This is a genomic window from Pseudomonas sp. efr-133-TYG-5, assembly GCF_030209175.1.
Taxonomy (GTDB): domain Bacteria; phylum Pseudomonadota; class Gammaproteobacteria; order Pseudomonadales; family Pseudomonadaceae; genus Aquipseudomonas.
This window is the reverse complement of record NZ_JARVSM010000001.1, coordinates 1,712,546-1,770,216: the sequence shown is the minus strand read 5'-3', so window position 1 is coordinate 1,770,216 and position 57,671 is coordinate 1,712,546. Positions and strand designations below refer to the sequence as shown.

Below are 57,671 nucleotides of genomic sequence, written 5' to 3'. Positions count from 1 at the left end.
GCCGCCGAGGCCCTGGGCATGCAACTGGTCAACGGCGTCGAACTGTCCTGCACCTGGGGCGGCGCGACCATTCATGTGCTGGGCTATGGCTTCGACGTCAACGCCGTGCCGTTGGTCGATGCCATCGCCAGACTGCACGATGGCCGCTGGCTGCGGTCGGAAGAAATAAGCCGCAAGCTCGCCCTCAAGGGCATGCCGGGCGCACTCGAAGGCGCGCGGCAGATCCAGCAGGAACTGGGCGACAGCGGCAACGCGCCGGCCCGTCCGCACTTTGCCGACTGGATGGTGCGTGAAGGTTTTGTCAAGGATCGCGCCGAGGCTTTCCGCAAATGGCTCGGCGCCGGCAAGCTCGGTGACGTCAAGCAGCACTGGCCGACCCTGGAAGACACCGTCGGCACGCTGCGCGCCGCCGGGGCGTGGGTCAGCCTGGCGCACCCGTGGCACTATGATTTCACTCGCAGCAAGCGCCGAAAGCTGATTGCCGACTATATTCAAGCGGGCGGGCATGCGATTGAAGTGGTCAACGGCCACCAGCCCGCGGAACAGGTGGGCAGCCTGGCGATCCTTGCCCGTGAGTTCGGTCTGCTGGTGACTGCCGGCAGTGATTTTCATGGCCCAGGTGGCTGGTCGGAGATCGGCCACTACCGGCCGCTCCCTGAGGACCTGCCGCCCCTGTGGTGCCGGTTCAAACATGACACAGTTATTGCCGCCGTCTGAACAGGTAGAGAATGTGAGTCAATTTTTCCAGATCCATCCGGAAAACCCGCAAGCGCGCCTGATCAAACAGGCAGTCGAGATCATCCGCAAGGGCGGGGTGGTGATTTATCCCACAGACTCTTCCTACGCGATCGGTTGCCAAATGGGCGACAAGAATGCCGTGGAGCGCGTTCGGCGCCTGCGTCAGCTCGATGAAAAGCACAACTTCGCGTTGATCTGCAGCGATCTGTCGCAACTGGGCCTGTTCGCCAAGATCGATACCGGCACGTTCCGCATCCTCAAGGCCCACTTGCCCGGCCCGTACACCTTCATTCTCAACGCCACCCGCGAAGTGCCGCGGCTGCTGTTGCATCCGAAGAAACGCACGATCGGCCTGCGTGTGCCCAGTCATCCGATCGCTTTGGCGCTGTTGGCCGAACTCGGCGAGCCGTTGATGAGCGTGACCCTGATCATGCCTGGCGATGAAGACCCGCTGAGCGATCCGTACGAGATGCGCCAGTTGCTCGAGCATCAGGTCGACCTGATCATCGACGGCGGTTTCGGCGGGATCAAGGCATCCACCGTGATCGACCTGACCGGCGACGATCCGGAAGTGGTTCGCGTCGGTTGCGGTGACCCGGCGCCGTTCATGGTCGAGGCCTGAATGTCCGCAGTGGAAACCGTGGTCGATCCCCAGGCCGGCGCCCAGCAGGAACTGCCGTTTGCCATGGTCTATGGCCAGGCGGTCATGGAAATGCCGCTGGACCTGTACATTCCGCCGGATGCGCTGGAAGTCTTTCTCGAAGCCTTCGAAGGCCCGCTCGACCTGCTGCTGTACCTGATACGCAAACAGAACATCAACATCCTCGACATCCCGGTGGCGGAAATCACCCGTCAGTACATGGGCTATGTCGAGTTGATGCAGTCGGTGCGCCTGGAGCTGGCCGCCGAGTACCTGGTGATGGCCGCGATGCTGGCCGAGATCAAGTCGCGCATGCTGTTGCCACGTGCGGAAACCGTCGAGGACGAAGAAGACGACCCGCGCGCCGAGCTGATCCGCCGCTTGCAGGAATACGAGCGCTTCAAGGCCGCCGCCGAAGGCATCGATGGCCTCAGCCGGGTGGGGCGCGACGTGGTGGTGCCCAAGCTCGACGCCCCGGAAGCGCGGGCGCGCAAGCTGCTGCCGGATGTCGCGCTGGAAGAAATCCTGATGTCCATGGCCGAGGTGCTGCGCCGTGGCGACATGTTTGAAAGCCACCAGGTCAGCCGTGAGGCACTGTCCACTCGCGAGCGCATGAGCGATGTGCTGGAACGCCTCAAGGGCGGCGGCTTCGTGCCGTTCGTCGAGCTGTTTACCGTCGAGGAAGGCCGGCTCGGCGTGGTGGTGACCTTTATGGCGATCCTTGAACTGGTCAAGGAATCCTTGGTCGAGCTGGTGCAGAATGAGCCGTTCGCCGCGATCCACGTGCGAGCCCGAGCCGAATAACGAGTCGAAACATGAACCTGACTGAACCCCGCGAGCTGGCCCCCCTGCTTGAAGCCTTCCTGTTGGCCTCGGGAAAGCCGCAATCGCTCGAACGCCTCTATGAACTGTTCGAGGAAGGCGAGCGCCCGGAGCCGCCGGTCTTCAAGAAAGCCCTGACCCTGCTGGGCAAGTCCTGCGAGGGCCGCGCGTTCGAGCTCAAGGAGGTCGCCTCCGGCTATCGCCTGCAGATCCGCGAGAAGTTTTCGCCGTGGGTCGGCCGTCTGTGGGAAGAGCGCCCGCAGCGTTATTCGCGGGCGCTGCTGGAAACCATGGCGCTGATCGCCTATCGCCAGCCGATCACCCGTGGCGAGATCGAGGACGTGCGTGGCGTGGCGGTCAACAGCAACATCGTCAAGACCTTGATCGAGCGCGAGTGGATCCGCATCGTCGGCTACCGCGACGTGCCCGGCAAACCGGCGATGTTCGCCACCACCAAGGCGTTTCTCGATCACTTCAACCTGAAGAACCTCGACGATCTGCCGCCACTCGCCGAGCTGCGCGAGATGGAAGCCGAACCGGTGCTCGACTTCGACGATGCCCCGGTGCCGCCGGGCTTGCAGGAGCTGGCCGACGCCAGCGCCGAGGCGGAGGAGCCCAAGGAAGAAACCAGTTTCCACAGCCTGCTGCTGGAGCTCGACAGCATGGAGGAGGGGATCAAGACCGACTTCGATGATCTGTTGCGCGATGCGGTGGACGGCGCAGCGCCGACAACTGAACCTGAAGCCGAGACGGTCGAGCAGGTCGAGCCGGCGATTGCAGTTGAACTCGAGGCCGAGCCTGAAGCCGAACCGGAAGAAGACATCCTTGGCGTTGCACAAGCGCGGGAAAAACTCCTGGCCGCCGTCGCTGCCCTTGAACAATCGGCGCCAGAGCCTGAGCTGAGCGAAGAAGAAGCCGAGGCTCGCGCCCTGGCCGAGGCGATCGAGGCCGAACGTCGCGAGTTCGACGACTGACACGGTTTTCAAGATCACTGGTCAACCCCCTGTGGGAGCGGGCTTGCTCGCGAATGCGGTGTGTCAGATATTCATGTATTGCCTGACACACTGCATTCGCGAGCAAGCCCGCTCCCACATTGGATCTATGTACAAGCCGGGAGACAACTATGAGCTCCACCAAAGACCCGTGCATCAGCGTCTGCAAGTTCAGCGACGACATCTGCCAGGGCTGCGGGCGCAGCAAGCGCGAGATTCGCGCCTGGAAGAAACTCGACAAGGACGACAAGCGCACGGTGCTCGCCGAAGCCGCCCTGCGCCTGATCAAGCTCGGCGCCACCGGTCGGCGGAAAAAGAAATAACTGCCGATCGATCAGCTAGTCTCTGATGCGCGAACGCGTACATCCGCGTATGATTCGCGACCCTTCGGCGATCCCTTCGCCCGAATACCTGTTTTCAATGCTTCAGGCGCTGCCTGAACAGACCACACCGGGAGGTGCCCAGATGAGTATCAAAGACCAGCAAGACGACCAGCCAATCGGCCCAGCAGGCGAAAAACTGCAGAAAGTCCTCGCCCGTATCGGCGTCGGTTCGCGCCGTGATGTCGAAGCGTGGATCAGCCAGGGCCGGATCAAGGTCAATGGCAAAGACGCCACCCTCGGCCTGCGTGTCGACATGCACGACGCCATCACCATCGATGGCAAGGTCATCAAACGCGAAGAGGCTGCCGAGTCGGTCCGCCGCGTCATCATGTACAACAAGCCCGATGGCGAAATCTGCACCCGCGACGACCCGGAAGGCCGTCCGACCGTGTTCGACAAGCTGCCGCGTCCGAAAGAAGGGCGCTGGATCAACATCGGTCGCCTCGACATCAACACCACCGGCCTGCTGATGTTCACCACTGACGGTGAGCTGGCCAACCGCTTGATGCACCCGTCCTACGAGATGGACCGTGAGTACGCGGTGCGTGTCCGCGGCGAAGTCGACGACGAGATGATTGAACGCCTGAAGGCGGGCGTGGTGCTCGAAGACGGCCCGGCACGTTTCACCGACATCCAGCAGGCGCCGGGCGGCGAAGGTTTCAACCACTGGTATCACTGCGTGGTGATGGAAGGCCGTAACCGTGAAGTGCGGCGCCTGTGGGAATCCCAGGGTCTGGTGGTCAGCCGCCTGAAGCGCGTGCGTTTCGGTCCGGTGTTCCTCAACTCCGATCTGCCGATGGGCCGCTGGCGCGAAATGAGCCAGTACGAAGTCGACGTGCTGAGCGCCGAGGTCGGCCTGACCCCGGTGGCGATGCCGCAGCTGAACGCCAAGAGCAAGGACAAGCTCGACCGCATGCAGCGCAAGTCGTCGCGGCCGATGGCCCGCACCGAGCGCGTGCGCACCTTGCGTCCGGCCAACGCGGCGCCGGCAGCGGCCGGCGCACGTCCGGTGCGCGAGCCGCAGATCGAAGGCGAGCGCCCAGGCCGCAAGCCGGCCGGGCGTGCCGATGGCGAGCGCGCACCGCGTCCGGCCAATGGCCGTACCGAGCGTGGCGAAGGGCGTGGTGCTCCTGCCGGTCGCGGTACGCCGGTGGCGGATCGTCCTGCCGATACCGGCAAGCGTCCGGCCAAACCGGCGCCGAAGCGTCCGGGGATCAAACTGGTCGACGGCGACCAGCCGTCGGGCAAGCGCCGTGGCGCGCCGGCCGGCTCCGGCCAGCGTCCGGGTTTCGGGCGCAAGAAGCCGGAGTAAGAAGGCAGCTGTGAGCTTTGAGCTGCGAGCTTCAAGCTAGAGCAAAAAAACGCCAACCGCAGGGTTGGCGTTTTTTTTCGTCTGGCGAAAGGGAGGTGTTGCCTGATTCGGCCTCTTCGCGGGCAAGCCCGCTCCCACAGGGGGGTTAGGTTCCACACAGCGCCAATGTGGGAGCGGGCTTGCCCGCGAAGGGGCCAGAGGCTGCACCATCCATTTCAGCTTAAAAGACAAACCGCCCATCAAACACCGGCTTGTCATCCAGCGCCAATACGCCGCCAGAGAAGATCAGGTCCAGGTGATGGCTGCCCTTGGCGCCGCCGCCCAGTCCCAGGTGCAGGCCACAATGGCGCTCCTCGAACCCGGCATTGCGCGCATACAGATCCTTCACCCCTTCGTTGGTGCCGATGCCCAGTTCCTCGATCCGCCGGTTCGACGGGTTGGCGTCGAGGTATTTGTTGAAGTCGTGCTCCAGTCCCGGTACGTCGGTGGCGATGCGGCTGATGGTCGAATTCTCGATCCACAGTTCCAGCGGCGACTGCAGCACACCGTACTTGCGCGCGAACGGAATGGTGCTGAGGAACGTGCCCTTGAACTTCACGTGGCCGTTGATCGCCTCGCTGTGGGTGGCGATTTCCCCGGGTGCCAGGTCGAAGTTGCCGACACCGTTGATGTCGGTCCACTTCTTGATGCTGCTCAGCGGAGCCTCGAAGCGCGAGCCGTGCTCATCGGTGAAGCTCAAGGTGGTGGCCTGGGACATGCGCTGGATCAGATGGCTGTTGAGCCCGGCAATTCGCTGCGGGGTGATGCTGAAAGTGTCGTAGAAATAGTCGCCGTAGTCCTTGAACAGCAGCGACTTCTTCCAGTTTTCCGCCATCACGCCTTGCAGGGCGCGGACAAACTCCGGGCCATCCGGGCGCGGGTTGGCGAGGGTGGAGGAATCGTAGAAGAAAATGTACAGATCGCTGTCGGCAATTGCCGTGGCCAGCGCGGCGGTGGATTCCAGGTCCAGGCGCCGGGCACTGAAGCGAAAGCGGGGATGGTCGCCGGCCTGCTCGGCGATTGCGCCGGTCAGTGCCTCGTAGTCGGCAGTGTGGCCGAGCAACACCTTCGCCGAATCGAGACCGGCCAAGGCGGGGTGATGTTCGAGGTAGTAAAGGAAATGCGAGATAGCGCGTGGCTTATCCATGAGTCCTCCCTGACAGACCGAGTGAAAAGCGGCAGGCACGACCGGCCGGATCGTGCCTGCCCGGAGGCGTCTTACAGAGGCCACATCGCCGTGCCGAACGGTACGACCGCATCGGCCTGCATCATTTCCACAGCGGCGTCGTGGGTCGGTGCTTCAAACCATTCGTCCAGTTGCAGCTCGGTGTCCAGGTCTTTTTCCAGTGCTTGCATGGTCGATCTCCTAGATGACGTTCACGGTTATGACTGGCCGGTCGAGTTGGCCGGCAAGACGTGAAGAACCTAGTTCAGGGTTTTTTGTAATGCAAAAAATTATTTATTTAAAATTTAAATAAACTTTTTATTCCGTTTTTCCGCGGGAATTTTCTTATTTGAAAACAAAAAACTAAACCGTTCGAGTCGATAGCTAGCTTTCTACCGTCAATTTGCAGACGTCCTACGGACAGCTCTGAAATGGAAACTTTACGTTACGCCGTGTCAGTAAATGTTTACGAAAAAGCCGGGAGCGAGCCGTGAATCCGCACGGTTTCCAGCGCTGTAAGAAAAACCTGCCGAAGCCCGCCCGGCGTGGGCTTGCGCAGCGCTCTGGCGTGCTTGTTTCAAGGGCGCGGGAAGAGTGAGATGCGGCCCATGCCTGTCGTGCACAGGTGCATAACAAGAAGGAGGCGCAATGAACGCCGTAATCCGATTTCTCTTCCCTTCGACGGACGGATTTCCCCTCGTCCTCGCCGATGGCCTGCAAAGGCCTGAATCAATTTTTGCAGCCGCCCGGGCTTCCCGAGGCGGACACACGCAATCCCGGCAACCGACGCGCTGATCTGGCGAGTCTGGCAGCAGGGGGTTAGCGGTGTACAATGCGCCGCGTTTTAACTGTGACCCTCTGCGTAATCGCGCAAACCTCAAGGCTATCCGCCTTGTTCACTCCGTCGCGTCACGAGCGTGTCGGGTTCGATTTCGTCACAGATAAAAACAAACAGGTGACGCATGACCGTTGTAAAAAAGCTGAACTCCTGGTGCCTGCGCTGGGGTTTGATCGGGGCTGTGAAATCGCAACCTTGCAGCAACGTCTACTGAACATCATCAAACCTTGCGTGAGACCTTTTTCATGAGTGGACAAAACTCGCAATCAGGCGAGCTGAAACGCGGCCTGAAAAATCGCCATATTCAACTGATCGCCCTCGGTGGCGCGATCGGTACCGGATTGTTCCTCGGCTCGGCCGGGGTGCTGAAATCCGCCGGCCCGTCGATGATCCTCGGCTACGCCATCTGCGGCTTCATCGCCTTCATGATCATGCGCCAGCTGGGTGAAATGATCGTCGAAGAGCCGGTGGCCGGTTCCTTCAGCCATTTTGCGCACAAGTACTGGGGTGGTTTCGCCGGTTTCCTGTCGGGCTGGAACTGCTGGATCCTGTACATCCTGGTAGGCATGTCGGAGCTGACCGCGGTCGGCAAGTACATCCATTACTGGGCGCCGGACATCCCGACCTGGGTCACCGCCGCCGCCTTCTTCGTGCTGATCAATGCGATCAACCTGGCCAACGTCAAGGTCTTCGGCGAAGCCGAGTTCTGGTTCGCGATCATCAAGGTCGTGGCCATCGTCGGCATGATCGCCCTGGGCAGCTACCTGCTGGTCAGCGGCCATGGCGGTCCGCAGGCCTCGGTCAGCAACCTGTGGTCGCACGGCGGGTTCTTCCCCAACGGCGTCAGCGGTCTGGTGATGGCCATGGCGATCATCATGTTTTCCTTCGGCGGCCTGGAAATGCTCGGTTTCACCGCTGCCGAAGCCGACAAGCCGAAAACCGTGATCCCCAAAGCGATCAATCAGGTGATCTACCGCATCCTGATTTTCTACATCGGTGCGCTGGTGATTCTGCTGTCGCTGACCCCGTGGGACAGCCTGCTGGAAACCCTCAACGCTTCCGGCGACTCCTACAGCGGCAGCCCGTTCGTGCAGGTGTTCTCGATGCTCGGCAGCAGCACCGCCGCGCATATCCTCAACTTCGTGGTACTGACGGCAGCGCTGTCGGTGTACAACAGCGGCACTTACTGCAACAGCCGCATGCTGCTGGGCATGGCCGAGCAGGGCGACGCGCCGAAGGCGCTGGCGAAGATCGACAAGCGCGGCGTGCCGGTGCGGTCGATTCTCGCGTCGGCAGCGGTGACGCTGGTGGCCGTGCTGCTCAACTACCTGATGCCGCAGCAGGCGCTGGAGTTGCTGATGTCGCTGGTGGTCGCGACCCTGGTGATCAACTGGGCGATGATCAGCTTCTCGCACTTCAAATTCCGCCAGCACATGAACCAGACCCGCCAGACGCCGCTGTTCAAGGCGCTGTGGTACCCGTACGGCAACTACATCTGCCTGGCGTTCGTGGCGTTCATCCTCGGCGTGATGCTGCTGATCCCGGGTATCCAGATCTCGGTGTACGCGATACCGGTGTGGGTGGTGTTCATGTGGGTCTGCTACGTGATCAAGCACAAACGCGGTGCGCAGCAGGCGCTGCACGCGGCGAGCGCGGCGAAATAAGCGCTGAGGCAAATACGACAAACCCGGCCAATGTGCCGGGTTTGTCGTTTCTGGGGTTCATACATTCCCACGGGGGGATCTGCGGGAGGCTCGGGCGGATTCGCGCTATCCTGCACCCTCTGACTACGGACGCTTTCCATGCTGGTGATTTCCAACAACGTGCATCTGCCGGATGCCGAGATCGAACTGACGGCCATTCGCGCGCAAGGCGCCGGCGGGCAGAACGTCAACAAGGTCTCCAGCGCGGTGCACCTGCGCTTCGACATTCCAGCCTCGTCCTTGCCCGAGTTCTACAAGGAGCGGCTGCTGGCGCTGCGTGACAGTCGCATCACCAGCGATGGCGTGCTGATCATCAAGGCCCAGCAATATCGCACCCAGGAAGCCAACCGCGCCGATGCGCTGGCGCGTCTGGTCGAGTTGATCCTCAGCGCCACCAAGGTGGAAAAGAAGCGCCGCCCGACCAAGCCGACCCTCGGCTCGAAGAAACGCCGCCTCGAATCGAAGACCAAGCGTGGCAGCATAAAGGCCGGGCGCGGCAAGGTGGATTTCTAGTCTTCGCGGTACTTCGCCGTGTGCTGGTACAGATACACGCTCAACGCCAGGCCGCTCAGCGAGGCCAGCGCGGCGAACAGAAAGATCGAGGCAAAGCCGAAGCCTGCGGCTATCGCCCCGGCCAATGGCCCGGTGATGCCCAGCGACAAGTCGATGAACAGCGAATACGCGCCGACCGCTGCGCCGCGGCTGGAGGCCGGTACCAGGTTTACCGCTTCGACACCCAAGGCCGGGAACACCAGCGAGAAGCCGAAACCGCTCAACGCCGCGCCGGCCAGCGCCCAATGCGCATCCGGGGCCAGCCACAGCAGCAACAGGCCGAGGGTTTCCACCGACAGGCAGGCAATCGCCACGCGGAAGCCGCCGAGGCGGTTGATCAGGTTGCCGAACAACAGCCGCGCGCCAATGAAGCTGGCGCCGAACAGGCTCAGGCACAGCACCGCGTTGCTCCAGTGTTGCGTGGCGTAGTACAGGGTGATGAAGGTGGCGATGGTGCCGAAGCCGATCGAGCCCAGCGCCAGACCACAGCCGTGGGGAAATACCCGGCCGAGCACGTGCATGAACGGCAGGCGTTCGCCGGCAACGATCGGCGCTGCGGTTTTCGGCCAGGCCAGCAGCAGTCCCAGCACGGCCAGCAGGATGATGCTGACGCCCATGCTCCACAGCCCCAACTGGCCGACCAGCCACACACCGAACGGTGCACCGACCGCCAGCGCGCCGTAACTGGCGATGCCGTTCCAGGAAATCACTTTGGCGGTGTTCGCCGCACCGACGCGGCCGATGCCCCAGCCAATCGAGCCGGAACCGACCAGGCTCTCGGCGCTGCCGAGCACCAGGCGGCCGATCAACAGACTGATCAGGCTGAGCATCGGCAGGTTCGGCGTCCAGGCCGAGATCAGCATGAACACACCGCTCAGGCCACAACCGGCCAGCCCGATCATCACCGCGCGTTTGCTGCCCTGATTATCGATAATCTTGCCGGCGTACGGACGGCTGAGCAGGGTCGCCAGGTATTGCACGCTGATCACCAGCCCGGCGATCACCGCGCCGAAGCCCAGATCGCTGTGCACGTAACCGGGCAGAACGGCGAGGGGGATGCCGATGTTGAGGTAGCCGATGAAGGTGAAGAGGACGATGGAAACGACTTGCAGCGTAACCGCCAGGGGGCGCTGGGGTTCGGACATAGAGGACGACATGGGTAACGATCCACGGCAACGGCAGATTAGATAGGCTGCTCATGATACCGGCGTGGAGGCGTCTGGGGCGGGGAAAAGTAAAACTATTTGCCGGGCGGCGCGATCAGGGTTTGGCCGGTGCAACCAATTGCGTGGTGACCAGTGCGGCGAGGGCGTTTTCTTCACTGCCGAAGCGGGCGAGCAGGGCGGCCTGTTTCTCCGGGGAGAGGCGGCGCCAGATCTCGATCATTTTTTCGGTGGTGCCGATCAGGACATTGGCCTGGGTTTCGGAGAAGTCATCGGTCATGGCGGGCTCGCGGTTCAGGCAGTGTGGAAAGCGCATGTTAGCGCTTTCCACACTGCCTGTACGGCGGGTTTTACTCTTCGCTGTCGGCCTGGCGGCTCTCAACGGCTTCTTTCGCCTCGGGCTGCTCCGCGCCGGCGTGTTGCGTGGTCGTCTGCTCAGGTACGTGCAGGCTTGGGAAGGGGAGATTAGGAATCTCGTGCATGGTTGCGCTCCTCGCTAAGTCTGTTGATAGATCTGGTAGATCCGCGCTTTCAGAAAGCCTGGGCAGGATACAGCAGGAAAAATGACAATCAGACTTTTAATTCAAATTAATGCGACAGATGGCCGCAGGGGGGGCGAAATTGGCAGGTCACCGCAGTTGATCGTTCCCACGCTCCGCGTGGGAACGCCTCAATGGACGCTCTGCGTCCGCTGTTGGGACGCGGAGCGTCCCGGGCTGCATTCCCACGCAGAGCGTGGGAACGAGCGTGGGGGGGGTTATTTGCAGACTTTGGCGATCGCTTCGGCCAGCAGGGCCAGGCGCGTAGCGTCGATCCCGGCGACGTTGGCCCGGCCCGAGCTGACCATGTACACGCTGTGCTGCTCGCGCAGTTGCTTGACTTGTTCCGGCGACAGCCCGGTGTAGGAGAACATCCCGCGTTGCACGCCAATGTGCGCAAAACGCTCGCGCAGGCCGTGTGGCTCCAAGGCTTCCACCAGACCGCTGCGCAGCTGGGCGATACGCAGGCGCATGGCTTCCACTTCGTCGGCCCAGCGGGCTTTCAGCTCCGGGTCGGCGAGGATGGTCGCCACCACCGCCGCGCCGTGATCCGGCGGTGTCGACCACAGGTTGCGGGCGATGTTGGCCAGTTGGCTGCGGATATCGACCAGCTTGTCGGCGCTTTTCGCGCAGACGATCAGCGCGCCGGTGCGGTCGCGGTACAGGCCGAAGTTCTTCGAGCAGGAACTGGTGATCAGCAGCTCCGGCACCTCGGCGGCGAACAGCCGGGTCGACCACGCGTCCTGCTCCAGGCCGTCGCCAAAGCCCTGGTAGGCAAAGTCGATCAGCGGCAGCAGGTCGCGGCTGCGCACCACGTCCAGCACGCGCTGCCAGTCATCGTGGCTGAGGTCGAAACCGGTCGGGTTATGGCAGCAGGCGTGCAACAGCACCACGTCGCCTTTCGGCGCCTGGCTGAGCACGGCAAGCATGGCGTCGACGTCGAGACGGTTGTCGCTGCCCACGTACGGGTAGTGACTGACCTTGACCCTGGCCGCGGCGAAAATGGTTTCGTGGATCGGCCAGGTCGGGTTGCTCAGCCACACGCCCTTGCCCGGCAGGCATTGGGCAATGAAGTCGGCTGCCAGACGCAGGGCTCCGGTGCCGCCCGGGGTCTGGGTGGCGCCGGCGCGCTGTTCGGCGATCAGCTTCGAGTCAGCGCCAAGCACCAGCTCATTGATGACCTTGCCGAACAGCGGATTGCCGTGGCCACCGATGTAGGTCTTGGTGTCCTGGCTTTCGACCAGCCTCGCCTCGGCGATTTTCACCGCCTCGGGAATCGGCGTCAGGCCCTGGGCATCCTTGTAGACGCCAACGCCGAGGTCGAACTTGCGCGGGTTGCTGTCCTGCGCATAGGCCTCCATCAAACCGAGGATCGGGTCGCCGGGCACCCGGCCGATGGCGTCGAAGTGCATTACTTGCGTCCTTCTGCAGTCTTGGCCACTTCGTCGGTGCGCGCGGCCATGATGAAGTCGTTGCGGTGCAGGCCCTTGATCGAGTGGCTCCACCAGGTCACGGTGACTTTGCCCCACTCGGTCAGCAGGCCAGGGTGGTGACCTTCGGCCTCGGAGATCTCGCCGACCGCGTTGGTGAACGCCAGGGCGTGCTTGAAGTTCTTGAACAGGAAGACTTTTTCCAGCTGCATGATGCCGTCGCGCACTTCGATGTTCCAGTCAGGGATCTGCTTGATCAGGATCGGCAGTTCTTCGTCGCTGACTTGCGGGGCATCGGCACGGCAGGCTTCGCAGTGGGCTTGGTTCAAAGTGGACATGGTCTGGTTCCTGAATCGAGTGTGTTTTTTTTATAGAAGCTGGCGGGCCGTCAATGCCGTCACGCTAAACCAAAGTGGCGGCGACTGACAGGCTCAATTGTCAGCAAAAGTCGCGGATCACGCGGCTTTCGGTTTTGGCGGAAACTTCGGTGCGTGCAGACCCAGCTGCATGCCTTGGCGAACCATGGCCATGATGTCTTCATGGGCCACGTCGAACAGACGCTTGAGATTCGGCAGGACAAAGTACAGCGGTTGCAGGATGTCGATGCGATACGGCGTGCGCATGGCTTCCAGCGGGTCGAACGCCTGATGCTCGGGCTCGTCCGACAGCGAGTAAACGGTTTCCTTCGGCGAAGACAGGATGCCGCCGCCATAGATGCGTTTGCCGTGTGGGGTATCGACCAGGCCGAATTCGATGGTCATCCAGTACAGGCGCGCCAGGTACACGCGCTCTTCCTTGCTGGCCTGCAGGCCGAGCTTGCCGTAGGTATGGGTGAATTCGGCGAACCACGGATTGGTCAGCAGCGGGCAGTGGCCGAAGATCTCATGGAAAATGTCGGGTTCCTGCAGGTAGTCCAGCTCTTCGCGGGTGCGGATGAAGGTGGCCACCGGAAACTGTTTGCTGGCGAGCAATTCGAAAAAAGTCTGGAACGGAATCAGCGCCGGAACGCGTGCGACCTGCCAGCCGGTGGTCTCGCCGAGCACTTTATTGATTTCGCCGAGTTGCGGAATGCGGTCATGGGGCAGACCGAGTTTTTCGATACCGTCCAGGTACTCCTGGCACGCGCGACCCTCGATCACTTTCAGCTGGCGGGTGATCAGCGTGTTCCACACCGCGTGTTCTTCGGCGGGGTAGTCGATAAAACCTTGCGCATCGGGCTCGCGGGCCACGTATTGCGTCTGTTTCATACTGCTCTCCTGCTAGGGGAATGTCGTTCTTGTTATGTCCAGCGATGGGCTCAGGATTACCCGAGAGTGCGGTGGGATGCAGTAGGTTGAACGCGGTACCTGCAGGAATGATCGCTGTATTTCGTAAAAAAATCGTTACGCTTTGGCCGGTATCGCGCTTTTGCGGTGATTTTCAGATTTGAAAAGGGTTGTGGCTGTCACATAATCTTGACAACTATCTGCGCGCCTCGACAGAAAAGTGAGACCAGAGCGCGCCACGAAACCCTGTGGGAGCGGGCTTGCTCGCGAAAGCGGTGCGTTAGCCACCATTCATTCAGCTGACACACCGCCTTCGCGAGCAAGCCCGCTCCCACAGGGATTGTGTTTAACCCCTCATCCTCGTCGGGTCTCTTTATATGCGCATCAAAGTCCACTGCCAGAACCGCATCGGTATCCTGCGCGACATCCTCAACCTGTTGGTGGAATACGGGATCAACGTCGCCCGCGGCGAGGTCGGCGGCGAGCACGGCAATGCGATCTACCTGCATTGCCCGAATCTGATCAACATCCAGTTCCAGGCGCTGCGGCCGAAGTTCGAGGCGATTGCCGGGGTCTTCGGCGTCAAGCGGGTCGGGCTGATGCCCAGCGAGCGGCGGCACATGGAGCTCAACGCGTTGCTCGGGGCGCTGGAGTTTCCGGTGCTGTCGATCGACATGGGCGGCTCCATCGTGGCTGCCAACCGGGCGGCGGCGCAGTTGCTTGGGGTGCGGGTCGATGAGGTGCCGGGGATTCCGCTGTCGCGTTATGCCGAGGACTTCGACCTGCCGGAACTGGTGCGCGCCAACAAGTCGCGCATCAACGGCATGCGGGTCAAGGTCAAGGGCGACATCTTCCTGGCCGACATCGCCCCGCTGCAATCGGAGCATGACGACAGCGAGGCCATGGCGGGTGCGGTGTTGACCCTGCACCGCGCCGACCGTGTCGGCGAGCGCATCTATAACGTGCGCAAGCAGGAGCTGCGCGGCTTCGACAGCATCTTCCAGAGTTCCAAGGTGATGGCGGCCGTGGTGCGCGAAGCGCGGCGCATGGCACCGCTGGATGCGCCGCTGTTGATCGAAGGTGAAACCGGCACTGGCAAGGAGCTGCTGGCGCGCGCCTGCCACCTGGCGAGTCCGCGCGGGCAGTCGCCGTTGATGGCGCTCAACTGCGCCGGATTGCCGGAGTCGATGGCCGAGACCGAGCTGTTCGGCTACGGCCCCGGCGCGTTTGAAGGCGCGCGCGCCGAAGGCAAGCTCGGTCTGCTGGAACTGACGGCGGGCGGTACGCTGTTTCTCGATGGCGTCGGTGAAATGAGCCCGCGCCTGCAGGTGAAGTTGCTGCGCTTTCTTCAGGATGGCTGCTTCCGCCGTGTCGGCAGTGATGAAGAGGTTTATCTGGATGTGCGGGTGATCTGTGCAACCCAGGTGGATCTGTCGGAGCTGTGCGCGCGCGGCGAGTTTCGCCAGGATCTGTATCACCGCCTGAACGTGCTTTCACTGCACATTCCGCCGCTGCGCGAATGCCTCGACGGCCTGACGCCGCTGGTCGAGCACTTCCTCGATCAGGCCAGTCGGCAGATCGGTTGTGCGCTGCCGAAACTGGCACCGGCGGCAATGGATCGCCTCAGTCATTACCATTGGCCGGGCAACGTGCGGCAGCTGGAAAACGTGCTGTTCCAGGCGGTGTCGCTGTGCGATGGCGGCACGGTCAAGGCCGAGCATATCCGTCTGCCGGACTATGGCGTGCGTCAGCCGCTTGGCGATTTCTCGCTCGAGGGTGGGCTGGACGAGATTGTCGGGCGTTTCGAGAAAGCGGTGCTGGAGCGGCTGTACTCCGAACACCCGAGCAGTCGGCAGCTGGGCAAACGGCTCGGCGTCTCGCACACCACGATTGCCAACAAGTTGCGTGAGTACGAAGTCGGCAAGGAGCCAGGCAGCGCCTGATCACCCCCGCGCGGATCACCCCACGTGGATCACCCCCACGCGGATCACCCCACGTGGATCACACCCGCGTTGATCGTTCCCACGCTCTGCGTGGGAATGCCTCAATGGACGCTCTGCGTCCGCTTTGGGACGCGGAGCGTCCCGGGCTGCATTCCCACGCAGAGCGTGGGAACGATCGGCGTAGGAGCAATCGGCGGTCAGCGCTCGGTGTTCGGCGGTCAGCAATCGCGGTCAGGCGTTTGCCGCCAAGCGGCATGACACCGCCGGTTTTTCGTCTTCGATACATTTCCCTGCTCCCCGCAAAATCGCGCAAGTCCTTTGTTTACCGGGCCGCAGGCCGCCAGAAAAAAGTTGGTCTGCAAATTGCTTATGGCTGAGCAGTACAGCGGTGGGCGGCAAACGTCCGGCATGCAGAGGAAAGAGCGTGGACAAGTACCTTTATGTGGCAATGACCGGCGCCAGCCAGAACGCACTGGCGCAGAAGGCTCATGCCAACAACCTGGCGAACATCTCCACCAACGGTTTTCAGCGCGACCTGGAGCAGGCGCGTTCGATGCCGGTGTTCGGTGACAGCTTTCCGGCGCGTGCGTTTGCCATGAGCGAACGGCCGGCGACCGACTTCACCCCGGGCTCGCTGGTGGAAACCGGGCGTGACCTCGACGTCGCCGTCAGCGGCAACGGCTGGATTGCCGTGCAGAACCCCAACGGTGGCGAAAGCTACGTGCGCACCGGCAGCCTCAACATCGACGCCCTGGGCGTGTTGCGCGCCGGCAACGGCATGCCGGTGATGGGCAATGGCGGGCCGATCGCCGTGCCACCCGAGCAGCAGGTCGAAGTCGGTGAAGACGGCACCATCAGCATTCGGGCGATGGGCGAAGGCCCGCGCGTCATGGCCGAAGTCGACCGGATCAAACTGGTCAACCCGGACATCAAGAACATGAACAAGGGCCTCGACGGCTCGATTTACACCAAGGACGGCCAGCCGGCGCCGGCCGATGCCAACGTCAAACTGGTGTCGGGATTCCTCGAGTCGAGCAACGTCAATGCCGTGGAAGAGATGACGTCGGTGCTGGCCCTGGCCAAGCAGTTCGAGTTGCACGTCAAGATGATGAACACCGCCAAAGACGACGACCAGGCCATGGCTCGGGTCTTGCAGATCAGCTAATTATCAGAACGTCGCGCCGTAAAACAGGCGCACGAGGAGAATCGAATGCTTCCGGCTCTATGGGTTGCCAAAACCGGTCTGTCCGCCCAGGACACCAACCTGACCACCATTTCCAACAACCTGGCGAACGTCTCGACCACGGGTTTCAAACGTGACCGCGCCGAGTTCCAGGACCTGCTGTATCAGATCAAGCGTCAGCCAGGCGCCCAGTCGACCCAGGACAGCGAACTGCCGTCGGGTCTGCAAGTGGGTACCGGTGTGCGCATCGTCGGCACCCAGAAGAACTTCACCGCCGGCAGCCTGCAAACCACCGAGCAGCCGCTGGACATGGCCATCGACGGTCGCGGTTTCTTCCAGATCCTGCAACCGGACGGCACCACGTCCTACACCCGTGACGGTACTTTCCACCTCGACTCCAATGGCCAGATCGTCAACGCCAGCGGTTTCGCCCTGGAGCCGGCGATTGTCATTCCGAACAACGCCCAGACCTTCACCGTCGGCCGTGACGGCACCGTGTCCATCACCGTCGCCGGCAACGCCGCGTCGCAAGTGATCGGCAACCTGCAGACCGCCGACTTCATCAACCCGGCCGGCCTGCAGGCGGTGGGCAACAACCTGTTCCTGGAAACCGCTGCCTCCGGCGCGCCGCAAGTCGGCACCCCGGGCCTCAACGGTTTCGGCACCACCCTGCAGAACACCCTGGAAACCTCCAACGTCAGCACCGTGGAAGAGATGGTCAACATGATCACCACCCAGCGCGCGTACGAGATGAACTCCAAGGTGATCTCCACCGCCGACCAGATGCTCTCGTTCGTAACGCAGAATCTGTAATCAAGTCTATGGGGCGGCCATGAGGCCGCCAGCAACACCGTGAGGTAGGGTCATGAAACGCTTCGTATCTGTTCTGGCATTGGGTGGGGTCGTCTCGCTCGCGGGCTGCGTCGCACCGACGCCCAAGCCCAATGACCCTTACTACGCCCCGGTGTTGCCGCGTACGCCGTTGCCGGCGGCCGCCAACAACGGCTCGATCTATCAGGCCGGTTTCGAACAGAACCTGTACAGCGACCGCAAGGCCTTCCGGGTCGGTGACATCATCACCATCACCCTCAACGAGAAGACCCAGGCGAGCAAGAACGCCAACTCGCAAGTGGCCAAGAACAGCAAGACCGGCCTCGGCCTGACGTCGTTGTTCGGCGGCAGTGGCACCACCAACAATCCGCTGGGCGGCAACGACCTGAGCCTGGACGTCGGCTACAGCGGCGACCGCGCAACCAAGGGTGACAGCAAGGCCGCGCAGGGCAATACCCTGACCGGTTCGATCACCGTGACCGTCGCCGATGTATTGCCCAACGGCATCATCGCCGTGCGCGGCGAGAAGTGGATGACCCTCAACACCGGCGACGAGCTGGTGCGGATCGCCGGCCTGGTACGTGCCGATGACATCGCCACCGACAACACTGTGTCGTCGACCCGGGTCGCCGATGCGCGCATCACCTACTCGGGCACCGGCTCGTTCGCCGATGCGAGTCAGCCAGGCTGGTTCGACCGTTTCTTCCTCAGCCCGCTGTTCCCTTTCTAGGTGGCTACGTTGAATCTGAAAAGCTTCATGCTGGCGGCGGCCATGATGTCCGTTGCCTTGGGTGCCCACGCCGAGCGGCTGAAAGACATCGCCAGCATTTCCGGCGTGCGTTCCAACCAGTTGATCGGCTACGGCCTGGTGGTCGGGCTTAACGGCACCGGCGACCAGACCACGCAGACCCCGTTCACCCTGCAGACTTTCAACAACATGCTCTCGCAGTTCGGCATCAAGGTGCCGCCGGGATCGGGCAACGTGCAGTTGAAAAACGTCGCGGCCGTTTCGGTCAGCGCCGATCTGCCGGCGTTCGCCAAACCGGGTCAGCAGGTCGACATCACGGTGTCCTCGATCGGTAACTCCAAGAGCCTGCGCGGCGGCACGCTGTTGCTGACCCCGCTCAAGGGGATCGACGGCAACGTCTACGCCATCGCCCAGGGCAACCTGGTGGTCGGCGGTTTCGATGCCGAGGGCCGTGACGGCTCGAAGATCACCGTCAACGTTCCGTCGGCCGGTCGCATTCCGGGCGGTGCCTCGGTCGAGCGTTCGGTGCCGAGCGGTTTCAACCAGGGCAACAGCCTGACGCTCAACCTCAACCGTTCCGACTTCACCACGGCCAAGCGCATCGTCGACAAGATCAACGACATGCTCGGCCCTGGCGTGGCGCAAGCCATCGACGGCGGTTCGATTCGGGTGACGGCGCCGCTCGATCCGAGCCAGCGCGTCGACTACCTGTCGATCCTGGAAAACCTCGAGGTCGACCCGGGTCAGGCGGTGGCGAAAGTCATCATCAACTCGCGCACCGGCACCATCGTCATCGGCCAGAACGTGAAAGTCTCGCCGGCCGCCGTGACCCACGGCAGCCTGACCGTGACCATCACCGAAGACCCGATCGTCAGCCAGCCCGGCCCGCTGTCCAACGGCCAGACCGCGGTCGTGCCGCGTTCACGGGTCAATGCCGAGCAGGAAGCCAAGCCGATGTTCAAGTTCGGCCCGGGCACCACCCTCGACGAGATCGTGCGCGCGGTGAACCAGGTCGGCGCGGCACCGGGTGACCTGATGGCCATCCTCGAAGCCTTGAAGCAGGCCGGCGCGTTGCAAGCCGACCTGATCGTGATCTGAGGACGGCGACCATGGATATGCGCAAGAGCGGTCTGGTCGGCAGCAGCGACTCGGGTTCGTACTCCGACCTCAATCGCCTCAACCAGCTCAAGGTCGGCGACAAGAACAGCGATGCGAACATGCGCAAAGTGGCGCAGGAATTCGAATCGCTGTTCCTCGGCGAAATGCTCAAGTCGATGCGTTCGGCCACTGAAGCGCTGGGGCAGGACAACCCGCTCAACACGCCGGCCGCCAAGCAGTATCAGGAAATGTACGACCAGCAGTTGGCCGTGTCGCTGTCCCGCGAGGGCGGGGGTATCGGTCTGGCCGACGTGCTGATGCGCCAGATGTCGAAGAACAAGCCGATGGCGCCGGGCGAGGCTGCCGCCGCGTCCGCCGCCAAGCAGGAAGAGGCCAGGGCCAAGGCCGCTGCCGTGGCGACGCCGATTGCCGCCGGCACCGTGGCCACCCAGGGTCCGTTGTCGCGCCTCAATGGCGAGCGGCCGCTGTGGGCCTCGCGTTCGGTGCATGCGCCGAACACCGAGCTGAGCCACCGCAACGACATGGAAATGATCAACCAGCGGCGCCTGGCCCTGCCGCCGAAACTGGCCGATCGCCTGCTGGCCGGCCTGGTGCCTTCGGCGACGCCGAGCATCGCCAGTCAGTTGCCGTCACGCGCGACAGCGGCGACGGCAGCCACCGCGGCCACCGCCAGCGGTGCCGGCCCGCTGTACAACGGCGACTGGTTGGCCCGTGCCGAAGACGCCAAGGCGTCCGGCGGGCAGATGCAGGTCTACGGTCGCGCCATGGCGCAGATTCCGCTGGCCCCGGCCAAGCGTGCGTTCAGCTCCGCCGACGAATTCGTCAACACCATGCTGCCGATGGCCCAGGAGGCTGCCGCGCGCATTGGCGTCGATCCGCGCTACCTGGTGGCGCAGGCGGCGCTGGAAACCGGCTGGGGCAAATCAGTCATGCGCGCCCAGGACGGCAGCAGCAGTCACAACCTGTTCGGGATCAAGGCCAGTGCCAACTGGAAGGGCGATTCGGCCCGGGCGATCACCAGCGAGTTCCGCGATGGGCAGATGGTCAAGGAGACGGCCGAGTTCCGTTCCTACGCCTCGTACAAGGACAGCTTCCACGATCTGGTGACTTTGCTGCAGACCAACAATCGCTATCAAGATGTCGTGAAGTCGGCCGATAACCCAGAACAGTTTGTACGCGAGTTGCAAAAGGCCGGTTACGCGACCGACCCGAACTACGCGACGAAGATTTCGCAGATAGCCAAGCAGATGAACAGTTTCCAAAACTACGCTGCGGCGGGCGTTTCCACCACGCCTTTATAAGGCACAAGGTATAAGGTCTGAACCATGAGTTTGCTCAATATCGGGATGTCGGGTCTGGCGGCCAGCCAGTCCTCTCTGGCTACGACAGGCAACAACATCGCCAACGTCGACACCGCCGGTTATTCACGCCAGCAAACCGTGCAGGGCACCAAGTCCTCGCAGCAGTTCGGCAACGTTTTCATCGGTACCGGCACCACGCTGGCCGACGTGCGCCGGGTGTACAACTCTTACCTGGAATCGCAGCTGCACACCGCCACCTCGCTCAATAGCGAAGCGGTCGCGTACCAGGGCCAGGCCACGGCGCTGGACGCTTCGCTGTCCGATACCAACACCGGCCTGACCGGGGTGTTGCAGAAGTTCTTCACCTCGATGCAAGGCGTCTCGACTTCGGCCACCGACGACACCTCCCGCCAGTCGGTACTGACCGGCGCGCAAGCCCTGACCAGCCGCTTCAACGCCCTGGCCAAGCAGCTGAACGACCAGAACACCACGCTCAACGGCAGCCTCGGCGACATGGCGTCGCAGGTCAACAAACTGGCCACCTCGATCGCCAATCTGAACCAGAAGATCGGCGAGATTTCCACCAGCGGCGGCCAGCCGAACGATCTGCTCGACACCCGCAACGAAGCGGTGCGCCAGCTCTCCGAACTGGTCGGCGCGCAGGTCGTCGAGCGCGGCAGCAGCTTCGACATCTACGTCGGCAGCGGCCAGCCGCTGGTGATCGGCAACACCACCAACACCCTGAGCACGGTGCCAAGCAAAGACGATCCGTCGCGCATGGGCATTCAGATGGATCGCGGTTCGAGCACCATCGACATCACCTCGGTGATCAGTGGCGGCGAAATCGGCGGCCTGCTGACCTACCGCAAGGAAGTGCTCGACCCGTCGCTCAACGAACTGGGCCGTGTCGCACTGGTCGTCGCCGATCAGATCAACAGCCAGCAAGCGCAGGGCATCGACAAGAACGGTGACTTCGGCGCAGCGCTGTTCAATAACATCAACAGTGCCGCCCTGGTCAGCCAGCGCAGCATCGCCCAGGCGGGCAACAGCGCCGGTTCGGGCAACCTTGACGTCACCATCAAGGACACCGGCAAGCTGACCACCAGCGATTACCAGGTCACCTTCACCAGCGCCACCAACTACTCGGTCAAGCGCTCCGACGGCACCGACATGGGTTCGTTCAGCACCACGACCACGCCGCCACCGGTGATCGACGGTTTCACCCTGGCCCTCAATGGCGGTGCGCTGAGCGCCGGTGACACCTTCAAGGTGACCCCGACCCGCAACGCGGCGGCCAGCATTCAGACCGTGCTCACCGACCCGAAGAAAATCGCCGCGGCAGCGCCGTTGACCGGCGTGGCCAGTGCCAACAACGCCGGCACCTACACCCAGCCGACGCTGACCGACTCGATCGACATCTACAATCCGGCGTCGCAGGCCGAGCTGCAGAACGCGCTCAAGTATTCGACCCCGGTCAAACTGGTGTTCGGCGCCGTCAGCGGCGGCAGCCAGTCGTACAACATGGTGGATGCCAAGGGCGCCACCATCGGCAGCGGCGTGATCGTGCCGGGCCAGGCCAACACCCTGAACCTGAAGATCGGCATGGTCGACTCCACCGGTGCGCCGGTGATGGATACCAGCGTCACCCCGAACGTGCAGAAAACCTTCACCGTGCAGACCACCGTGGGGGCGACGCCGAAGGTCGGCGAAACCTTCACCATCAACCTGACCGGCGCGGCGTCTTCGGACAACCGCAACGCCCAGGCACTGGTCGGCCTGCAAACCAAGCAGACCGTCGACACCGGTACGGCGAGCAAGGGCATCAGCCTGACCGACGCCTACAACAAACTGGTGACCAACGTCGGTACCAAGGCGGCGCAGGGCAAGTCGGACAGCGAGGCCACCGAGGCGATCCTGACGCAGGCCAAGGGCGCGCGCGATTCGCTGTCCGGGGTCAACCTGGATGAAGAAACCGGCAACCTGGTCAAATACCAGCAGTACTACACCGCGTCTTCGCAGATCATCAAGGCTGCGCAGGAAACTTTCAGCGTGCTGATCAACAGCCTTTAAGGAGTCGTAATCCATGCGCATTTCCACCGCCCAGTATTACGGAACGCAAGCTGCGGACTATCAGCGTAACTTCAACAAGGCGCTGGCCACCGCCAGCGAGGCGAGCAGCCTGCAGCGCATCAACACCGCCGCCGATGATCCGATCGGTGCCGGGCGCCTGCTGCAACTCGGTCAGCAGAGCGCGATGCTCGATCAGTACAAGGGCAACATCGACACCACCAAGAGCGCGCTGACCGTTCAGGAGTCGACGCTGACGGCGATCACCTCGGCGCTGCAGCGCGCCAAGGAAATCGGCCTGGCCGCCAACAACGGCATCGCCACCGACGCCGACCGCAAGGCTTACGCCTCGGAACTGGGGCAGATCCAGCAGCAGGTGCTGGGCCTGATGAATTCCAAGGACGCCAACGGCAACTACCTGTTCGCCGGCTCCAAGACCGATACCGCGCCGTATTCGCAGAATGCCGACGGCACCTACACCTACAACGGTGACCAGACCCAGATCAACCTGGGCATTGGCGATGGCCTGTCGGTGGCGACCAACACCACCGGTTGGGACGCGTTCCAGCAGACCATCAACACCAGCCGCACCCAGACCAGCATGACCGCTCCGGCGGTGGATGACGGTCGTGTGGTGCTGTCCAACGGCATCGTGGGCACGGCCGCGACCTACAACGCCAAGTTCGCCGGCGGCCAGCCGTACACCGTCAGCTTCGTCAGCAGCACCCAGCTGAAGATCACCGATGCCCTGGGCAACGACGTGACCACCGAGGCCAGCCAGAACGGCGCGATCACCAACAGCAACGGGGCCAACCAGACCGTCAGCTTCCGTGGTGTCGACCTCAAGCTGAACATCAACCTCAAGGCCGGTGACACCAACCCGGACGCCGTCATCGCCGGGCACACCTTCCAGCTGGCAGCCTCGCCGGACTCGTTCACCACCACCCGCAGCCCGGGCAACCCGTCGACGGCGGTGATCACCGGCTCGAACGTGACCGATCAGGCGGCGTACACCAACACCTTCCCGTCGGGCGGCTCGGCGATCCTCAAGTTCACCAGCGCCACCGATTTCGACCTGTACGCTGCGCCGATCACGGCCGACAGCAAGCCGGTCTCGTCGGGCACCGTGGTCGCCGGCAATGCCACGGCCGCCGGCGTGACCTTCGCCGTGGGCGGCACGCCGGCGGCGGGTGACCAGTTCGCAGTCCAGTCGAACAACCACCAGACCCAGAACGTGCTCGACACCCTGGGCCAGATGGTCACGGCGCTGAACGCGCCGATCGACGGTGATTCGGTGGCCAAGCAGAAATTCCAGGGGGCGATGGAGTCGGCGCTGGGCAACATCGACAGCGCTGCCAACCAGATCGGCTCGGCCATCACCTCGATCGGTGCCCGTGGCCAGTCGCTGGATGACCAGACCACCACCAACCAGAGCCTGAGCCAGGCGAACGCCACCACCCAGGGTTCGATCCGCGATTCGGATCCGGCCGAGGTGATGACCCGCCTGACCTTGCAGCAGACCATGCTGCAGGCTGCGCAACTGGCGTTCAGCAAGATCAGCCAGCTGGGTCTGTTCAACAAGATCTGACGGTAGCCGGGCGCGCGAGCGCCCGTGGTTTCCTGTTCCTTCAATAGTTAATGTCTTTAGCGGTTTCAAGGGCTCGCTTTTCTGAGCGGGCTCGCACCGCCTGTGAGCCCGCCGTGAATTCACTTCCTCTCGTCAGCCTGGTCATTCCTGCCTTCAACCCGCGTTTTTTCGAACGGGCGTTGCTCAGTGCGGTAAGCCAGGGCTATGGCAATCTCGAAATCATTGTCTGCGATGACAGTCGTGGCAGCGAAATCGAAACCGCGGTCAACGCGGTGATCGAGAGCAGCGGCGTGGCCGTGCGCTATGTGCGCAACCCACGGACCCTGGGCCTGGTCGGCAACCTGCATGCGTGCCTGGAGCAGGCGCAAGGCGAGTTCATCAAGTTCCTCTGTGATGACGATCAACTGTTCGCCACCTGCATCGAGCGTCAGGCGCAGATGCTGATCGATCAGCAGGACGTCAATCTGGTCCTGGCCCAGCGACTGTTCTGGGATGCCGACGATCGGCCGCTGCCGTCGCGCCTGGAAAACACCCCGTTGTCGCCCGTCTGCGGGCTGTTCAAGGGGGACGACCTGCTGGCGATCTTCGAGAATTTCCCGGTCAACATTCTCGGCGGGTTCAGCAATGCGCTGTTTCGCCGGGCCGACGTGCTGGAGCTGCTGCCAGCCCTGACGACCCCTGATCATTGTTTTGTCGCCAGCCTCGATTTCGCGCTGTACGTGTGCCTGCTGCGCCGCGGCAACCTGGTGGTGTCGAACCACGTACTGAGTATCGAGCGTCTGTACCCGGAACGTTTGAGTGGCCAGCAGGCCATGCGCGATGCGGCCGCGGCCGAGCGCCAGTGGTTGCAGCAGATGCTCAAGGCGCGCAGCGGCGAATCGGCGCCGGCGCAGGGCTGGGTGCGTTATGTACCCATCACCAAGGCCGCCGAGGCGCCGCGGGTCTGGGAAGAATTGCCCCTGAGCCGCACCCTCGGCACCAAGCAGACCACCCAGGACTGGCACGTCGGTATCGCCAGTGTCAGCTTCGCCGAACTCTACGCGCAGTGGCTGGCCTGCCGCAGCCTCACCGAAGGCCAGCGCGAACTGCTGCCGGACACCCTGGCCGCGTGGCCGCGCGTACCGAAAATCGTCCCGCTGATTATCGACGACAAGGGCAGTCGTTCGGCGCTGGACCTGACCCTGCAATCGCTCGCTGCGCAGGAATACCTGCCGGAGCTGACCATCGTCCTGTCGGCGTCCTGCACGGCTGCCGAACTCGATGAGCGTGTGCTGCGCATGCCGCTGCAGGACGACTGGCAGCAGCAGATCAATCAACTGTTGCCGCAGCTCGACGGCGCCGACTGGTTCTACCTGCTGCGTGCCGGTGATCGCCTGGTGGTGCCGGCCTTGCTGGTGATGGCCGAGCGCATCGCCCTGTCGCGCAGCGTGACCTGCCTGTACAGCGACGAGGGTGGCCTGAGCGAGGGCGAATCGACCGAGCCGGTGTTCAAGCCGGACTTCAATCTCGACTTGATGCGCAGCTACCCTTACGTCGGCCGCGCGCTGGCGTTCGAGCGTGAGCGCTTCCTGGCGCTGGGCGGTTTCGACTCGGCATTCGGCGAACTGGCGCCCCACGATGTGCTGTGGCGCATGGTCGAGAACGATGGCACGCAGGTGGTCGGCCACGTCGCCGAGGTCCTGCTGGAGTCGGCGTTCGACCTGGCCAAATGGCTGTCCGAGCCGCAGATGGCCGAGGCCAACGCGCAACTGCTCGGCGCGCACCTGGAGCGCCTGGGTGTCGCCCACGACATCCGTCGCGGCAATGCGCCGTTGCTCAATCGCGTCGACTATCTGCATGCGCGCCAGCCGCTGGTGTCGATCGTCATTGTCAGCAAGGACCAGACCGCCGCCGTGCAGCGCTGCGTCGAGAGCCTGCTGGAGAAAACCACCTACACCGAATACGAATTGCTGCTGGTCGACAATGGCAGCGAAAGCGGCGAAGCACGGCTGTGGTTCGACGGCATGGCGCAACTGGGCAGCGAGCGCATTCGTGTGCTGGACTGCCCGCAGCAGGACAACCCGGCAGCGCTGCGCAATGTCGCCGTGGGCCAGGCGCGCGGCGAGTATGTGTTGTTGCTCAACCCGTACGCCGTCATCACGCACGGCGACTGGCTGGCGGAAATGCTCAACCACGGCCAGCGCCCGGAAGTCGGCGTGGTCGGCGCCAAGCTGTTCAACCCGGACGGGCGCATCCTGCACGCCGGCCTGATCCTCGGTCTGCAAGGGCCGGCCGGTGTGCCGTTCTACGGTGAATCGCTGCAGTCCACCGGTTACATGTACCGCTTGCTGGTTGCCCACGATCTGAGTGCGGTCGGCAGCGATTGCCTGCTGGTACGCAAAGCGCTGTTCGACGCGATCGGCGGCCTCGACGAGCAGCACCTGGCGCAATCGCTGAATGAAGTCGACCTGTGTCTGCGGGTGGGACGCGAAGGTTATCTGGTGGTCTGGACGCCTTATGCGCAATTGGCGCTGGGTGCGCAACCGGCGGTGCCGCCGAAGGACGGCGAAGAGGCCGCGCGTGCCCAGGAGCAGGAAACCTTCTACAAGCGCTGGCTGCCGATCGTGGCGCGGGATCCGGCGTACAACGCCAACCTGTCGCTGCACGGCCTGGGTGGCTCGAGCTTCAGTCTCGACCCCGGCCTGCGTACTGGCTGGAGCCCGTTTTCCCAGCCGCAACTGCCGAAGATCCTGGCCTTGCCAGTCAACGCCTCGGCCATCGGTCACTACCGGGTGACCCAGCCGCTGATCGAGCTGGAAGCGGCGGGCCGGGCCTTGGGCCGTATCCATTACAACCTGCCGACGATCATCGAAGTCGAGCGCCAGTCGCCGGACGTGATCGTCCTGCAGGGGCGCTATGCCGAGGCGCCGATCAACGAAATCCCGACGCTGCAAAAGTATTCGAATGCGCGGCGCATCTACGAACTCGACGACTACGTGATCGACGTGCCGCACCGCAACGCGCACATCCGCAACATGCCCAACCGCGACGAGATGGAAAAACTGGTGCGGCGGGCGATCGGCATGTGCGACCGCGTGGTGGTGTCCACCGCGCCGCTGGGCAATGCGCTGTCGAGCATGCACAGCGACATCCGCGTGGTGCCGAACATGCTCGCCAAACACATGTGGAGCGACCTGCACAGCCAGCGCCGCACTTCGAAAAAACCGCGCGTCGGCTGGGGCGGCGGCACCAGTCACCACGGTGACCTGGCGGTGATCGCCGATGTCGTGCGCGAACTGGCCAACGAAGTCGACTGGGTGTTCTTCGGCATGTGCCCGGACGACCTGCGCCCGTACATGCATGAGTTCCACGGGGTGATCGGCCTCGACGTGTACCCGGCGAAACTCGCCAGTCTCAACCTCGACCTGGCCCTGGCACCGCTGGAATTCCACATCTTCAACGACTGCAAGAGCAACCTGCGCCTGCTCGAGTACGGCGCCTGCGGCTACCCGGTGATCTGCACCGACACCGAGGCCTATCGCGGCTATTTGCCCTGCACGCGGATCAAGACCAACAGCACCGACGAATGGCTGCAGGCCATCCGCATGCACCTGGCCGATCCGGACGCCAGCTACCGCATGGGCGACCAGCTGCGCGAAATCGTCCTGCGCGATTACGTGCTGCGTGGCGACAACCTGCGGTACTGGGAGAATGGCTGGCTGGCGGATTGATCCGTTCGCACAGGCCTTGTTGAAACCACAGGCGACCCTGACCGGTCGCCTGTTTTTTTTGCCTTTTTTTCCTGCTGAAAACACCGCTGACAGCAGACTCATCGAGCTGGCGCGTTTCCTGCAAGTCCCCCTCAAATCGCCATAAAACGAGCGCTCGCGGTCATTGCACCTGCGCCCGGACCGGCAGAAAGGTTGAGCCAGATGGCCGTAACGCTGAGAAAACAGTGCGCAGCCCTGTGACGAACGAGAGGGGAGACGATGAAGGCAGTTATTTTGGCGGGTGGCCTGGGCACGCGCATCAGTGAAGAGTCGCACCTCAAGCCGAAACCGATGATCGAGATCGGTGGCAAGCCAATTCTCTGGCACATCATGAAGCAGTATTCCGCGCACGGAATTCACGATTTCGTGATTTGCCTTGGCTACAAGGGCTATGCGATCAAGGACTTCTTCGCCAACTACTTCCTGCACACCTCCGACGTCACCTTCGACATGCGCGAAAACCGCATGGATGTGCATCAGAACTACAGCGAGCCATGGCGCGTCACGCTGATCGACACCGGCGAGGAAACCATGACCGGTGGCCGTCTGCGGCGCGCCTCGCGTTACCTGGAAAACGAAAAAGCCTTCTGCTTTACCTATGGCGACGGGGTCTCTGACCTGAACATCAGCGCGCTGGTCGACTTCCACCTGACCCACGGTAAACTGGCCACCGTCACCGCCGTGCAACCGCCGGGACGCTACGGTGCGCTGGATCGCGACGGCGACCAGGTGCTGGGTTTCACCGAGAAACCGCGCGGCGACGGTGGCTGGATCAACGGCGGCTTCTTCGTCCTGTCGCCCAAAGTCCTGCCGCTGATCGACGGCGACGAAACGTCGTGGGAATCCGGGCCGCTCGACGGTCTGGCCGCGCGCGGTGAGCTGATGGCGTACCAGCACGAAGGGTTCTGGCAGCCGATGGACACCCTGCGCGACAAGAATCACCTCGAAGCCCTGTGGCAGAGCGGGGAGGCCCCATGGAAGCAATGGGCCTGAGTGCGGAATTCTGGCGCGGCAAGCGCGTTCTGGTCACCGGCCACACCGGCTTCAAGGGCAGCTGGCTGACCCTGTGGCTGCAGAGCCTTGGCGCCGATGTCAGCGGCTTTGCCCTCGATCCGTCGACCGAGCCCAGCCTGTTCGGGCTGGCGCGGGTTGGCGAAGGGATCAACGATCAGCGCGGTGACCTGCGCGACCTCGGCGCCTTGCTCGAGGTCATTGCCGACACCGAGCCGGAGATCGTCCTGCACCTGGCGGCCCAACCGCTGGTGCGTGAAGGTTATCGCGATCCGCTCGGCACCTATTCCAGCAACGTCATGGGCACGCTCAACCTGCTCGAAGCGATTCGGCAGGTCGGTTGTGTGCGTGCCTGTGTGCTGGTGACCACCGACAAGGTCTACGCCAACAAGGAATGGCTGTGGCCGTACCGCGAAGACGAAGCCCTCGGTGGTCACGATCCCTACAGCAGCAGCAAGGCCTGCTGTGAACTGCTGGCGCAGTCTTACGCGGCGTCGTTCTTCCCGGCCGACCAATACGCCGAGCACGGCCTGGCCCTGGCCACTGCCCGCGCCGGCAATGTCCTCGGTGGCGGCGACTTTGCCCCGGAGCGTCTGATTCCCGATGTGCTCAGGGCCTGGACGGCCGATGAGCCGGTGACCCTGCGTTACCCGCAAGCCGTGCGCCCGTGGCAGCACGCGCTGGAGCCGCTGGCCGGCTACCTGCAACTGGCGGCCGGGCTCTACCAGCAAGGCCCGCAATACGCCGGGGCGTGGAACTTCGGCCCCGGCGAGGCGGACATGTGCAGCGTCGGCGAAGTGGTCGAGCTGCTCGCCAACCGCTGGCCGCAAGCCCGTGGCCTGCGCATCGAGCCGAGCGACCTGCACGAGGCCGGCCTGCTGCGCCTGGACAGCAGCCGCGCTCGCCAGGTGCTTGGCTGGCAGCCGCGCTGGTCGTTGCAGCAATGCCTGACCCAGACCCTCGACTGGCACCTGGCCTGGCAGAACGGCGACGACATGCGCGCCGTGAGCCTGGGCCAACTGAACCTGTACCGGGGCGCGCTGTGAGCGAATTTTCCTTGCAGGCGTTGCCGCTGGCCGGGCTGTTCAGCGTCCAGCACAAACGCTTCGAAGACCAGCGCGGGCACTTCGCCCGGCTGTTCTGCGAAGGCAGCCTGAGCGCGTTCGGCCGCGCCTTTCATATCCGCCAGATCAACCATTCCTGCACGCGCGAGAAGGGCAGTGTGCGCGGCCTGCATTACCAGAACGCCAACGCGCCGGAAGCCAAGCTGATTACCTGCCTGCGCGGTGAAGTGTGGGACGTGGCGGTGGACCTGCGCCCGGACTCGCCGACCTTTCTGCACTGGCATGCCGAACACCTCAAGGCCGGCGATGGCCGCAGCCTGCTGATCCCGCCCGGCTTCGCCCATGGTTTCCAGACCCTGACTGACGATGCCGAGCTGCTTTACCTGCACAGCGCCGACTACGCGCCGGAGCACGAAGGCGGGCTGTCGGTGAACGACCCACGGCTGGCGATTGCCTGGCCGTTGCCTGTCAATAATTTGTCAGCGCGCGATGCCAGTCATCCTGCGCTCGATCAACACTTTGCCGGAGTGCGTGTATGAACTGCCGTGGGTGCGCCGCACCGCTGAGCCTGCCGCTGATCGATCTCGGCACCTCGCCACCGTCCAACGCCTACGTGCCCGCCGAGCGCCTGGAGCAGGCCGAGCAGTGGGTGCCGCTGAAGGTTGCCGTGTGCCAGCAGTGCTGGCTGGTGCAGACCGAGGATTACACCCGCGCCGACAGCCTGTTCGACGCCGAGTACGCCTACTTCAGTTCGTTCTCCAGCACCTGGCTGGCCCATGCCGAGCACTATGTCGCGCAGATGGTCGAGCGCTTCGACCTGGGCGCCGACAGCCGCGTGGTGGAAATCGCCGCCAACGACGGCTACCTGTTGCAGTACGTGGCCAGGCGCGGCATCCCGTGCCTGGGCGTCGAGCCGACCCGCAGCACGGCGCAGGCGGCCCGCGAGAAGGGCCTGGAGATTCGTGAGCTGTTCTTCGGTCGCGACACGGCCACGCAGCTCGTCAGCGAAGGGTGGAGCGCCGATCTGATGGCGGCCAACAACGTCCTCGCACACGTACCGGACATCAACGATTTTCTTGCCGGTTTCGCCACGCTGCTCAAGCCGAGCGGTGTCGCCACCTTCGAATTTCCGCAGCTGCTGACGCTGATGGCCGGCCAACAGTTCGACACGCTGTATCACGAGCACTATTCGTATCTGTCGTTGACCGCCGTGCAGACCCTGTGCGAGCGCAATGGCCTGCAAGTGTTCGACGTCAGCTCGCTGAGCACGCATGGCGGCTCGCTGCGGGTGTTCGTCCAGCGCCAGGACGGCCAGCGTCGCGCGGTGCAGCCGGCCGTGCAGCAACAGCTGCAGGCCGAGCTCGAAGCCGGGGTGAAGACACCCGCGTACTACGCAACCCTCGCGCCAGCCGCCGAAAGCATCAAGCACCAGTTGCTGCGCTTCCTGTTGCAGGCCAAGGCCGAAGGCAAGCGGGTGGTCGGCTACGGCGCGGCCGCCAAGGGCAACACCTTGCTCAACTACGCCGGGGTGCGCGCGGATCTGCTGGCCTGGGTCGCCGATGCCAACCCGCACAAGCAGGGCAAGTACCTGCCGGGCAGCCGCATTCCGATCGTGGCGCCGGAGCGTATCGGTCTCGAGCAGCCCGATTACATTCTGGTCCTGCCGTGGAACCTGTTGAGCGAAGTCACCCAGCAGTTGGCGGCGGCCAAGGCCTGGGGCGCCCGTTTTGTCGTCGCCGTTCCGGAGTTGAGCATTCAATGAGCAGAATTCATTACACCAAGCCCAGCGTTGGCGAACTCGAAGCGCAGTACGCGCTGGACGCCGTGCAGAACGGCTGGGGCGCGCGTTGCTACGAATACCTGACGCGCTTCGAGCATGGCTTCGCCGAGCACCTGGGCGCGACCTATGCGATCGCCACCTCGAGCTGCACCGGGGCGCTGCACATGGGCATGGCGGCACTGGGTGTCGGCGCCGGTGACGAAGTGATCCTCGGCAACACCAACTGGATCGCGTCGGCGGCACCGATCACTTATCTGGGCGCCACGCCGGTATTTGTCGATGTCCTGGCCGACAGCTGGTGCCTCGACCCGCAGCAGGTCCGCGCCGCGATCAACCCGCGCACCAAAGCCATTTTGGCGGTGCACCTGTACGGCAATCTTTGCGACATGGATGCCTTGCTGGCCATCGGCAAGGAATTCGGCATCCCGGTGATCGAGGATGCGGCGGAAGCCATCGGCTCGCAGTGGCGTGGTCGCGCAGCCGGTTCGCTGGGGGCGTTCGGCGCGTTCTCGTTCCACGGCACCAAGACCATGACCACCGGCGAGGGCGGCATGTTCGTCACCTCGGACAAAGCCTTGTACGAGCGCGTGCTGACCCTGTCCAACCATGGCCGGGTGGCGGGCTGCAGCAAACAGTTCTGGCCGGACTTCGTCGGTTTCAAATACAAGATGAGCAACCTGCAGGCGGCGGTCGGCTGCGCCCAGGTCGAGCGGATCGAAGAGTTGATCGCGCGCAAGCGGGCGATTTTCGATTACTACGCGCGGGCCTTGACGGTATTGCCGGGGGTCGCGATGAACCCACAACCTGCGCATGCGCGCAACGGCTACTGGATGCCGACGGTGGTGTTCGAAGAATCCACCGGGATCACCCGCGAAGCGCTGATCGCGGCCTTCCAGGCAGCCGATATCGACGCCCGGGTGTTCTTCTGGCCGCTGTCCTCGCTGCCGATGTTCGACGTGGCTGTGGATACCCCGGTGGCCTTTGCGTTGCCGGGTCGTGCAATCAACCTGCCTAGCTACCACGACATGACCGACGCGGATCAGGACCGGGTCATCGCTGTCGTGCGCGACGTTCTCAAGCACAAGGGGAAACTGTGAAAGTCTATCTATTGGGTGCGGCCAATCCGGAAACGCTGCGCATGATCCAGGCGGTTCAGCGCGTGCAGCCGAACCTGGAGTTTGCCTTCCTCGACAACGATCCTGCCAAGCAGGGCACGCTGTTCTACGGCCTGCCGGTGGTGGGCGGGCTGGATCGCGTAGCCGAGCTCAAGGGCGACGATGTGCGGTTCGTCAACCTGATTACCGGCAGCACGGCCACGCGTTATGAAACCACCTGCCGCATCGTCGAGGCCGGAGGTCGGCTGGGCAACTTTCTGCACCCTGGCATCGACCTGACCATGACGCGCATGGGCGTGGGCAACTACTTGCAGGAAGGCGTGATTCTCCAGGCCGAAGTGTCCATCGGCGATAACAGCAGTATTCATATGGGGGCCTTGATTGCCCATGAAAGCCATGTCGGCAACTCGGTGTTCATTGCCCATGGCGTGAGTGTGTCCGGCTGCTGCGACATCGGCGACGGCACCTTCATCGGCACCAACGCCAGCATCCTGCCGCGCATTCGCATCGGTCGCTGGGCGACCATCGGCGCCGGCGCCGTGGTGACCAAAGACGTACCGGACTACGCGGTCGTTGTCGGTAACCCGGGCAAAGTCATCAAGACCAATCCTGATTCCTTTCAAGACGGCCGGGTTTTCAAATAACCGCCGCAAGCTCATTTCTGGAGTGTGCAATGAATCCGCATGAACAGTTTCGTGAAGAAGTAAAAGACAACATCCAAGGGCTGCAACAGGACAAGGCCCTGCAAGCGGCCTCGCAGGACTGGATCGATTCGACCGCCAAGCACAAGTACACCTACAACTTCAGCTGGATGGGCCGCCCGATCATTCAGTTTCCCCAGGACATGATCGCCATGCAGGAGATCATCTGGACGGTGCAGCCGGACATCATTGTCGAAACCGGCATCGCCCATGGCGGCTCGCTGGTGTATTACGCCTCGATGCTGGAACTGATCGGCAAAGGCCACGTGCTGGGTATCGATATCGACATCCGTCAGCACAATCGCGAAGCCATTGAAGCTCACCCGATGAGCAAGCGGATCGAGATGATCCAGGGCTCGAGCATCGACCCGGCGATCGTCGAGCAGGTGCGTCAGCGTGTCGCCGGCAAGAAAGTGCTGGTGGTGCTGGACTCCAACCACACCCACGAGCACGTGCTGGCGGAGTTGCAGGCCTACGCGCCGCTGACTTCGGTGGGCAGTTACTGCGTGGTCATGGATACCGTCGTCGAAGACATGCCACAGGACGCGTTCCCTGATCGCCCGTGGGGCAAGGGCGACAACCCGAAAACCGCGGTCTGGGCCTACCTGGACGAAAACCGCGATTTCGAGATCGACCAGGCCGTGCACGGCAAGTTGCTGATCACAGTCGCGCCGGATGGCTATCTGCGTCGCGTTCGTTAATCGACAAGACATCGTTGAGTTCTTTCGGCTAGTCGCCGGTTGGGGAAATTTTTATGCAAGGCAAGAACCGCTCTGAAAACGAATTGGCGCTCAACGAACAGTTGACCGTGGTGCTGATATCACACGAACGACCGGCGTTCCTGCGGCGCGCGGTGACGTTCTACAGCAGCTTGCCGTGCAGGGTCCTTGTCCTCGACTCGTCTGCCGAGGCGCAACCGGGCATAGCCGGTGTCTACCCGAACGTCGACTACCAGCACCTGCCGCAGTACGGCTACTGGGGCATTCGCGCCAAGCTGGCCTATGGCGTGGATCAGGTCGCCACGCCGCTGATGGTGTTTGCCGCCGACGACGACTTCCACGTGCCCGAAGCCTTGCATGAGTCCGTTGCGTTCATGCAGGCCAACCCCGATTACACCCTCTGCCACGGCTACAGCATGATGTACCTGTCGCTGGCCAACAGCGTCAGCTACTACCGCCGCGACAAGAAAGTCTGCGAAGACTATGCCTCGGACGTGGCCGAGGATCGGGTCAACGAATACCTGTACCAGTATCTGCCGCCGTTCTACGCGGTCCAGCGCACGGCCGTGCTGCAAGAGTGGTACCGGATCCTGCCGCACGAGACGTCCTTCCAGTGGCAGGAAGTCGGGCACACCTATTACCTGCTGGCGCGGGGCAAGGCGCGGATTCTGCCGATCCCCTACGTGGTGCGGGAACTCAACTACGAACACTCCGACCACAACACCGAGATTTTCCACTCGCTGGCCCACACCGATGCCAAATCGGTCGCCGAGCGTGAAGCCTTCGCCGAATTCCTCGCCGGGTTGCCGACTCAGCTCCAGCATGCTGATCCACAGCAGGGCAAGCAGTCCGTGCTGAACAGTTTCGCAACGCTCACCGACGGCCTGCGTACCGGCCGAGCGCTGACCGCCGAGCTGATTTTCGAGTCGGCCTGGACGGATGTCGAAGCCGGTCCGCAGCGCCGCTTCGGTCCGAAGCAGTACGTCGAAATGCCGTTCTACAACAAGCCGTTCTTCGATCAGCTGAGCCATTTCGAATTCCTCCTGCACGCGATGCCGGCAGGGCGTATGCAGTTGCAGAACCTGGAAGGGATCTGGGCCCGCCAGCAGAGCCTGATGCTGGCGCGCAACAACGACACCGCGCAAAGCGTGATCGATCGCCTGTGGCAGGCGCATGACGCCAACGTGTTCAACCGTCAGGTCATCAGCCGGTTGATCGAGCAACTGCCAGCGCTGGGTGAGGAAGAAGACGCGCAGAAACTGCGCGACTGGCTGGTGCGCCTTGAAGCGGTATCGCCGCAAGGCAATCAGCAGGCGTTCAGCAAGATGCTTACCGGTCGCCTGCTCCAATGGCTGGCGGCGCGCCAGCCGAGTGAGCAGCAGGCCCAGGCCATTGCCCGCCACCTGGCGGCCAACGGTGGCGGTCCGCAGTTCGGGATTTTCCTGCTCGACCTGGATAACGACATCGACAAGTTGCAGGTCACCCTGGACAGCTTGCTCGAAGGTCACAGCAAGGCATTCAAAGTGGTGGTGTTCACCACCGGCGAGCCGCTGGCGGCGACCACCGCGCAGAACACCCTGCATTTCGTGCGGGTCACCCAGAGCAACTTCGTCGACAAACTCAACCTGAGCGTGCGGCAGTCGCCTTGCGACTGGCTGCTGCTGGCCGAGGCCGGCGACGAGTTCACCGCGGGCGGTCTGCTGCGTGCGGGCCTGGAGCTGCAGGCGGCCGGCGAGTGCCGCGCAGTCGCCACCGACGAAATCCAGCGCTCCGCCGACGGTGCGCTGGTCGACGTGTTCCGCCCGGGCTTCAATCTCGACTTGCTGCAAAGCCTGCCGGCGCTGATGGCGCGGCACTGGCTGATCCGTCGCGATGTACTGATCGAAGCGGGCGGCTACCAGGCCGACTTCAGCAAAGCGCTGGAATTCGACCTGCTGCTGCGCATCATCGAGCAGGGTGGCCTTGGCGGTCTGGCGCACCTCGACGAGCCGTTGCTCATCAGTCAGGCGCGCGAGCTGCAGGAAAACCCCGACGAGCGTCTGGCACTCCTGCGCCACCTCGGCAATCGCGGCTACAAAGCCAAGCTCACCTCGACGCAGCCGGGCACTTATCAAGTCGATTATCGCCACACCGAGCAACCGCTGGTGTCGATCATCCTGCCGGCCAGCGCTGACCTGCCGACCCTGCAGCGCTGCCTCGAAGGCGTGTTGCTGCGTACCCGCTACACCCGCTATGAAGTGCTGGTCGCGGCGCAGCCGAACCTGTCGGCCGAGGTCAACGACTGGCTGGGTTCGCTGAGCAACCGCAAGGTACGCGTGCTGCGTGCCGAGCAGGCGCTGAGCGACGTGGCGCTGTGCAACGCCGCCGCGCAAGAAGCCGATGGGGAATACCTGGTGCTGCTGGCCGCGGACAGCGAAGTGGTCAACCCGAACTGGATCGAGGCGCTGCTCAATCACGCCCAGCGTCCGGAAGTCGGCATCGTCGGGCCGAAACTGGTCGACCGCGACGGGAACGTCTCCCAGGCCGGGCTGATCCTCGGCATGCACGACGCTGTCGGCTCGGCCTTCATCGGCGAGAAACACAGTGCCGACGGCTACCTGTATCGCTTGCAGGTGGAGCAGAATTACTCGGCCGTATCGGGCGTGTGCCTGATGGTCGGCAAAGCGCTGTTCGACGCCCTCGGTGGCCTCGACGAGCAGGCGTTTGCCGCAGGCTTCGCCGATGTCGACCTGTGCCTCAAGGCCGGGCAGGCCGGACTCCTCACCGTGTGGACGCCGCAAGTGCAGGTCATTCACGACGGTCGGCTGCCACAGGCCCCCGAGGCCTTGCAGACCTTGCAGGAAAAATGGCCGGCGGCATTTGCCCAGGACCCGGCCTACAACGCGAACCTGAGCCTGAGCGGCAAAGGCTTTGTTCTCAATGAACGTGCATCTTTGGACTGGGCGCAGTGGCTCGCCTGAGCCTTGCGCACAGAGAACAGGACTCAAGACATGTTCAACGGTAAATCGATTTTCCTGCGCCGCGCCGATGCGTTCGGTCTGGCCCCGGTCGGCGATCTCGCCGACCGGCACGCGAAGCGTCCGGCATGATTCCCTACGGACGGCAGAGCGTCGATGCGGCGGATATCGAGGCGGTGGTCGCGGTGCTGCAATCGGATGGGGTTCCCCAGGGAGCGGCCATCGAAAGCTTCGAGCGCGCAGACATCGACGCGGTGGTTGCGGTATTGCAATCGGACTGGCTGACCCAGGGGCCGACCATCGAGCGCTTCGAGCGGGCGATGGCTGAACGCTGCCAGGCCGATTTCGCTGTGGCGGTGTGCAATGCCACGGCGGCGCTGCACATTGCCTGCGTGGCGGCCGGGCTCGGCCCTGGCGATCGCTTGTGGACGACGCCGAACACCTTTCTGGCCTCGGCCAATTGCGGTCGTTATTGCGGCGCCGACGTCGACTTCGTCGACATCGATCCGCTGACCTGGAACCTCGATGCCGAGGTGCTGGCGAGCAAGCTCGAGGCGGCCGAGCAGCAGGGGACGCTGCCCAAGGTGCTGGTCGCCGTCGCGTTCGCCGGCCAGAGCTGTGACATGCGGCGCATTGCCGAGCTGGCCGAGCGTTACAACTTTACGGTGATCGAAGACGCTTCCCATGCGGTCGGCGCGTCCTACGCCGGGCGTCCGGTCGGGTGCGGCGAGTTTGCCGCGATGACCGTGTTCAGCTTTCATCCGGTGAAAATCATCACCAGTGCCGAGGGCGGCATGGTCCTGACCAACCGTGCGGATCTGGCCGAGCGCCTGCAACGCCTGCGTTGCCATGGCATGACCCGCGACCCGGCGCAGATGATCGGGCCCACCCATGGGCCGTGGTATTACCAGCAGGTCGAGCTCGGTTTCAATTACCGGATTACCGACCTGCAAGCCGCATTGGGGCTGTCGCAGATGAGCCGGCTCGACGCATTTGTCGCCCGTCGCCGCGAACTGGCCGCGCGTTACGAACGCTTGCTGGCGTACTTGCCGGTGACGCTGCCGAGTGCGCAGGCGGAAGCCGAATCGGCCTGGCACCTGTACGTGATCCGCTTGCAGACCGAGCGCATCGGCCGCAGCCACCGCGAGGTGTTCGAGGGCTTGCGCGCGGCCGGTATCGGGGTGAATCTGCATTACATTCCGCTGCACCTGCAGCCGTACTACCGCGACCTGGGCTTTGCCGAGGGGGATTTCCCCGAGGCCGAGCGCTATTACGCCGAAGCGATCAGCCTGCCGATGTTTCCGCTGCTCAGTGCTGAACAACAAGACCATGTGGTCGAGCAACTGCGCCGGTTGACCGAATAAGCGGCCCCGGGGTGACGGATGAGAGTCAGCAATGCGTGATCTGAGTGAGCAGGAAAAATTCTGGCAGGGCGAGTTCGGCAATCAGTACGTCGAGCGCAATGTCGGCCAGCCGCTGGTAGCGGCCAATCTGGCGCTGTTCGCCAAGGCATTGACGCGCGCCGCACGGATCGACAGCCTGGTGGAGCTGGGCACCAATGCCGGCAACAACTTGCAGGCGCTGCATCAATTGTTGCCGCGTTGCGAACTGTTCGGCGTCGAAATCAACGCCAGTGCCTGCGCCCAGGCCCGAGCGCTCGGCATCGCGCAGATCTGGCACGGTTCGTTGTTCGATTTTGCGCCCGCGCGGCGCTACGACCTGACGTTGAGCAAGGGCGTGCTGATTCATCTGGCACCGGAACTGCTGGCGAGCGCCTACGCACAACTGTATGAGCTGAGCCAGCGCTACATCCTGATCGCCGAGTACTACAATCCTGTGCCGGTGGAAGTTTCCTATCGCGGCAACAGCGGCAAATTGTTCAAGCGCGACTTTGCCGGTGAAATGCTTGACCGTTATCCTGACCTGCAACTGCTGGATTACGGATTCGGCTATCACCGTGATCCGCAATTCCCGGTGGATGACATCACCTGGTTTCTGTTGGAAAAACGCCTTTGAGTCACGTTGCAATCATTCCGGCTCGTGGAGCCAGCAAACGTATCCCGCGCAAGAACCTGAAGCCGTTCGACGGCGTGCCGATGATTGCCCACTCGATCCGCACGGCGCTGGCGTCGGGGCTGTTCGAGCAGGTCGTGGTCAGCACCGACGATGAGGAAGTCGCCGCGGTGGCCCGCGAATATGGGGCGCAAGTGCCGTTCCTGCGTCCGGCGGCGCTGGCCGATGACTTCACCGGCACCGCCGCGGTCATCGTGCATGCCTTGCAGCAACTGCCGGCCTTCGAGTACGCCTGCTGTATCTACGCCACGGCTCCGCTGTTGCAGGCGCGGTATCTGCGCCAGGGCCTGGAATTGCTCGAGCAGCATCGGCACCGGTCCTTCGCGTTCTCGGTGTGCAATTTCGGCTTCCCCGTGCAGCGCGCGCTGACCGTCGACGGGCAGGGCGCCTTGAGCGCGTTGTACCCCGAATTTCGCAACACGCGTTCCCAGGATTTGCCCGAGGCGTTTCAGGATGCCGGGCAGTTCTATTGGGGGCGCAGTGAGGCCTGGTTGCGCGGCGACGTGCTGTATTCGCCGGCCAGCCTGCCGGTGATCCTGCCACGCCATCTGGTGCAGGACATCGACACCGCCGAAGACTGGCAGCGGGCCGAATACCTCTACGCTGCGCTCAAGGCCGGTGGAGAACTGCAATGAGAGTACTGATTCGCGCCGACGCCTCGCCAACCATCGGCAGCGGCCACATCGCCCGTTGCCTGCCGCTGGCGCGGGTGCTGCGGGCCCAGGGCAGTCACGTCGCGTTCGCCTGCCGGCGTCTGCCGGGGCACCGCATCGAGGCCTTGCGCAGCGAAGGCTTCGCAACCTTTGCGCTGCCCGAGCGTTATGTCGATGAGGACCCGCACCAGGCCATCGAATCGATGCTGCCCTGGCAGGCCGACATCGACGCCCTGGCGAAAGAGCTGCAGGATCAGGCCGCATTCGACTGGATCATCGCCGACCATTACGGCCTCGATCACCACTGGCAGACCGCCGCGCGGCGCTGGGCGCCACGCATTGCCGCGGTGGATGACCTGGCGACGCGCCGCTACAGCGTCGACCTGCTGCTCAATCAGAACCTCTCGGGCCTGAGCGAGAACTATCAGCCTCTGCTGCCCGCCGGATGCCGCACGTTACTCGGTCCACGCTACGCCATGCTGCGCGAAGAATTCAGTGCACCGGCCATCGCCATCAAACCCCAGGCGCGGCGGGTGCTGGTGAATTTCGGCGGCTTCGATGCCGCCATGCAGACCCATCATGCAATGCAGGCGCTGGCGGATTTTGCCGACCTGGAAGTGGATTTCGTCGCCGGCGCCGACAACCCGGCGTGGGCGCAGATGCAGGCGCTGGCCCGGACACGACCGCACTGGCGCCTGCACAGTTTCGTCAGCGATTTCCATCAGCGCATGATCGCGGCCGACCTGTTCATCGGCGCCGGTGGTGGCACCAGTTGGGAGCGTGCGGCGCTGGGGTTGCCGACGATCTGCATCGCCGTGTCGAACAACCAGCAGGCCAACGGCGAGGTGATGGCGGCGGCGGGTGCGCATGTGTTCATGGGCGCCCGCGAGCAGGTCAGCGTCGAACAGTTGCGCGATGCCGTCGGTTTTGTCCTCAATAATTTCTATTTGCGCCAGAGCCTGGCCGAGCGCTCGCGGCAACTGGTCGATGGGCGTGGCGCGCTGCGGGTGGCCGCCGCCCTGGCCGGCGCGGTGCTCAAGGTGCGGCCAGCGACGCTGGATGACGCGCAGTTGCTGTTCGACGGGCGCAATGCCGAGGCTGTGCGCCGCCGGTCGCTGGACAGCGGCGTGATCGCGTGGCCGCAACACCTGAACTGGCTGACCGCCAGTCTGCGCAATCCACAACGTCTGCTGTTGATCGCCGAAGCCGATGACGGCCCGGTCGGTGTGCTGCGCTACGACGTGCGTGGTTTCGCCGCCGAAGTGTCGATCTATCTGCTCGAAGGTCGTCTGGGCCTGGGCTGGGGCAGGGCGCTGCTCGAACGCGGCGAAGAGGTGGTCGCGGCACACTGGCCGCAACTGACCGCCATCACCGCCCGGGTGCTGCCGACCAACCGGCCGTCAATGAAGGTATTTGCTGAGGCCGGGTTTGCCCAGGATGCCAGTGTCTTTACCCGTGTTTTGAAGGATGGCAGGCAATGAGCAGTTTCTCCATCGGCGAACGCCGGATCGGTGCCGACGCGCCGCCGTTCATCATTGCCGAGATGAGCGGCAACCATAATCAGTCGCTGGATGTGGCGTTGCAGATTGTCGAAGCGGCGGCCCGCGCCGGCGCCCATGCCTTGAAACTGCAGACCTACACGGCCGAAACCATGACCCTGGATCTGGCGCACGGCGAGTTCTTCATCGAGGACCCGGGCAGCCTGTGGGCGGGCACCTCGCTCTACGATCTGTACGAAAAGGCCCATACGCCCTGGGAGTGGCACGCGCCAATCTTCGCCCGCGCCAAGGAACTGGGCATGCTCGCGTTTTCGACGCCGTTCGACGACACAGCCGTGGATTTTCTCGAAAGCCTCGACGTGCCGGCCTACAAGATCGCCAGTTTCGAAAACACCGATCTGCCGCTGATCCGCCGTGTGGCGGCCACCGGCAAGCCACTGATCATCTCCACCGGCATGGCGAGCATTGCCGAGCTCGATGAGACCGTGCGCGCCGCCCGCGAAGCCGGGTGTCGCGATCTGGTCTTGCTCAAGTGCACCAGCACCTACCCGGCGACACCGCTCAACAGCAACGTGCGCACGATTGCGCATCTGCGGGAACTGTTCGGTTGCGAGGTCGGCCTGTCCGATCACTCGATGGGCGTCGGCGTGTCGGTGGCGGCGGTGGCGCTGGGCGCGACGGTGGTGGAAAAGCACTTCACCCTCGATCGTTCCGCCGGCGGCGTCGACGCCAGCTTCTCCCTGGAACCGGCGGAGCTGGCCAGCCTGGTGGTGGAAACCGAACGCGCCTGGCAGGCCATGGGTCAGGTGCACTACGGCGTCACCGAGGCCGAGCGCAAGTCGCTGGTCTACCGCCGTTCGTTGTACGTCAGCGCCGACATGGCCGCCGGCGAACCCTTCACGCGCGCCAATCTGCGCGCCATTCGCCCGGGCCTCGGCCTGCCGCCCAAGCACACCGATGCGGTGCTCGGCCGCCATGCCCGCACGGCGATCAAGCGCGGTACGCCGCTGGACTGGTCGTTGGTCGAATGAGCCGATCTGCCACCGATTCGGCAAAATAGCGTGACCTGCGAGTCATAACGCGCATCTTCACTGTATTGTATTGACCGGGGAGATGGCGCCTGGCCCGTTATCGGTTCCAGTGATAGCCCTTTGCGCTCCCCGTGGCTGCCCGTTGTGGCGGCCGTTTTCTGTTTGTCGGCGCCCCTCGAATCCTTGCGAGCGGTGGTATTGGGCTGTTTATTATTGGGAAGCCGTAATGATTGGCATAAAAAGCATTGCGAGCTACGTTCCTGTAGCCGGCGTGGACAATTACGCACAAGGTGCAAAATTCGAGAAGGATGAAGAATTCATCCTCGGCAAGATCGGTTCGGCCTTCCTGCCACGTAAAGATGCAGAGCAGGAAACCTCCGATCTGTGCGTTGAAGCGGCCAATGCGCTGTTTGCCAACAACCCTGAACTGAAGCGTGAATCGATCGACGCGCTGATTGTCGTCACCCAGAACGGTGACGAAGAAGGCCTGCCGCACACGGCTGCCATCGTCCAGGACAAACTCGGCCTGCCGACCCATGTCGCGGCGTTCGATATTTCCCTGGGCTGCTCCGGTTATGTCTACGGCATCTACGCGATCAAGGGTTTCATGGAAGCTGCCGGCCTGAAGAACGGCCTGCTGATCACCGCTGATCCGTATTCGAAGATTGTCGATCCGGAAGACCGCAACACCACCATGCTGTTCGGCGACGCCGCCACGGCGACCTGGATGGGCGAGAACCCGGCCTGGGCGCTGGGCAAGGCCAAGTTCGGCACCGACGGTTCCGGTGCGCCGCACCTGAAGGTCACCGATGGCGTGTTCTTCATGAACGGCCGCCAGGTGTTCAACTTCGCCTTGCTGAAAGTCCCGGCACACTTGCATGAACTGCTCGACGATTCCGGCCTCAGCGCCGATGACATCGACGCCTTCTGCATCCACCAGGGCAGCGCGGCGATCGTCGATGCCGTGGCGCGACGCTTCGAAGGCGAGCCGGAGAAGTTCATCAAGGACATGGTCGAGACCGGCAATACCGTGTCGTCGAGCGTGCCGCTGCTGCTGGAAAAACACGTGCTCGATTCCGACTGGCAGCGCATCGCGATCAGTGGTTTCGGGGTCGGACTGTCGTGGGGCTCGGCGATTATCTATCGTCCTTGAGTACGGACAGCACGGCTGATACAAAAATAGCGTTCAAGGGGTAACCTTTGAACGCTATTTTTTTGCCTGTAGGGAGTGCGAGGCGTCATGAGCGAGTTTTTTCCATCCAACGCCGAAGTCATCGAGCGCCGCTGGCCGGCCCTGCTGGCACGCCTGCTGGCGGAAGACAGTGCGTCGATCGACGCTGACCTGTGCCAGGGGCGCGGCTCGACGCTGACGGTCGCCGGGGTTCAGCTGACCAGTCGCCATGACCGCGTCCACGAAGCCCGGATCCAGGCCGCCAGCCTGCCGGCGGACAAGCCGCAGTTGCATGTCTACGGCACCGGCCTTGGGGATTTGCCGACGGTGCTGCTGGAACGCACCGGACTCGAGCGCCTGTATGTGCATATCCTCAATGGCGCGTTGTTCGCCCTGGTCCTGCAGCTGCTCGACCAGCGCCAATGGCTGCAGGATTCGCGCGTGGAGCTGTTGTATGCCGGTGATCTGCCCGACATTTGCACGCCGTTCTTTGCCCTGCCGGCGGAGATGCTCCTGGCTGACGATTTCAACGCCAAGATTCGTGATCGACTGGTCAGTGAAGTGCACCTGAGCTTCAACAATCGCGAGTTCGATCCGCAGTCACCGTTCATTCAGCAACGCTTGCAGGACTGTTTGCCGGTGCTCCTGGCTGACCCTGACGTGGCGCAGTTGTTTGGTACCTGCGCGGGCCGCGACGTCTATGTCATCGCTACGGGGCCTACGCTGGAGCAGCATTACCAGCGCCTGGCGGCGATTCGCGAGCGCGCCGAGCGGCCCTTGTTCATGTGTGTCGATACCGCTTACCGGCCACTGCGCGAACACGGCATCGTCCCCGACCTCGTGGTCAGCATCGATCAGCGCATCGGTTTTCAACATTTGCCCGTCGAGGCGTCTGACGGTATCCCGCTGGTTTACCTGCCCATGAGCGACCCGACGTTGTTGCGGGCCTGGAAGGGCCCGCGTTATGGCGGCTACTCGGCCAGTCCGGTATATGCCGGGCTGCGTGCGCAATATCCGCGGGCCCTGCTGCATGTCGGCGGCAGCGTGATTCACCCGGCAGTGGACCTGGCAGTGAAGATGGGCGCGGCGCGCATCACGCTGTTCGGCGCCGACTTCGCCTTTCCGATGAACAAGACCCATGCCGGCTGGAACGATGGTGACCTGGGGCCGCCGGTGAGCGAGGCGCGGCACTGGGTGCGTGACGGTTTTGGCCAGCGGGTCAGCACGCAGCTGAATTTTCGCGGCTACCTGTGCGTGCTCGAGCGTTACATCGCCAGCCAGCCCCAGGTGCAGTTCTTCAACAGCAGCCGCGCCGGGGCATTGATTGCCGGTACCCGTTTCGATCAGGAGTTCGTGCAATGAGTGCGCTGCGCCGCTGTATCGACGAATGCCGGCAATGCGCCGGGCTGTTTCGCCTGGGGCGGGATGTCGAGGCCGCGTTGACCATGGTCGACGTGTTCGAGGGCGCGCAACGGCTGTTGCTGGCGGCGCCAGCGGACATTCAGCAGGACTGGGCGCTGGTGCTCGGGCAAATGCTCGATTGCCAGGCGCGCCAGGACTGGCTCGGTCTCGCCGACTTCATCGAATACGAATTGATCGAATTGCTGGAAAATGTCCCGGCCTGAATTCGCGCGACAGCGCTGGCGCGCAGGTTTGCGCCGCGCACGGTTTTATGACGCCATTTTATTGTAGGAAAGGTGCTGCTAAGTCCTTGTTTTCTTGGGGGTGGCAGGGTGATGGCAAAAATTTTCAAAAAAGCCCTCAAGCAACCTGCAAACCCGACGATAACTATTACGAAGGTTCTCTAGGCCATACCCGGCGGTTGCCAGGGCCGGAAGCCGCAGTACCCAACCAACGAGGAATTCGTCATGGCTTTAACAGTAAACACCAACACTACATCGTTGAACGTTCAGAAAAACCTGAACCGCGCTTCCGACGCTCTGTCGACTTCGATGCAACGCCTGTCTTCCGGCCTGAAAATCAACAGCGCCAAAGACGACGCCGCTGGCCTGCAGATCGCTACCCGCATGTCCTCGCAGATCCGCGGTAACACCCAGGCTATCCAGAACGCCAACGACGGTATCTCCGTTGCCCAGACCGCTGAAGGCGCTCTGCAAGCTTCGACCGACATCCTGCAGCGTATGCGTGAACTGGCTGTTAAAGCACGTAACGGTACCAACGGCACTGCTGACCAGACCGCAACCAACGCTGAATTCGCTCAGATGTCTGACGAAATCACCCGTATCTCGGCTGCTACCAACCTGAACGGCAAAAACCTGCTGGACGGTTCGGCTGGTACTGTGACCCTGCAAGTTGGCGCAAACACCGGTTCGGCTAACCACATCGACCTGGTACTGAGCGGCAAGTTCGACGCAGCCAGCCTGTCGGTAGGTAGCGGTTCTGTTGTTCTGACCGGTGCTACTTCCGCAGCCGCCGCTTCGAACATCGACAACGCGATCACCGCGATCGACGCTGCAATCGCCACGATCAACGCCACTCGCGCCAGCCTGGGTGCTTCCCAGAACCGTCTGACCAGCACCATCTCCAACCTGCAGAACATCACTGAAAACACCACTGCTGCACAAGGTCGCGTACAAGATACCGACTTCGCCGCAGAGACTGCTAACCTGACCAAGCAGCAAACCCTGCAACAGGCTTCGACCTCCGTTCTGGCTCAAGCCAACCAACTGCCTTCCGCTGTACTGAAGCTGCTTCAGTAATTTCGGAATGAGTTTTGGCGGGGGAGTGCGCTTGTCGTGCTCTCTCGCTTTTTCACGTTAGGAGGTGATGGGCATGGACATGAGCGTAAAGCTTAACGTGTCTTATCCGGCTCCCAAGCCAGTGACTGCGGTTGCTGAGCAGCCGTCAGAGACGCCTAAGGTCGCCAGTAAAGCCGATGCTCCGACTCCGGTGGCAAAGCAGCAAGGCTCGGATGACGAGAAATTGAAACTGGCGGTGCAAGAGATCGAGAAGTTCGTCCAATCGATCAAGCGTAACCTGGAGTTCTCGATCGACGAGCACTCTGGCAAGGTCATCGTCAAGGTGATCGCAAGCGAGACGGGTGAAGTCGTACGCCAGATCCCCTCCGCAGAAGCCCTGAAGCTGGCAGACAGCCTCGCCAATGCAAGCCATGTGTTGTTCGACGCCAAAGTCTGATAGCTGGCATGAATAGTGTTTGTCTTTCTTTAATGACGCCGGGAAGGGTCAAAAGACTGGCAACAACCTGAAGGGAGATGCACATGGCAAGTCCAATTTTACCGGGTTCGGGCCTGGGTTCCGGCCTGGACATCGGTGCCATCGTGACTGCGCTGGTGAACGCCGACAAATCGGCGAAGCAGACGCAGATCGATACCGCGACCAAAACCAACACCCTGAAGATTTCCGGTGTCGGCTCGCTCAAGAGTGCATTGACCGCATTCCAGACGGCGATGACCAACCTGGGCAGCAAGACCAATCCTGCGTTTGCCGGTTACACGGCGACTTCGGGTACGCCGGCGACACTGACCGCGACGTCTGACAATACCGCCGTTTCGGGTAATTACAGCGTTGTCGTGGAGAAACTGGCCACCGGTTCGAAAGTCGCCAGCGCATCCTTTGCCGGCGGTGCGACCAGTGCCATTCCGAGTGGTACCCTGAAAATCAGTCAGAATGGCACTGATTACAACGTCACGATCCCGGCCAACGCCACCCTGCAAAGCACGCGTGATGCGATCAACACGGCTCAGGGCGCCAACGGTATTTCCGCCAACATCGTGACCGACGCTACCGGTGCTTCGCGCCTGGTGATCAACTCGAGCAAGACCGGTGCGGGTTCCGACCTGACCGTCAGCGGTATCGCCGGTCTGGAAATCGATGGCACCCAGGTGATGGGCGCCAGCCCCGCGCCAGGCGCTTCCGGTGCGGTCAGCGCTGTTGCCAGCGACGCCAAGCTGACCATCGATGGTCTGGCGGTGACCAGCAAGAGCAACACCGTGACCGGCGCCATCAGTGGCCTGACCCTGAACCTGGTGGCGGCCAGTCCGACCGCGGCGACCGTTACCGTCGACAACAACACCAAAGGCCTGCAGACTTCGATCCAGACCTTCGTCGATGCCTACAACACGCTGAAGACCACCATCGATACGCTGTCCAAGGCCACGCCGGACGAAGACGGCAACCTGACCGTGCAAGCGGCGTTCACCGGTGACTCACTGCCGCGTTCGCTGATCGCCGACATCCGTGGTCAGCTGACCGCCACCGGCGCTGGCGGCCCTCTGGCTGTGCTGTCGCAGCTGGGCGTGTTGACCGACCGCAACACCGGTAACCTGACCTTCGACACCGCCGCTTTCAACAAGACCATGGCGCAGCCGGGCATGACTGGCCAGGTCCAGCAGCTGTTCACCGGCACCAACGACACCAACGGTCTGTTGGCGCGCATGAACAAGGCGGTCGATCCGTACCTGAAAGGGGCGACCAGCACCTCGCCGGGTCTGCTCGATCAGCGCCTGACCATCCTCAACGCCAACACCAAGAACATTACCAACCAGCAGTTGGCTCTGGATCTGCGTGTGGCCAACCTGACCAAGACGTTGACTGCCAAGTACAACGCCATGGACTTGCTGGTCGGGCAGATGAAGGCGACGGCGAGCAACATCACCTCGTTCTTCAGCTCGCTGAACGCGCAGCAATCGGCGAAGTAACATGCAATAGCGACAAAAACCCGGCTACGCTTTCAGGCGTGCGCCGGGTTTTTGTCTTATTGGTCTAAAGTTTTTCGACTCGCAGGCGATACACTGATCATACGAGTCATTGTGGCAAATGAGGTAGAACATGAATCCGATGTTAGCCCTTCGGCAATACCAGAAAGTCGGTGCTCACGCGCAGACGTCCGAAGCCAGTCCGCACCGTCTGGTACAAATGCTGATGGAAGGCGGTCTGGACCGCATCGCTCAGGCCAAGGGTGCCATCGAGCGCAAGGACATTCCTGGCAAATGCACCTCGATCAGCAAGGCCATTGGCATTGTCAGCGGTCTGCGCGAAGGCCTGGATCTGGAAAACTGTGCCGATACCCTGGCAGACCTGGATGGCCTGTACATCTACATGATGAAGCGTCTGGCCGAGGCCAATATCAGCAGCGACCCGCGGATTCTCGATGAGGTAGCCGGCTTGCTGACTACGGTCAAAGAAGGCTGGGACGCCATCGCGCCTACGCCCGCTCCGCAGTTTTGAGGAGATCACCATGAGTCTTGTATTGCAGCGAATCGAAGACACCCGCGTGGCGTTGGTCAGTGCCCTGGCCGAGCGTAACTGGGAGGCCATCGGTCAACTGGACCTGGATTGCCGTTCCTGCATGGAAGACGTCCTGAGTGAGGCTTCGCTGGACGAAGTGGCACTGCGTGACAACCTCGAAGAGTTGTTGCACGTGTATAAAGAGTTGCTCGAAGTGGCAATGGGTGAGCGTCAGGCGATAGTCGACGAGATGTCGCAGATCACCCAAGCGAAGAATGCGGCAAAGGTTTACCATCTGTTTGGTTAATTAACCCCCAGTTAATCCAGACATGTGCGCCATAAATTTGACTGTGCACGGTTTTTTGACTTAACTAGTGGCTGTTTCCAGATTTCAGGCGTCTACAGGCACTAGGTGTCCTGCAAGCGTCTCGCTTGCCCCTCATTTTGGGCATTGAGTTGACTAGGGAAGTTGCTATTGCATGTGGCGTGAAACCAAAATTCTGCTGATCGATGACGATAGCGTCCGCCGCCGCGATCTGGCGGTGATTTTAAATTTTCTCGGTGAAGAAAATTTACCCTGCGGTAGCCATGACTGGCAGCAGGCTGTCGGCTCTTTGTCGTCAAGTCGTGAAGTCATTTGTGTACTGATCGGGACGGTCAATGCTCCGGGTGCACTTCTGGGCTTGTTAAAGACACTGTCAACCTGGGATGAGTTCCTTCCGGTTTTGCTGATGGGCGATAATTCTTCCGTCGACCTGCCGGAAGACCAGCGCCGCCGCGTGCTGTCGACCCTGGAAATGCCGCCCAGCTACAGCAAACTGCTCGACTCCCTGCATCGCGCCCAGGTCTATCGCGAGATGTACGACCAGGCCCGCGAGCGCGGCCGGCATCGCGAACCCAATCTGTTCCGCAGCCTCGTCGGCACCAGCCGGGCGATCCAGCATGTGCGGCAGATGATGCAGCAGGTGGCCGACACCGACGCCAGCGTGCTGATCCTCGGCGAGTCCGGCACCGGCAAGGAAGTGGTCGCGCGCAACCTGCACTACCATTCCAAGCGCCGCGACGCGCCGTTCGTCCCGGTCAACTGCGGGGCGATCCCGGCCGAGCTGCTCGAAAGCGAATTGTTCGGTCACGAGAAGGGCGCTTTCACCGGTGCAATCACCAGCCGTGCCGGGCGTTTCGAACTGGCCAACGGCGGCACGCTGTTTCTCGACGAAATCGGCGACATGCCACTGCCGATGCAGGTCAAACTGCTGCGCGTGCTGCAGGAGCGCACGTTCGAGCGCGTGGGCAGCAACAAGACCCAGAGCGTCGACGTGCGCATCATCGCCGCGACACACAAGAATCTCGAAAGCATGATCGAGATCGGCACCTTCCGCGAAGACCTCTACTATCGCCTGAACGTGTTCCCGATCGAGATGGCCCCGCTGCGTGAGCGCGTCGAAGACATCCCGCTGCTGATGAACGAACTGATCTCGCGCATGGAGCACGAAAAGCGCGGCTCGATCCGCTTCAACTCTGCCGCGATCATGTCGCTGTGCCGGCACGGCTGGCCGGGCAACGTCCGCGAACTCGCCAACCTGGTGGAGCGCATGGCGATCATGCATCCGTACGGGGTGATCGGTGTGGTCGAGTTGCCGAAGAAATTCCGCTACGTCGACGATGAAGACGAGCAGATGGTCGACAGCCTGCGCAGCGATCTCGAAGAGCGCGTGGCAATCAACGGCCACACCCCGGACTTCACCGCCAACGCCATGCTGCCGCCGGAAGGCCTGGACCTGAAGGACTACCTCGGTGGGCTGGAACAGGGTCTGATCCAGCAGGCGCTGGACGATGCCAACGGTATCGTCGCGCGGGCGGCCGAACGTCTGCGCATTCGCCGTACCACGCTGGTGGAGAAGATGCGCAAGTACGGCATGAGCCGGCGCGAAGGTGACGAACAGGCGGATGATTGACGCCTGTTTTTCAAGCGCTTCATTTATAAGCGGTTTTTTTTCGGCACGGGTATTGCTACAGCCCTCGCAACGTTCCGTTTCACTGACGGTCAGCCAAGCGAGAGAGCCCAATGCCCCAAGCCTCCCAGATGTCTTCTGTTGCCGATTCTTCGGGGCAACTGCCGTCCGTTGAGCAGGCGAGCCGGCAGGGGCTTGAGCAGGCATTCGCGCTGTTCAACCAGATGTCCAGCCAACTGACCGACTCCTACAGCCTGCTGGAAGCGCGGGTCACCGAGCTCAAGGGCGAGCTGGCCGTGGTCAGTGCCCAGCGCATGCAGGAACTGGCCGAGAAAGAACGCCTGGCCAACCGTCTGCAAAACCTCCTTGATCTGTTGCCCGGTGGCGTCATCGTCATCGATGGCCACGGTATCGTCCGCGAGGCCAATCCGGCGGCCATCGAGCTGCTTGGCCTGCCGCTGGAGGGCGAGCTGTGGCGCCAGGTGATCGCCCGCTGCTTCGCTCCGCGCGAGGACGACGGCCACGAAATCTCGCTGAAAAACGGTCGACGCCTGTCGATCGCCACCCGCTCGCTGGATGCCGAGCCGGGGCAGCTGGTGCTGCTCAACGACCTGACCGAAACCCGTCACCTGCAGGATCAGCTGGCCCGCCACGAACGCCTGTCGTCGTTGGGGCGCATGGTCGCCTCGCTGGCTCATCAGATCCGTACACCGCTTTCCGCCGCGCTGCTCTACGCCAGTCATTTGACTGAGCAGGCATTGCCCGTCGCGACCCAGCAGCGTTTCGCCGGGCGCCTCAAGGAGCGTCTGCACGAACTCGAGCATCAGGTGCGCGACATGCTGGTGTTCGCTCGCGGGGAATTGCCGCTGACCGACCGCATCACCCCCAGTGCCTTGATGCAGTCGCTGCAAGCGGCGGCGCTGACCCACGTGCAGGATCTGCCGATCCGCTGGCAGTGCGACAGTCACGCTGGCGAGTTGCTGTGCAATCGCGACACCCTGGTCGGCGCCGTGCTCAACCTGATCGAAAACGCGATTCAGGCCAGCAGCGGCGAGGTGCGTCTGAAAGTGCATTGCTACACCCGCGACAACACGCTGCGCCTGTGTGTCAGCGACAGCGGCAGCGGGATCGAACCGGCCGTGCTGGCGCGCCTCGGCGAGCCGTTTTTCACCACCAAAGTCACCGGTACCGGCCTCGGCCTGACCGTGGTCAAGGCTGTGGCACGGGCCCATCAGGGAGAATTGCAGTTGCGCTCGCGGGTCGGGCGCGGCACCTGCGCGCAGGTTGTGCTGCCGCTGTTTTCCGCTGTACAGGGAGCTGAGTGAAGGACATGGGCATCAAGGTTTTGCTGGTCGAGGATGATCGTTCGTTGCGCGAAGCGCTGGCCGATACGCTGCTGCTCGGCGGCCACGACTACCACGCGGTCGGCAGTGCCGAAGAGGCGTTGCAGGCGGTGGAGCGCGAAGCCTTCAGTCTGGTGGTCAGCGACGTCAACATGCCGGGCATGGACGGTCATCAATTGCTCGGCCTGTTGCGCGCGCGCCAACCGCAATTGCCGGTGCTGTTGATGACGGCACACGGCGCGGTCGAGCGCGCGGTCGACGCCATGCGTCAGGGCGCGGCGGATTATCTGGTCAAGCCGTTCGAGCCCAAGGCGCTGCTGGATCTGGTGGCGCGCCATGCCCTCGGCAGCCTCGGCGCCAATGAAACGGAAGGTCCGGTCGCGGTCGAGCCGGCCAGTGCGCAGTTGCTCGACCTGGCGGCGCGGGTGGCGCGCAGCGATTCCACGGTGCTGATTTCCGGCGAGTCCGGCACCGGCAAGGAAGTCCTGGCGCGCTATATCCACCAGCAATCGCACCGGGCCAGTCAGCCATTCATCGCGATCAACTGCGCGGCGATCCCGGACAACATGCTCGAGGCAACGCTGTTCGGTCACGAGAAAGGCTCCTTCACCGGCGCCATCGCGGCGCAGGCCGGCAAATTCGAACAGGCCGACGGCGGGACGATCCTGCTCGACGAAATCTCGGAAATGCCTCTGGGCCTGCAAGCCAAGTTGCTGCGCGTGCTGCAGGAGCGTGAAGTGGAGCGGGTCGGTGCGCGCAAGCCGATCAGTCTCGACATCCGCGTGGTGGCCACCACCAACCGCGATCTCGCCGGTGAAGTGGCGGCGGGGCGCTTTCGCGAAGATCTGTTCTACCGGCTTTCGGTATTTCCGCTGGCCTGGCGGCCGTTGCGCGAGCGCACCGCCGATATCCTGCCACTGGCCGAGCGCCTGCTGGCCAAACACGTCAATAAAATGAAACACGCCGCGGCGAAGCTGTCGCCCGAGGCGCAGGCGTGCCTGACCGCTTATCCATGGCCGGGCAACGTGCGTGAGCTGGACAACGCGCTCCAGCGGGCGCTGATCCTGCAGCAGGGCGGCTTGATCCAGCCGCAGGATTTCTGTCTCGCCGGGCCGGTGACATTCGCTCCGTTGCCGGTAGCCGTGGCGACGCCGGCGGTGCTGCGTGAAATGGACATCGATGGCGACGGCGCCGGAGCACTCGGTGATGACCTGCGGCGCCGCGAGTTCCAGATGATCATCGACACCCTGCGGGCCGAGCGCGGCCGCCGCAAGGAAGCGGCGCAGAAGCTCGGCATCAGCCCGCGCACCCTGCGGTACAAGCTGGCGCAGATGCGCGATGCGGGGATGGATGTGGAAGCTTATCTGTTCGCCACTTGAGTGTTGGCGCAAACGTTTGAACGCTTTTCTCAAAGCGGTGCCTGCGAGCTGGCACCGTTGTTGCTAACACCTGTGTACCCGTTGAGTGAGTGTCAAAAAATTGCGGGCCGCCCAAGAGAGTAGACCATGAGCCAAGGTATTGAATTTAATCGGTTGATGATGGACATGAAGGCCATGCAAATGGATGCCATGTCCAAGCCGAAATCGACTGCCGCCGTCCCGGAAATGGCGGGCAGCAGCTTTTCCGACATGCTCGGTCAGGCCATCAACAAAGTGAACGATACCCAGCAGGCGTCGACCCAGTTGGCCAATGCATTCGAAATCGGCAAGAGCGGCGTCGATCTGACGGACGTGATGATTTCCTCGCAGAAAGCCAGCGTGTCGTTCCAGGCTCTGACCCAGGTGCGCAACAAACTGGTTCAGGCCTATCAAGACATCATGCAGATGCCGGTTTAAGGACGAGATTGAGTCATGGCAGAAGCAGTCGCCGATAACGTTCCGGCCAAGGCCACCCCGATAGACGGCAAACCGCCGTTGTTCGGCCTGTCCTTCCTGGAAAACCTCTCCGAGATGACCATGCTGCGTCAGGTGGGCCTGTTGGTCGGCCTGGCTGCGAGCGTGGCGATTGGCTTTGCCGTGGTGCTGTGGTCGCAGCAACCGGATTACCGTCCGCTGTACGGCAGCCTTGCCGGCATGGACGCCAAGCAGGTCATGGACACCCTGGCCTCCGCCGACATTCCCTACACCGTCGAACCGAACTCCGGCGCCTTGCTGGTCAAGGCCGATGACCTGTCCCGTGCGCGGCTCAAGCTCGCGGCCGCTGGTGTCACTCCCAGCGACGGCAACATCGGTTTTGAAATCCTCGACAAGGAACAGGGGTTGGGCACCAGCCAGTTCATGGAAGCGACGCGCTACCGTCGTGGCCTGGAAGGCGAACTGGCACGCACCATTTCCAGCCTGAACAACGTCAAGGGCGCCCGCGTGCACCTGGCGATCCCGAAGAGCTCGGTGTTCGTGCGTGACGAACGCAAGCCAAGCGCTTCGGTGCTGGTCGAGCTGTACTCCGGCCGCTCGCTGGAGCCGGGTCAGGTCGTGGCGATCATCAACCTGGTGGCGACCTCCGTTCCCGAGTTGAGCAAGTCGCAGATCACCGTCGTCGACCAGAAGGGCAACCTGCTGTCGGACCAGGCGGAAAACTCCGAAATGACCATGGCCGGCAAGCAGTTCGATTACAGCCGGCGCATGGAAAGCATGCTCACCCAGCGCGTGCACAACATTCTGCAACCGGTACTGGGCAACGATCGCTACAAGGCTGAAGTGTCGGCCGACATCGATTTCAGTGCCGTCGAATCGACCGCCGAGCAGTTCAACCCGGATCAGCCGGCGCTGCGCAGCGAGCAGTCGGTCAACGAACAACGCACCGCCAGCAATGGCCCGCAAGGCGTGCCGGGCGCCCTGAGCAACCAGCCGCCATCGCCGGCCTCGGCGCCGCAGACCACCGGTGGCGCGCAAGCCGCCGCCGGCATGGTGCAGCCGGGCCAGCCACTGGTTGACGCCAACGGCCAGCAGATCATGGATCCGGCCACCGGCCAGCCGATGCTCGCGCCGTACCCGGCGGACAAGCGTCAACAATCCACCAAGAACTTCGAACTCGACCGTTCCATCAGCCACACCAAGCAGCAGCAGGGGCGCCTCAATCGCCTGTCGGTGTCGGTGGTGGTCGACGATCAGGTCAAGGTCAACCCGGCCAACGGCGAAACCAGTCGCGCGCCGTGGAGCGCCGACGAATTGGCGCGCTTCACGCGCCTGGTGCAGGACGCCGTCGGTTTCGACGCCAGCCGTGGCGACAGCGTCAGCGTGATCAACATGCCGTTCTCCGCCGAGCGCGGCGAAGTGATCGCCGACATTCCGTTCTACTCCCAGCCGTGGTTCTGGGACATCGTCAAGCAAGTGCTGGGTGTGTTGTTCATCCTCGTGCTGGTGTTCGGCGTGCTGCGTCCGGTGCTCAACAACATCACCAACGGCGGCAAGGGCAAGGAACTGGCCGGTCTGGGCAGTGACGTCGAACTCGGCGGCATGGGCGGCCTGGATGGCGAACTGGGCAACGACCGCGTCAGCCTCGGCGGCCCGACCAGCATCCTGCTGCCGAGCCCGAGCGAGGGCTATGACGCGCAGTTGAACGCAATCAAGAGTCTGGTGGCAGAAGACCCGGGTCGTGTGGCCCAGGTCGTGAAAGAGTGGATTAACGCAGATGAGTGATAACCGAGCCGCCGTCGCCAAATTGTCCCGGGTCGATAAAGCCGCGATTCTGCTGCTGTCCCTGGGCTCGACCGATGCCGCCCAAGTGCTGCGGCACATGGGCCCCAAGGAAGTCCAGCGGGTCGGTGTGGCCATGGCCCAGATGGGCAACGTCCACCGTGAGCAGGTCGAGCAGGTGATGAGCGAGTTCGTCGACATCGTCGGCGACCAGACCAGCCTGGGCGTCGGTTCCGACGACTACGTGCGCAAAATGCTCACCCAGGCCCTGGGCGAGGACAAGGCCAATGGTCTGATCGACCGCATCCTGCTCGGTGGCAACACCAGTGGCCTCGACAGCCTGAAATGGATGGAGCCGCGCGCCGTCGCCGACGTGATCCGTTACGAGCACCCGCAAATCCAGGCGATCGTGGTGGCGTACCTCGATCCGGACCAGGCCGGTGAAGTGCTGGGCAACTTCGACCACAAGGTGCGCCTGGACATCATCCTGCGCGTCTCGTCGTTGAACACCGTGCAGCCGGCGGCATTGAAAGAACTCAACCAGATCCTCGAGAAGCAGTTCTCCGGCAACTCGAATGCCTCGCGCACCACCCTGGGTGGCATCAAGCGGGCGGCGGACATCATGAACTTCCTCGACAGCTCGATCGAAGGCCAGCTCATGGACTCGATCCGCGAAGTCGACGAAGACCTGTCCGGTCAGATCGAAGACCTCATGTTCGTGTTCAACAACCTGGCCGATGTCGACGACCGCGGCATCCAGGCGCTGCTGCGCGAAGTGTCTTCCGACGTGCTGGTGCTGGCCCTCAAGGGGTCGGACGAAGGCGTCAAGGAGAAGATCTTCAAGAACATGTCCAAGCGTGCCGCCGAACTGCTGCGCGACGACCTCGAGGCCAAGGGCCCGGTGCGCGTCAGCGACGTGGAAACCGCACAGAAGGAAATCCTCACCATCGCCCGCCGTATGGCCGAAGCCGGAGAGATCGTGCTCGGTGGCAAGGGTGGCGAGGAAATGATCTAAGCCCATGGACAAGCATGACGAGTCTGTCACGGACCTGATCCGCGCCCGCGATGTCCGCGGTTTCGAATCCTGGGCACTGCCCAGCTTCGACCCGCCGAAACCGGAACCCGAGCCGGAGCCGGAGCCAGAGCCGCCGGAGATGGAAGAAGTGCCGCTGGAGGAAGTCCAGCCACTGACCCTGGAAGAACTCGAAAGCATCCGTCAGGAGGCTTACAACGAGGGCTTCGCCGTCGGCGAAAAGGACGGCTTTCACAGCGCCACGCTGAAGGTGCGCCAGGAGGCCGAGGTCGCGCTGACGGCGAAGATCGCCAGCCTGGAACAACTGATGGCGCACCTGTTCGAGCCGATCGCCGAGCAAGACACGCAGATCGAAAAGTCCCTGGTGGATCTGGTTCAGCACATCGCCAGGCAGGTGATCCAGCGCGAACTGGCCATCGATTCGACGCAGATCGAACACGTCATGCGCGACGCCCTCAAGTTGCTGCCGCTGGGCGTGGGCAATGTGCGCCTGTACGTCAATCCGCAGGATTTCGAACAGGTCAAGGCCCTGCGCGAGCGGCATGAAGAAACCTGGCGCATCGTCGAGGACGAATCGCTATTGCCGGGCGGTTGCCGGGTCGAAACCGAGCACAGC

53 protein-coding genes (2 of these 53 running past the window's edge) are annotated in these 57,671 nt (G+C 62.9%); 45 read left to right on the top strand and 8 right to left on the bottom strand.

All coding sequences use genetic code 11. From position 1 onward, the window contains the following. The 6 genes from QRN70_RS08015 to rluB form a co-directional block, all read left to right on the top strand. Window positions 1-717 carry the 3' portion of a PHP domain-containing protein gene (locus QRN70_RS08015; RefSeq protein ID WP_285416837.1) on the top strand. Its footprint begins 147 nt before the window's first position, so only the last 717 of its 864 coding nucleotides appear in the window; its start codon lies beyond the left edge, outside the window; it ends in the stop codon at window positions 715-717. 13 nt (window positions 718-730) lie between these two features. Further along, window positions 731-1,360 (top strand): L-threonylcarbamoyladenylate synthase, encoded by a 630-nt coding sequence (locus tag QRN70_RS08010; RefSeq protein ID WP_285416835.1) that lies wholly within the window; start codon window positions 731-733, stop codon window positions 1,358-1,360. Continuing rightward, complete coding sequence (locus QRN70_RS08005; RefSeq protein ID WP_502941540.1) at window positions 1,361-2,182, top strand: segregation and condensation protein A; 822 nt, start codon at window positions 1,361-1,363, stop codon at window positions 2,180-2,182. It abuts the gene before it with no gap. 11 nt (window positions 2,183-2,193) lie between these two features. Then, entirely contained in the window at window positions 2,194-3,174 is a 981-nt protein-coding gene (scpB, locus tag QRN70_RS08000; RefSeq protein ID WP_285416833.1) for an SMC-Scp complex subunit ScpB, read from the top strand. Between the two features lie 149 nt (window positions 3,175-3,323). Then, complete coding sequence (locus QRN70_RS07995; RefSeq protein ID WP_285416831.1) at window positions 3,324-3,515, top strand: DUF1289 domain-containing protein; 192 nt, start codon at window positions 3,324-3,326, stop codon at window positions 3,513-3,515. A 142-nt stretch (window positions 3,516-3,657) separates the two neighbouring features. After that, window positions 3,658-4,887 carry a 23S rRNA pseudouridine(2605) synthase RluB gene (rluB, locus tag QRN70_RS07990; RefSeq protein WP_285416829.1) on the top strand — a complete coding sequence of 410 codons (1,230 nt, stop codon included), beginning with the start codon at window positions 3,658-3,660 and terminating at the stop codon, window positions 4,885-4,887. A 220-nt stretch (window positions 4,888-5,107) separates the two neighbouring features. On the opposite strand, the gene QRN70_RS07985 is transcribed toward rluB, so the two are convergent. After that, a complete protein-coding gene (locus QRN70_RS07985; RefSeq protein WP_285416827.1) occupies window positions 5,108-6,073 on the bottom strand; it encodes a M29 family metallopeptidase in 966 nt (321 codons plus the stop codon). A 71-nt stretch (window positions 6,074-6,144) separates the two neighbouring features. Further along, entirely contained in the window at window positions 6,145-6,282 is a 138-nt protein-coding gene (locus QRN70_RS07980; RefSeq protein ID WP_163005193.1) for a hypothetical protein, read from the bottom strand. Window positions 6,283-7,174: 892 nt separating this feature from the next. On the opposite strand from QRN70_RS07980, the gene QRN70_RS07975 reads away from it, so the two are divergent. Together QRN70_RS07975 and arfB are read left to right on the top strand one after the other, a co-directional pair. Beyond that, entirely contained in the window at window positions 7,175-8,593 is a 1,419-nt protein-coding gene (locus tag QRN70_RS07975) for an amino acid permease (protein WP_285416825.1), read from the top strand. Between the two features lie 138 nt (window positions 8,594-8,731). Further along, the gene (gene arfB, locus QRN70_RS07970; protein ID WP_285416823.1) at window positions 8,732-9,145 is read left to right on the top strand and encodes an alternative ribosome rescue aminoacyl-tRNA hydrolase ArfB; all 414 of its coding nucleotides are present in this window, start codon (window positions 8,732-8,734) and stop codon (window positions 9,143-9,145) included. Here arfB and QRN70_RS07965 read toward each other — a convergent pair. The 6 genes from QRN70_RS07965 to phhA all read right to left on the bottom strand — a co-directional run bounded on the left by QRN70_RS07965 (window position 9,142) and on the right by phhA (window position 13,563). Then, window positions 9,142-10,329, bottom strand: coding sequence for an MFS transporter (locus QRN70_RS07965; RefSeq protein WP_285418053.1), 1,188 nt, complete (start codon window positions 10,327-10,329; stop codon window positions 9,142-9,144). The genes arfB and QRN70_RS07965 overlap by 4 nt on opposite strands. Before the next feature lie 115 nt (window positions 10,330-10,444). Continuing rightward, window positions 10,445-10,627, bottom strand: coding sequence for a hypothetical protein (locus QRN70_RS07960; RefSeq protein ID WP_285418051.1), 183 nt, complete (start codon window positions 10,625-10,627; stop codon window positions 10,445-10,447). A 70-nt stretch (window positions 10,628-10,697) separates the two neighbouring features. Next, entirely contained in the window at window positions 10,698-10,829 is a 132-nt protein-coding gene (locus QRN70_RS07955) for a hypothetical protein (RefSeq protein WP_285416821.1), read from the bottom strand. 275 nt (window positions 10,830-11,104) lie between these two features. After that, a complete protein-coding gene (locus tag QRN70_RS07950; RefSeq protein ID WP_285416819.1) occupies window positions 11,105-12,298 on the bottom strand; it encodes an amino acid aminotransferase in 1,194 nt (397 codons plus the stop codon). After that, complete coding sequence (locus tag QRN70_RS07945; protein ID WP_016771115.1) at window positions 12,298-12,654, bottom strand: 4a-hydroxytetrahydrobiopterin dehydratase; 357 nt, start codon at window positions 12,652-12,654, stop codon at window positions 12,298-12,300. Before QRN70_RS07945 ends, QRN70_RS07950 begins: the two co-directional genes overlap by 1 nt. A gap of 117 nt (window positions 12,655-12,771) precedes the next feature. Continuing rightward, window positions 12,772-13,563, bottom strand: coding sequence for a phenylalanine 4-monooxygenase (gene phhA / locus QRN70_RS07940; RefSeq protein WP_285416818.1), 792 nt, complete (start codon window positions 13,561-13,563; stop codon window positions 12,772-12,774). A 395-nt stretch (window positions 13,564-13,958) separates the two neighbouring features. Here phhA and QRN70_RS07935 point away from each other — a divergent pair, with 395 nt between their 5' ends. The 37 genes from QRN70_RS07935 to fliH all read left to right on the top strand — a co-directional run. Beyond that, window positions 13,959-15,524, top strand: a complete 1,566-nt coding sequence (locus tag QRN70_RS07935) for a sigma-54-dependent transcriptional regulator (protein WP_285416817.1) — start codon at window positions 13,959-13,961, stop codon at window positions 15,522-15,524. A 424-nt stretch (window positions 15,525-15,948) separates the two neighbouring features. After that, complete coding sequence (locus QRN70_RS07930) at window positions 15,949-16,689, top strand: flagellar basal body rod protein FlgF (RefSeq protein ID WP_285416815.1); 741 nt, start codon at window positions 15,949-15,951, stop codon at window positions 16,687-16,689. A 45-nt stretch (window positions 16,690-16,734) separates the two neighbouring features. After that, window positions 16,735-17,520, top strand: coding sequence for a flagellar basal-body rod protein FlgG (gene flgG / locus QRN70_RS07925; protein WP_007958342.1), 786 nt, complete (start codon window positions 16,735-16,737; stop codon window positions 17,518-17,520). A 52-nt stretch (window positions 17,521-17,572) separates the two neighbouring features. Beyond that, window positions 17,573-18,268 (top strand): flagellar basal body L-ring protein FlgH, encoded by a 696-nt coding sequence (gene flgH / locus QRN70_RS07920; RefSeq protein ID WP_285416813.1) that lies wholly within the window; start codon window positions 17,573-17,575, stop codon window positions 18,266-18,268. Window positions 18,269-18,295: 27 nt separating this feature from the next. After that, window positions 18,296-19,384, top strand: a complete 1,089-nt coding sequence (locus tag QRN70_RS07915; RefSeq protein WP_285418049.1) for a flagellar basal body P-ring protein FlgI — start codon at window positions 18,296-18,298, stop codon at window positions 19,382-19,384. 11 nt (window positions 19,385-19,395) lie between these two features. Next, window positions 19,396-20,706 carry a flagellar assembly peptidoglycan hydrolase FlgJ gene (gene flgJ / locus QRN70_RS07910; RefSeq protein WP_285416812.1) on the top strand — a complete coding sequence of 437 codons (1,311 nt, stop codon included), beginning with the start codon at window positions 19,396-19,398 and terminating at the stop codon, window positions 20,704-20,706. A 24-nt stretch (window positions 20,707-20,730) separates the two neighbouring features. Continuing rightward, entirely contained in the window at window positions 20,731-22,776 is a 2,046-nt protein-coding gene (flgK, locus tag QRN70_RS07905) for a flagellar hook-associated protein FlgK (protein WP_285416810.1), read from the top strand. A 13-nt stretch (window positions 22,777-22,789) separates the two neighbouring features. Continuing rightward, complete coding sequence (locus tag QRN70_RS07900) at window positions 22,790-24,361, top strand: flagellar hook-associated protein 3 (protein WP_285416809.1); 1,572 nt, start codon at window positions 22,790-22,792, stop codon at window positions 24,359-24,361. Between the two features lie 113 nt (window positions 24,362-24,474). Next, window positions 24,475-28,071, top strand: a complete 3,597-nt coding sequence (locus tag QRN70_RS07895; protein WP_285416807.1) for a glycosyltransferase — start codon at window positions 24,475-24,477, stop codon at window positions 28,069-28,071. Window positions 28,072-28,329: 258 nt separating this feature from the next. Continuing rightward, window positions 28,330-29,103 carry a glucose-1-phosphate cytidylyltransferase gene (gene rfbF / locus QRN70_RS07890; protein ID WP_285416805.1) on the top strand — a complete coding sequence of 258 codons (774 nt, stop codon included), beginning with the start codon at window positions 28,330-28,332 and terminating at the stop codon, window positions 29,101-29,103. Next, the gene (rfbG, locus tag QRN70_RS07885; protein WP_285416803.1) at window positions 29,085-30,167 is read left to right on the top strand and encodes a CDP-glucose 4,6-dehydratase; all 1,083 of its coding nucleotides are present in this window, start codon (window positions 29,085-29,087) and stop codon (window positions 30,165-30,167) included. Before rfbF ends, rfbG begins: the two co-directional genes overlap by 19 nt. After that, the gene (locus QRN70_RS07880; RefSeq protein ID WP_285416802.1) at window positions 30,164-30,724 is read left to right on the top strand and encodes a dTDP-4-dehydrorhamnose 3,5-epimerase family protein; all 561 of its coding nucleotides are present in this window, start codon (window positions 30,164-30,166) and stop codon (window positions 30,722-30,724) included. The genes rfbG and QRN70_RS07880 overlap by 4 nt, the downstream gene beginning before the upstream one ends. After that, window positions 30,721-31,947, top strand: a complete 1,227-nt coding sequence (locus QRN70_RS07875; protein ID WP_285416801.1) for a class I SAM-dependent methyltransferase — start codon at window positions 30,721-30,723, stop codon at window positions 31,945-31,947. The genes QRN70_RS07880 and QRN70_RS07875 overlap by 4 nt, the downstream gene beginning before the upstream one ends. Next, window positions 31,944-33,062: a DegT/DnrJ/EryC1/StrS family aminotransferase gene (locus QRN70_RS07870; RefSeq protein WP_285416799.1), complete on the top strand. Its 1,119-nt coding sequence runs from the start codon at window positions 31,944-31,946 to the stop codon at window positions 33,060-33,062. Before QRN70_RS07875 ends, QRN70_RS07870 begins: the two co-directional genes overlap by 4 nt. Then, window positions 33,059-33,724 carry a DapH/DapD/GlmU-related protein gene (locus tag QRN70_RS07865; protein WP_285416798.1) on the top strand — a complete coding sequence of 222 codons (666 nt, stop codon included), beginning with the start codon at window positions 33,059-33,061 and terminating at the stop codon, window positions 33,722-33,724. The genes QRN70_RS07870 and QRN70_RS07865 overlap by 4 nt, the downstream gene beginning before the upstream one ends. A gap of 29 nt (window positions 33,725-33,753) precedes the next feature. After that, window positions 33,754-34,482, top strand: a complete 729-nt coding sequence (locus QRN70_RS07860; protein ID WP_285416797.1) for a cephalosporin hydroxylase family protein — start codon at window positions 33,754-33,756, stop codon at window positions 34,480-34,482. Between the two features lie 53 nt (window positions 34,483-34,535). After that, entirely contained in the window at window positions 34,536-37,460 is a 2,925-nt protein-coding gene (locus QRN70_RS07855) for a glycosyltransferase family 2 protein (protein ID WP_285416795.1), read from the top strand. Between the two features lie 125 nt (window positions 37,461-37,585). Then, window positions 37,586-38,821, top strand: coding sequence for a UDP-4-amino-4,6-dideoxy-N-acetyl-beta-L-altrosamine transaminase (gene pseC, locus QRN70_RS07850; RefSeq protein ID WP_285416793.1), 1,236 nt, complete (start codon window positions 37,586-37,588; stop codon window positions 38,819-38,821). Between the two features lie 31 nt (window positions 38,822-38,852). Beyond that, on the top strand, window positions 38,853-39,473 hold the full coding sequence (locus QRN70_RS07845; RefSeq protein WP_285416792.1) for a pseudaminic acid biosynthesis-associated methylase: 621 nt from the start codon (window positions 38,853-38,855) through the stop codon (window positions 39,471-39,473). Then, window positions 39,470-40,165 carry a pseudaminic acid cytidylyltransferase gene (gene pseF, locus QRN70_RS07840; protein WP_285416791.1) on the top strand — a complete coding sequence of 232 codons (696 nt, stop codon included), beginning with the start codon at window positions 39,470-39,472 and terminating at the stop codon, window positions 40,163-40,165. The genes QRN70_RS07845 and pseF overlap by 4 nt, the downstream gene beginning before the upstream one ends. Next, the gene (gene pseG, locus QRN70_RS07835) at window positions 40,162-41,664 is read left to right on the top strand and encodes a UDP-2,4-diacetamido-2,4,6-trideoxy-beta-L-altropyranose hydrolase (protein ID WP_285416789.1); all 1,503 of its coding nucleotides are present in this window, start codon (window positions 40,162-40,164) and stop codon (window positions 41,662-41,664) included. Before pseF ends, pseG begins: the two co-directional genes overlap by 4 nt. After that, window positions 41,661-42,713, top strand: coding sequence for a pseudaminic acid synthase (pseI, locus tag QRN70_RS07830; protein WP_285416787.1), 1,053 nt, complete (start codon window positions 41,661-41,663; stop codon window positions 42,711-42,713). The genes pseG and pseI overlap by 4 nt, the downstream gene beginning before the upstream one ends. A gap of 226 nt (window positions 42,714-42,939) precedes the next feature. Next, complete coding sequence (locus QRN70_RS07825; RefSeq protein WP_285416786.1) at window positions 42,940-43,866, top strand: ketoacyl-ACP synthase III; 927 nt, start codon at window positions 42,940-42,942, stop codon at window positions 43,864-43,866. Between the two features lie 87 nt (window positions 43,867-43,953). After that, window positions 43,954-45,246, top strand: coding sequence for a motility associated factor glycosyltransferase family protein (locus QRN70_RS07820; protein ID WP_285416785.1), 1,293 nt, complete (start codon window positions 43,954-43,956; stop codon window positions 45,244-45,246). Then, window positions 45,243-45,509 (top strand): hypothetical protein, encoded by a 267-nt coding sequence (locus QRN70_RS07815; RefSeq protein WP_285416784.1) that lies wholly within the window; start codon window positions 45,243-45,245, stop codon window positions 45,507-45,509. Before QRN70_RS07820 ends, QRN70_RS07815 begins: the two co-directional genes overlap by 4 nt. 243 nt (window positions 45,510-45,752) lie before the next feature. Then, entirely contained in the window at window positions 45,753-46,604 is an 852-nt protein-coding gene (locus tag QRN70_RS07810; protein WP_285416783.1) for a flagellin domain-containing protein, read from the top strand. 73 nt (window positions 46,605-46,677) lie between these two features. Then, the gene (locus QRN70_RS07805) at window positions 46,678-47,040 is read left to right on the top strand and encodes a flagellar protein FlaG (RefSeq protein ID WP_285416782.1); all 363 of its coding nucleotides are present in this window, start codon (window positions 46,678-46,680) and stop codon (window positions 47,038-47,040) included. A gap of 83 nt (window positions 47,041-47,123) precedes the next feature. Next, window positions 47,124-48,563 (top strand): flagellar filament capping protein FliD, encoded by a 1,440-nt coding sequence (gene fliD / locus QRN70_RS07800; RefSeq protein ID WP_285416781.1) that lies wholly within the window; start codon window positions 47,124-47,126, stop codon window positions 48,561-48,563. A gap of 130 nt (window positions 48,564-48,693) precedes the next feature. Then, window positions 48,694-49,092 carry a flagellar export chaperone FliS gene (gene fliS, locus QRN70_RS07795; protein ID WP_285416780.1) on the top strand — a complete coding sequence of 133 codons (399 nt, stop codon included), beginning with the start codon at window positions 48,694-48,696 and terminating at the stop codon, window positions 49,090-49,092. A gap of 10 nt (window positions 49,093-49,102) precedes the next feature. After that, on the top strand, window positions 49,103-49,399 hold the full coding sequence (fliT, locus tag QRN70_RS07790; protein ID WP_285416779.1) for a flagellar protein FliT: 297 nt from the start codon (window positions 49,103-49,105) through the stop codon (window positions 49,397-49,399). A gap of 172 nt (window positions 49,400-49,571) precedes the next feature. Next, on the top strand, window positions 49,572-51,047 hold the full coding sequence (locus QRN70_RS07785; RefSeq protein WP_003222863.1) for a sigma-54 dependent transcriptional regulator: 1,476 nt from the start codon (window positions 49,572-49,574) through the stop codon (window positions 51,045-51,047). Between the two features lie 128 nt (window positions 51,048-51,175). Beyond that, window positions 51,176-52,369, top strand: a complete 1,194-nt coding sequence (locus QRN70_RS07780; RefSeq protein WP_285418047.1) for a sensor histidine kinase — start codon at window positions 51,176-51,178, stop codon at window positions 52,367-52,369. 5 nt (window positions 52,370-52,374) lie between these two features. Next, a complete protein-coding gene (locus QRN70_RS07775; protein WP_285416778.1) occupies window positions 52,375-53,766 on the top strand; it encodes a sigma-54-dependent transcriptional regulator in 1,392 nt (463 codons plus the stop codon). Between the two features lie 126 nt (window positions 53,767-53,892). After that, window positions 53,893-54,222, top strand: a complete 330-nt coding sequence (gene fliE, locus QRN70_RS07770; RefSeq protein ID WP_285416776.1) for a flagellar hook-basal body complex protein FliE — start codon at window positions 53,893-53,895, stop codon at window positions 54,220-54,222. A gap of 15 nt (window positions 54,223-54,237) precedes the next feature. Continuing rightward, window positions 54,238-56,025, top strand: a complete 1,788-nt coding sequence (fliF, locus tag QRN70_RS07765; RefSeq protein ID WP_285416774.1) for a flagellar basal-body MS-ring/collar protein FliF — start codon at window positions 54,238-54,240, stop codon at window positions 56,023-56,025. Continuing rightward, complete coding sequence (fliG, locus tag QRN70_RS07760) at window positions 56,018-57,037, top strand: flagellar motor switch protein FliG (RefSeq protein ID WP_007958288.1); 1,020 nt, start codon at window positions 56,018-56,020, stop codon at window positions 57,035-57,037. The genes fliF and fliG overlap by 8 nt, the downstream gene beginning before the upstream one ends. Window positions 57,038-57,041: 4 nt before the next feature. Then, window positions 57,042-57,671: the 5' portion of a flagellar assembly protein FliH gene (gene fliH / locus QRN70_RS07755; RefSeq protein WP_285416772.1), read on the top strand. It continues 177 nt past the right edge of the window; the window shows 630 of its 807 coding nt (coding positions 1-630); it begins with the start codon at window positions 57,042-57,044; its stop codon lies off the right edge, out of view.

Bases quoted from the DNA above. Each gene is read 5' to 3' on its own strand.
- QRN70_RS08005 (WP_502941540.1), top strand. From the start codon at position 1,361: ATGTCCGCAGTGGAAACCGTGGTCGATCCCCAGGCCGGCGCCCAGCAG.
- scpB (WP_285416833.1), top strand. From the start codon at position 2,194: ATGAACCTGACTGAACCCCGCGAGCTGGCCCCCCTGCTTGAAGCCTTC.
- QRN70_RS07995 (WP_285416831.1), top strand. From the start codon at position 3,324: ATGAGCTCCACCAAAGACCCGTGCATCAGCGTCTGCAAGTTCAGCGAC.
- rluB (WP_285416829.1), top strand. From the start codon at position 3,658: ATGAGTATCAAAGACCAGCAAGACGACCAGCCAATCGGCCCAGCAGGC.
- QRN70_RS07985 (WP_285416827.1), bottom strand. From the start codon at position 6,073: ATGGATAAGCCACGCGCTATCTCGCATTTCCTTTACTACCTCGAACAT.
- QRN70_RS07980 (WP_163005193.1), bottom strand. From the start codon at position 6,282: ATGCAAGCACTGGAAAAAGACCTGGACACCGAGCTGCAACTGGACGAA.
- QRN70_RS07975 (WP_285416825.1), top strand. From the start codon at position 7,175: ATGAGTGGACAAAACTCGCAATCAGGCGAGCTGAAACGCGGCCTGAAA.
- arfB (WP_285416823.1), top strand. From the start codon at position 8,732: ATGCTGGTGATTTCCAACAACGTGCATCTGCCGGATGCCGAGATCGAA.
- QRN70_RS07965 (WP_285418053.1), bottom strand. From the start codon at position 10,329: ATGTCCGAACCCCAGCGCCCCCTGGCGGTTACGCTGCAAGTCGTTTCC.
- QRN70_RS07960 (WP_285418051.1), bottom strand. From the start codon at position 10,627: ATGACCGATGACTTCTCCGAAACCCAGGCCAATGTCCTGATCGGCACC.
- QRN70_RS07955 (WP_285416821.1), bottom strand. From the start codon at position 10,829: ATGCACGAGATTCCTAATCTCCCCTTCCCAAGCCTGCACGTACCTGAG.
- QRN70_RS07950 (WP_285416819.1), bottom strand. From the start codon at position 12,298: ATGCACTTCGACGCCATCGGCCGGGTGCCCGGCGACCCGATCCTCGGT.
- QRN70_RS07945 (WP_016771115.1), bottom strand. From the start codon at position 12,654: ATGTCCACTTTGAACCAAGCCCACTGCGAAGCCTGCCGTGCCGATGCC.
- phhA (WP_285416818.1), bottom strand. From the start codon at position 13,563: ATGAAACAGACGCAATACGTGGCCCGCGAGCCCGATGCGCAAGGTTTT.
- QRN70_RS07935 (WP_285416817.1), top strand. From the start codon at position 13,959: ATGCGCATCAAAGTCCACTGCCAGAACCGCATCGGTATCCTGCGCGAC.
- flgG (WP_007958342.1), top strand. From the start codon at position 16,735: ATGCTTCCGGCTCTATGGGTTGCCAAAACCGGTCTGTCCGCCCAGGAC.
- flgH (WP_285416813.1), top strand. From the start codon at position 17,573: ATGAAACGCTTCGTATCTGTTCTGGCATTGGGTGGGGTCGTCTCGCTC.
- QRN70_RS07915 (WP_285418049.1), top strand. From the start codon at position 18,296: ATGCTGGCGGCGGCCATGATGTCCGTTGCCTTGGGTGCCCACGCCGAG.
- flgJ (WP_285416812.1), top strand. From the start codon at position 19,396: ATGGATATGCGCAAGAGCGGTCTGGTCGGCAGCAGCGACTCGGGTTCG.
- flgK (WP_285416810.1), top strand. From the start codon at position 20,731: ATGAGTTTGCTCAATATCGGGATGTCGGGTCTGGCGGCCAGCCAGTCC.
- QRN70_RS07900 (WP_285416809.1), top strand. From the start codon at position 22,790: ATGCGCATTTCCACCGCCCAGTATTACGGAACGCAAGCTGCGGACTAT.
- rfbF (WP_285416805.1), top strand. From the start codon at position 28,330: ATGAAGGCAGTTATTTTGGCGGGTGGCCTGGGCACGCGCATCAGTGAA.
- rfbG (WP_285416803.1), top strand. From the start codon at position 29,085: ATGGAAGCAATGGGCCTGAGTGCGGAATTCTGGCGCGGCAAGCGCGTT.
- QRN70_RS07875 (WP_285416801.1), top strand. From the start codon at position 30,721: ATGAACTGCCGTGGGTGCGCCGCACCGCTGAGCCTGCCGCTGATCGAT.
- QRN70_RS07870 (WP_285416799.1), top strand. From the start codon at position 31,944: ATGAGCAGAATTCATTACACCAAGCCCAGCGTTGGCGAACTCGAAGCG.
- QRN70_RS07860 (WP_285416797.1), top strand. From the start codon at position 33,754: ATGAATCCGCATGAACAGTTTCGTGAAGAAGTAAAAGACAACATCCAA.
- QRN70_RS07855 (WP_285416795.1), top strand. From the start codon at position 34,536: ATGCAAGGCAAGAACCGCTCTGAAAACGAATTGGCGCTCAACGAACAG.
- pseC (WP_285416793.1), top strand. From the start codon at position 37,586: ATGATTCCCTACGGACGGCAGAGCGTCGATGCGGCGGATATCGAGGCG.
- QRN70_RS07845 (WP_285416792.1), top strand. From the start codon at position 38,853: ATGCGTGATCTGAGTGAGCAGGAAAAATTCTGGCAGGGCGAGTTCGGC.
- pseG (WP_285416789.1), top strand. From the start codon at position 40,162: ATGAGAGTACTGATTCGCGCCGACGCCTCGCCAACCATCGGCAGCGGC.
- pseI (WP_285416787.1), top strand. From the start codon at position 41,661: ATGAGCAGTTTCTCCATCGGCGAACGCCGGATCGGTGCCGACGCGCCG.
- QRN70_RS07825 (WP_285416786.1), top strand. From the start codon at position 42,940: ATGATTGGCATAAAAAGCATTGCGAGCTACGTTCCTGTAGCCGGCGTG.
- QRN70_RS07820 (WP_285416785.1), top strand. From the start codon at position 43,954: ATGAGCGAGTTTTTTCCATCCAACGCCGAAGTCATCGAGCGCCGCTGG.
- QRN70_RS07815 (WP_285416784.1), top strand. From the start codon at position 45,243: ATGAGTGCGCTGCGCCGCTGTATCGACGAATGCCGGCAATGCGCCGGG.
- QRN70_RS07810 (WP_285416783.1), top strand. From the start codon at position 45,753: ATGGCTTTAACAGTAAACACCAACACTACATCGTTGAACGTTCAGAAA.
- QRN70_RS07805 (WP_285416782.1), top strand. From the start codon at position 46,678: ATGGACATGAGCGTAAAGCTTAACGTGTCTTATCCGGCTCCCAAGCCA.
- fliD (WP_285416781.1), top strand. From the start codon at position 47,124: ATGGCAAGTCCAATTTTACCGGGTTCGGGCCTGGGTTCCGGCCTGGAC.
- fliS (WP_285416780.1), top strand. From the start codon at position 48,694: ATGAATCCGATGTTAGCCCTTCGGCAATACCAGAAAGTCGGTGCTCAC.
- fliT (WP_285416779.1), top strand. From the start codon at position 49,103: ATGAGTCTTGTATTGCAGCGAATCGAAGACACCCGCGTGGCGTTGGTC.
- QRN70_RS07785 (WP_003222863.1), top strand. From the start codon at position 49,572: ATGTGGCGTGAAACCAAAATTCTGCTGATCGATGACGATAGCGTCCGC.
- QRN70_RS07780 (WP_285418047.1), top strand. From the start codon at position 51,176: ATGTCTTCTGTTGCCGATTCTTCGGGGCAACTGCCGTCCGTTGAGCAG.
- QRN70_RS07775 (WP_285416778.1), top strand. From the start codon at position 52,375: ATGGGCATCAAGGTTTTGCTGGTCGAGGATGATCGTTCGTTGCGCGAA.
- fliE (WP_285416776.1), top strand. From the start codon at position 53,893: ATGAGCCAAGGTATTGAATTTAATCGGTTGATGATGGACATGAAGGCC.
- fliF (WP_285416774.1), top strand. From the start codon at position 54,238: ATGGCAGAAGCAGTCGCCGATAACGTTCCGGCCAAGGCCACCCCGATA.
- fliG (WP_007958288.1), top strand. From the start codon at position 56,018: ATGAGTGATAACCGAGCCGCCGTCGCCAAATTGTCCCGGGTCGATAAA.